This is a genomic window from Fulvivirga marina, from assembly GCF_016775155.1.
In the GTDB taxonomy this organism is placed as follows: domain Bacteria; phylum Bacteroidota; class Bacteroidia; order Cytophagales; family Cyclobacteriaceae; genus Fulvivirga; species Fulvivirga marina.
On sequence record NZ_JAEUGD010000003.1, the window covers coordinates 57,672 to 113,780 of the forward strand.

At 39.2% G+C, this 56,109-nt stretch carries 45 protein-coding genes, 1 tRNA gene, 1 pseudogene and 1 riboswitch (1 of these 48 cut by a window edge); of the genes and pseudogenes, 16 read left to right on the forward strand and 31 right to left on the reverse strand.

Features of this window, described 5'->3' with window-relative positions; genetic code table 11:
* The 3 genes from gcvP to JMN32_RS01565 form a co-directional block, all read left to right on the forward strand.
* A protein-coding gene (gene gcvP, locus JMN32_RS01555; RefSeq protein ID WP_202854521.1) for an aminomethyl-transferring glycine dehydrogenase crosses the window boundary here: on the forward strand, positions 1-1,110 show its 3' end. It extends 1,791 nt beyond the left edge of the window; 1,110 of the gene's 2,901 nt are visible here — the last part of the coding sequence; its start codon lies beyond the left edge, outside the window; it ends in the stop codon at positions 1,108-1,110.
* A gap of 301 nt (positions 1,111-1,411) precedes the next feature.
* Positions 1,412-4,369, forward strand: coding sequence for a M4 family metallopeptidase (locus JMN32_RS01560; protein WP_202854522.1), 2,958 nt, complete (start codon positions 1,412-1,414; stop codon positions 4,367-4,369).
* Positions 4,370-4,660: 291 nt separating this feature from the next.
* Positions 4,661-7,639, forward strand: a complete 2,979-nt coding sequence (locus JMN32_RS01565; protein WP_202854523.1) for a M4 family metallopeptidase — start codon at positions 4,661-4,663, stop codon at positions 7,637-7,639.
* Positions 7,640-8,161: 522 nt separating this feature from the next.
* On the opposite strand, the gene JMN32_RS01570 is transcribed toward JMN32_RS01565, so the two are convergent.
* Both JMN32_RS01570 and JMN32_RS01575 read right to left on the reverse strand, forming a co-directional pair.
* The gene (locus tag JMN32_RS01570) at positions 8,162-8,383 is read right to left on the reverse strand and encodes a hypothetical protein (protein ID WP_202854524.1); all 222 of its coding nucleotides are present in this window, start codon (positions 8,381-8,383) and stop codon (positions 8,162-8,164) included.
* Positions 8,384-8,484: 101 nt separating this feature from the next.
* Positions 8,485-9,498, reverse strand: coding sequence for a M28 family peptidase (locus tag JMN32_RS01575; RefSeq protein WP_202854525.1), 1,014 nt, complete (start codon positions 9,496-9,498; stop codon positions 8,485-8,487).
* Between the two features lie 187 nt (positions 9,499-9,685).
* Between JMN32_RS01575 and rimP the strand changes: the two genes are divergently transcribed.
* From rimP to JMN32_RS01595, 4 genes are all read left to right on the forward strand, one after another.
* Entirely contained in the window at positions 9,686-10,153 is a 468-nt protein-coding gene (gene rimP / locus JMN32_RS01580) for a ribosome assembly cofactor RimP (RefSeq protein ID WP_202854526.1), read from the forward strand.
* 7 nt (positions 10,154-10,160) lie between these two features.
* Positions 10,161-11,402, forward strand: a complete 1,242-nt coding sequence (gene nusA, locus JMN32_RS01585) for a transcription termination factor NusA (RefSeq protein WP_202854527.1) — start codon at positions 10,161-10,163, stop codon at positions 11,400-11,402.
* 39 nt (positions 11,403-11,441) lie between these two features.
* A complete protein-coding gene (gene infB / locus JMN32_RS01590) occupies positions 11,442-14,306 on the forward strand; it encodes a translation initiation factor IF-2 (RefSeq protein ID WP_202854528.1) in 2,865 nt (954 codons plus the stop codon).
* Between the two features lie 271 nt (positions 14,307-14,577).
* The gene (locus JMN32_RS01595; protein WP_202854529.1) at positions 14,578-15,330 is read left to right on the forward strand and encodes a hypothetical protein; all 753 of its coding nucleotides are present in this window, start codon (positions 14,578-14,580) and stop codon (positions 15,328-15,330) included.
* A 596-nt stretch (positions 15,331-15,926) separates the two neighbouring features.
* On the opposite strand, the gene JMN32_RS01600 is transcribed toward JMN32_RS01595, so the two are convergent.
* Together JMN32_RS01600 and JMN32_RS01605 are read right to left on the reverse strand one after the other, a co-directional pair.
* Positions 15,927-16,002: transfer RNA gene (locus tag JMN32_RS01600), tRNA-His, on the reverse strand.
* A 71-nt stretch (positions 16,003-16,073) separates the two neighbouring features.
* Complete coding sequence (locus JMN32_RS01605; RefSeq protein ID WP_202854530.1) at positions 16,074-17,411, reverse strand: dihydroorotase; 1,338 nt, start codon at positions 17,409-17,411, stop codon at positions 16,074-16,076.
* A gap of 176 nt (positions 17,412-17,587) precedes the next feature.
* Here JMN32_RS01605 and JMN32_RS01610 point away from each other — a divergent pair, with 176 nt between their 5' ends.
* The 3 genes from JMN32_RS01610 to JMN32_RS01620 are packed head-to-tail and all read left to right on the forward strand — an operon-like array spanning position 17,588 to position 21,294.
* Positions 17,588-18,898 (forward strand): DEAD/DEAH box helicase, encoded by a 1,311-nt coding sequence (locus tag JMN32_RS01610; protein WP_202854531.1) that lies wholly within the window; start codon positions 17,588-17,590, stop codon positions 18,896-18,898.
* A 37-nt stretch (positions 18,899-18,935) separates the two neighbouring features.
* Positions 18,936-20,327 carry a M28 family peptidase gene (locus JMN32_RS01615; protein WP_202854532.1) on the forward strand — a complete coding sequence of 464 codons (1,392 nt, stop codon included), beginning with the start codon at positions 18,936-18,938 and terminating at the stop codon, positions 20,325-20,327.
* Positions 20,314-21,294: an NAD(P)H-dependent flavin oxidoreductase gene (locus tag JMN32_RS01620; protein ID WP_202854533.1), complete on the forward strand. Its 981-nt coding sequence runs from the start codon at positions 20,314-20,316 to the stop codon at positions 21,292-21,294. The genes JMN32_RS01615 and JMN32_RS01620 overlap by 14 nt, the downstream gene beginning before the upstream one ends.
* Positions 21,295-21,960: 666 nt before the next feature.
* On the opposite strand, the gene JMN32_RS01625 is transcribed toward JMN32_RS01620, so the two are convergent.
* Positions 21,961-22,188: a hypothetical protein gene (locus JMN32_RS01625; RefSeq protein WP_202854534.1), complete on the reverse strand. Its 228-nt coding sequence runs from the start codon at positions 22,186-22,188 to the stop codon at positions 21,961-21,963.
* Positions 22,127-22,432, reverse strand: coding sequence for a WD40 repeat domain-containing protein (locus tag JMN32_RS27670; protein WP_202854568.1), 306 nt, complete (start codon positions 22,430-22,432; stop codon positions 22,127-22,129). Before JMN32_RS27670 ends, JMN32_RS01625 begins: the two co-directional genes overlap by 62 nt.
* Before the next feature lie 192 nt (positions 22,433-22,624).
* Between JMN32_RS27670 and JMN32_RS01635 the strand changes: the two genes are divergently transcribed.
* Positions 22,625-23,899: an Nramp family divalent metal transporter gene (locus JMN32_RS01635; RefSeq protein WP_202854535.1), complete on the forward strand. Its 1,275-nt coding sequence runs from the start codon at positions 22,625-22,627 to the stop codon at positions 23,897-23,899.
* Here the strand turns inward: JMN32_RS01635 and JMN32_RS01640 are convergent.
* From JMN32_RS01640 to JMN32_RS01680, 9 genes are all read right to left on the reverse strand, one after another.
* Entirely contained in the window at positions 23,896-24,633 is a 738-nt protein-coding gene (locus tag JMN32_RS01640; protein WP_202854536.1) for a DUF6503 family protein, read from the reverse strand. The genes JMN32_RS01635 and JMN32_RS01640 overlap by 4 nt on opposite strands.
* Before the next feature lie 12 nt (positions 24,634-24,645).
* Positions 24,646-25,806: a formimidoylglutamase gene (locus tag JMN32_RS01645; protein ID WP_202854537.1), complete on the reverse strand. Its 1,161-nt coding sequence runs from the start codon at positions 25,804-25,806 to the stop codon at positions 24,646-24,648.
* 166 nt (positions 25,807-25,972) lie between these two features.
* A complete protein-coding gene (gene nqrF, locus JMN32_RS01650; protein WP_202854538.1) occupies positions 25,973-27,277 on the reverse strand; it encodes an NADH:ubiquinone reductase (Na(+)-transporting) subunit F in 1,305 nt (434 codons plus the stop codon).
* A gap of 670 nt (positions 27,278-27,947) precedes the next feature.
* On the reverse strand, positions 27,948-29,156 hold the full coding sequence (locus JMN32_RS01655) for a homoserine dehydrogenase (RefSeq protein WP_202854539.1): 1,209 nt from the start codon (positions 29,154-29,156) through the stop codon (positions 27,948-27,950).
* Positions 29,153-30,220, reverse strand: coding sequence for a homoserine O-acetyltransferase family protein (locus JMN32_RS01660; protein ID WP_317191748.1), 1,068 nt, complete (start codon positions 30,218-30,220; stop codon positions 29,153-29,155). Before JMN32_RS01660 ends, JMN32_RS01655 begins: the two co-directional genes overlap by 4 nt.
* Positions 30,183-31,514, reverse strand: coding sequence for an O-acetylhomoserine aminocarboxypropyltransferase/cysteine synthase family protein (locus JMN32_RS01665; RefSeq protein ID WP_202854541.1), 1,332 nt, complete (start codon positions 31,512-31,514; stop codon positions 30,183-30,185). Before JMN32_RS01665 ends, JMN32_RS01660 begins: the two co-directional genes overlap by 38 nt.
* Positions 31,515-31,842: 328 nt before the next feature.
* Positions 31,843-31,950: riboswitch (SAM riboswitch) on the reverse strand.
* A gap of 105 nt (positions 31,951-32,055) precedes the next feature.
* Entirely contained in the window at positions 32,056-33,015 is a 960-nt protein-coding gene (locus JMN32_RS01670; protein WP_202854542.1) for a helix-turn-helix transcriptional regulator, read from the reverse strand.
* Entirely contained in the window at positions 33,012-33,443 is a 432-nt protein-coding gene (locus JMN32_RS01675) for an SRPBCC domain-containing protein (protein ID WP_202854543.1), read from the reverse strand. Before JMN32_RS01675 ends, JMN32_RS01670 begins: the two co-directional genes overlap by 4 nt.
* The gene (locus JMN32_RS01680) at positions 33,430-34,611 is read right to left on the reverse strand and encodes a lipoprotein N-acyltransferase Lnb domain-containing protein (protein WP_202854544.1); all 1,182 of its coding nucleotides are present in this window, start codon (positions 34,609-34,611) and stop codon (positions 33,430-33,432) included. Before JMN32_RS01680 ends, JMN32_RS01675 begins: the two co-directional genes overlap by 14 nt.
* 209 nt (positions 34,612-34,820) lie before the next feature.
* On the opposite strand from JMN32_RS01680, the gene JMN32_RS01685 reads away from it, so the two are divergent.
* Positions 34,821-35,843, forward strand: a complete 1,023-nt coding sequence (locus tag JMN32_RS01685; protein WP_202854545.1) for an SPASM domain-containing protein — start codon at positions 34,821-34,823, stop codon at positions 35,841-35,843.
* Here the strand turns inward: JMN32_RS01685 and JMN32_RS01690 are convergent.
* The 13 genes from JMN32_RS01690 to JMN32_RS01750 form a co-directional block, all read right to left on the reverse strand.
* Positions 35,840-35,992, reverse strand: coding sequence for a FeoB-associated Cys-rich membrane protein (locus JMN32_RS01690; protein ID WP_202854546.1), 153 nt, complete (start codon positions 35,990-35,992; stop codon positions 35,840-35,842). The two genes, JMN32_RS01685 and JMN32_RS01690, sit on opposite strands and share 4 nt — an antisense overlap.
* 60 nt (positions 35,993-36,052) lie before the next feature.
* The gene (locus tag JMN32_RS01695; RefSeq protein ID WP_202854547.1) at positions 36,053-36,850 is read right to left on the reverse strand and encodes an inositol monophosphatase family protein; all 798 of its coding nucleotides are present in this window, start codon (positions 36,848-36,850) and stop codon (positions 36,053-36,055) included.
* Positions 36,847-37,623, reverse strand: coding sequence for a hypothetical protein (locus JMN32_RS01700; RefSeq protein ID WP_202854548.1), 777 nt, complete (start codon positions 37,621-37,623; stop codon positions 36,847-36,849). The genes JMN32_RS01695 and JMN32_RS01700 overlap by 4 nt, the downstream gene beginning before the upstream one ends.
* Positions 37,610-38,290: a 16S rRNA (cytidine(1402)-2'-O)-methyltransferase gene (gene rsmI / locus JMN32_RS01705; RefSeq protein WP_202854549.1), complete on the reverse strand. Its 681-nt coding sequence runs from the start codon at positions 38,288-38,290 to the stop codon at positions 37,610-37,612. Before rsmI ends, JMN32_RS01700 begins: the two co-directional genes overlap by 14 nt.
* 29 nt (positions 38,291-38,319) lie before the next feature.
* Positions 38,320-38,550 (reverse strand): 4a-hydroxytetrahydrobiopterin dehydratase, encoded by a 231-nt coding sequence (locus tag JMN32_RS01710; RefSeq protein WP_202854550.1) that lies wholly within the window; start codon positions 38,548-38,550, stop codon positions 38,320-38,322.
* A 98-nt stretch (positions 38,551-38,648) separates the two neighbouring features.
* Positions 38,649-39,371 (reverse strand): class I SAM-dependent methyltransferase, encoded by a 723-nt coding sequence (locus tag JMN32_RS01715; RefSeq protein ID WP_202854551.1) that lies wholly within the window; start codon positions 39,369-39,371, stop codon positions 38,649-38,651.
* Positions 39,372-39,407: 36 nt separating this feature from the next.
* Positions 39,408-39,671: a DUF493 family protein gene (locus JMN32_RS01720; protein ID WP_202854552.1), complete on the reverse strand. Its 264-nt coding sequence runs from the start codon at positions 39,669-39,671 to the stop codon at positions 39,408-39,410.
* A 112-nt stretch (positions 39,672-39,783) separates the two neighbouring features.
* Positions 39,784-41,871 carry a peptidylprolyl isomerase gene (locus JMN32_RS01725; protein ID WP_202854553.1) on the reverse strand — a complete coding sequence of 696 codons (2,088 nt, stop codon included), beginning with the start codon at positions 41,869-41,871 and terminating at the stop codon, positions 39,784-39,786.
* Between the two features lie 90 nt (positions 41,872-41,961).
* Positions 41,962-43,245, reverse strand: coding sequence for a hemolysin family protein (locus JMN32_RS01730; protein ID WP_202854554.1), 1,284 nt, complete (start codon positions 43,243-43,245; stop codon positions 41,962-41,964).
* Between the two features lie 165 nt (positions 43,246-43,410).
* On the reverse strand, positions 43,411-43,941 hold the full coding sequence (gene lptC / locus JMN32_RS01735) for an LPS export ABC transporter periplasmic protein LptC (protein WP_202854555.1): 531 nt from the start codon (positions 43,939-43,941) through the stop codon (positions 43,411-43,413).
* Between the two features lie 57 nt (positions 43,942-43,998).
* Complete coding sequence (locus tag JMN32_RS01740; RefSeq protein WP_202854556.1) at positions 43,999-45,300, reverse strand: hypothetical protein; 1,302 nt, start codon at positions 45,298-45,300, stop codon at positions 43,999-44,001.
* A 15-nt stretch (positions 45,301-45,315) separates the two neighbouring features.
* Entirely contained in the window at positions 45,316-46,584 is a 1,269-nt protein-coding gene (locus tag JMN32_RS01745) for a hypothetical protein (protein WP_202854557.1), read from the reverse strand.
* Positions 46,577-47,287 carry a type III pantothenate kinase gene (locus JMN32_RS01750; protein WP_202854558.1) on the reverse strand — a complete coding sequence of 237 codons (711 nt, stop codon included), beginning with the start codon at positions 47,285-47,287 and terminating at the stop codon, positions 46,577-46,579. Before JMN32_RS01750 ends, JMN32_RS01745 begins: the two co-directional genes overlap by 8 nt.
* An 80-nt stretch (positions 47,288-47,367) precedes the next feature.
* Here JMN32_RS01750 and JMN32_RS01755 point away from each other — a divergent pair, with 80 nt between their 5' ends.
* Together JMN32_RS01755 and JMN32_RS01760 are read left to right on the forward strand one after the other, a co-directional pair.
* On the forward strand, positions 47,368-48,453 hold the full coding sequence (locus JMN32_RS01755) for an anhydro-N-acetylmuramic acid kinase (RefSeq protein ID WP_202854559.1): 1,086 nt from the start codon (positions 47,368-47,370) through the stop codon (positions 48,451-48,453).
* 536 nt (positions 48,454-48,989) lie between these two features.
* On the forward strand, positions 48,990-50,501 hold the full coding sequence (locus tag JMN32_RS01760) for a sodium:proton antiporter (RefSeq protein WP_202854560.1): 1,512 nt from the start codon (positions 48,990-48,992) through the stop codon (positions 50,499-50,501).
* A 348-nt stretch (positions 50,502-50,849) separates the two neighbouring features.
* Here JMN32_RS01760 and JMN32_RS01765 read toward each other — a convergent pair whose 3' ends face one another.
* A complete protein-coding gene (locus tag JMN32_RS01765; protein ID WP_202854561.1) occupies positions 50,850-51,233 on the reverse strand; it encodes a hypothetical protein in 384 nt (127 codons plus the stop codon).
* Positions 51,234-51,384: 151 nt separating this feature from the next.
* On the opposite strand from JMN32_RS01765, the gene JMN32_RS01770 reads away from it, so the two are divergent.
* Together JMN32_RS01770 and JMN32_RS01775 are read left to right on the forward strand one after the other, a co-directional pair.
* Positions 51,385-52,017, forward strand: coding sequence for an ABC transporter ATP-binding protein (locus JMN32_RS01770; RefSeq protein WP_202854562.1), 633 nt, complete (start codon positions 51,385-51,387; stop codon positions 52,015-52,017).
* 1 nt (position 52,018) lies between these two features.
* Positions 52,019-52,818: pseudogene (locus JMN32_RS01775) on the forward strand (ABC transporter permease).
* 282 nt (positions 52,819-53,100) lie between these two features.
* On the opposite strand, the gene JMN32_RS01785 reads toward JMN32_RS01775, so the two are convergent.
* Together JMN32_RS01785 and JMN32_RS01790 are read right to left on the reverse strand one after the other, a co-directional pair.
* The gene (locus tag JMN32_RS01785; RefSeq protein ID WP_202854565.1) at positions 53,101-54,417 is read right to left on the reverse strand and encodes an aspartate kinase; all 1,317 of its coding nucleotides are present in this window, start codon (positions 54,415-54,417) and stop codon (positions 53,101-53,103) included.
* A 106-nt stretch (positions 54,418-54,523) separates the two neighbouring features.
* Complete coding sequence (locus JMN32_RS01790) at positions 54,524-55,432, reverse strand: DUF4382 domain-containing protein (protein WP_202854566.1); 909 nt, start codon at positions 55,430-55,432, stop codon at positions 54,524-54,526.
* Positions 55,433-56,109: the final 677 nt, after the last annotated feature.

Here is a 56,109-nt window from a genome sequence, read left to right on the forward strand (position 1 = left end):
ACCCTAATACCTTCTTCAGCACATGGTACTAACCCAGCCAGTGCTGTTATGGCCGGAATGAAAGTCGTAATTGTAAAATGCGATGAGAAGGGTAATATTGATGTTGATGACCTAAGAGCTAAGGCCGAAACACACAAAGATAACCTTTCAGCACTCATGGTCACTTACCCATCTACTCACGGTGTGTTCGAAGAAAGTATCATAGAAATATGCGATATCATTCATGAAAATGGAGGGCAGGTGTATATGGATGGGGCAAATATGAATGCTCAGGTTGGTTTGACTAGCCCTGCTAACATAGGTGCAGATGTTTGTCACTTGAATTTGCATAAAACCTTCTGTATACCCCATGGCGGAGGTGGTCCTGGTGTGGGGCCAATAGGCGTTGCTGAACAGTTGGTGCCGTTCCTCCCTGGTAATCCAGTCGTTAAAACGGGAGGAAATAACGCTATAACAGCTGTATCTGCAGCTCCTTGGGGAAGCGCAAGCATTCTGACCATATCATACGCTTATATTGCTATGATGGGAAGAAAGGGGCTTAAGTCTGCTACCCAGTTAGCTATACTCAATGCTAACTATATTAAAGAGCGATTGGCAGAGTATTATCCGGTACTGTACGTTGGTAAAAACGGGAGATGTGCTCACGAAATGATTGTGGATTGTCGTGAATTCAAAAAGGTTGGTGTTGAAGTTGAAGATATTGCCAAGCGCTTGATGGACTATGGCTTTCATGCTCCTACGGTATCATTTCCAGTGGCAGGTACTTTAATGATAGAGCCCACCGAAAGTGAAGCGAAAGAAGAGCTGGATCGTTTTTGTGAAGCTATGATAGAGATCCGAAAGGAAATTAAAGAGATTGTAGATGGTGTTGCAGATAGAGAGAATAATGTTCTGAAAAACGCACCTCATACTGCCACTGTTATTACAAATGATCATTGGGATAGACCCTATAGCCGTGAAAAAGCAGCCTACCCATTGAGTTATATTAGAGAGAGTAAGTTTTGGCCTTCTGTAGGTAGAGTTGACAATGCTTACGGTGACAGAAACCTCGTTTGTAGTTGCCTTCCGTTGGAAGAATACGAAAGTGACACCGAAGCTGTTGAGGCTTAGAAGTAAAAAGGAATATCCATATCAGACAAAGAGGCTCTCAAAACGGGAGCCTCTTTTTTTGTCTTGCAACAACAATGTACTTTATATATTGTATAAGCCTATAAAAAAAATTCTAGTTTGATGTACTAAATATCTCGTATGCCAAACTAATCTGTACTCAGTGTTAAATGAAGTACTTTATAACGCATTTAGGCAGGCCGTTCATTATGTAAGTTTTGCGACATAAATGAATTGAAAAGCCAAATAATATTTGGGATATTTGGCTTGAAATAAAATTTTTCAACCTAAACCAATTTTAATTATGTTTAATAATTACCGCTGGCGGTACATGGTATCGCTATTCCTTATGGTTTCTGCATCCAGTGCATATGCACAGGATGGAAAGCCAGACAAACCGATCAAAAAGGGGATTGACAAACAAGTCAGGTTTGAAGCAAATCAAGCCAGAATGACTGACGTTGATCAGCTTTTCAAAACACACCTTAATACCAGAGAGCAGGATGAGTTAAGGGTAAAGCGGGCCTTTGTTGACAAACTTGGCTTTGAGCATACCCGATATCAGCAGTTCTATAAAGGAATCAAAGTAGAGTTTGGTGCATATATCGTTCATTCAAAGGACGGTGTAGTGAGCTCGATGAATGGAGACTTCAAAGAGGTTAAGGAGGTAAATACTACTCCTTCACTTTCCAGCGAAGCTGCTTTTGGTAGTGCATTAAGTCATGTTGGGGCCAAGGAGTACTTGTGGCAGGATAGTCAGAATGCTCGGGTAATAAACTATGAAAAGCCTCAGGGAGAACTAGTGATTCTTGATAGCAGACTAGCTTACAAATTTGATGTATACGCTACTAAGCCATTATACAGAGCTGATGTTTATATTGATGCTCAGTCTGGGGAGTTCATTATGGAAAACAAGAGAATCCATCATGCTAATACTCCTGCAACAGGTACCAGTCTTTACAATGGAACAGTTTCGTTTACAGCTGATAGTTATACTGGAGGGTACCGTTTGCGTCAGACAGCTGATGGAAATGGTATTGAGACCTATGATTTGAATAATGGAACAAATTATAACAATGCTTCCGATATAACCAGTAGTTCAACTTCATTTACAGGAAATGCTACAGGGGTACAGGCTCACTACGGTGCGGAACAAACTTATAAGTATTTTTTCCAAGAACATGGAAGAAACTCTTATAATGGAAGTGGCGCTGTTATTCGGTCTTATGTTAGCTATTCAACAAACTATGTTAACGCATTTTGGGATGGTAGCAGAATGACATACGGTGATGGTGATGGAACGAACTATGGTCCTTTAGTATCATTAGATATTTGCGGGCATGAAGTGACTCACGGAGTTACCGAGTATACCTCTAATCTTGTATACAGCTACGAATCAGGAGCAATGAACGAATCACTTTCCGATATTTTCGGCGAATCAATTGAGCAGTTTGCGACTGGAAGTAATGACTGGATAATGGGTGATGATATTGGTGCAGGTGGTAGTGGAGGAGCTATCCGCTCACTAAGCAACCCTAATGCATTCAGTGACCCTGATACTTACAAGGGTTCATTCTGGTACAGCGGTTCTGGTGACAATGGTGGAGTACACACGAATAGTGGTGTGATGAACCACTGGTTCTACATTTTGTCAGTAGGTAAGTCTGGTACAAATGATAATGGCGACGCTTATAGCGTAACAGGAATTGGCATTGCGAAGGCTCAGCAAATCGCGTATAGAATGAATGCTACCTATTTTACATCTAACTCGAACTATAACGATGCCAGGCAGTATGGAATACAAGCTGCTATTGATTTATATGGAGCAGACTCTCCTGAGCATATAGCTACACAAAATGCATGGTATGCTGTAGGTCTAGGAAATGAGTATGGTAATAGCACTCCTCCTACCTGCGCTACAGGTACTGTTACTTTGACTTTAGTTTTTGATAATTATCCTGAAGAAACCAGTTGGACTCTGACAAATAGCTCTGGTACTACTGTAGCTTCCGGAGGAACTTATGGTTCTGAACCAGATGGCTCAACTCTAACTGAGACCTTCAATTTAGCTGCAGGTGATTACACCTTTACTATCAATGATAGCTATGGAGACGGAATTTGCTGCTCTTATGGTAATGGGTCTTATACTTTGACTGATAATGGAAGTGGAGAGACTTTGGCCAGTGGAGGTAGTTTTGGATCTTCGGATCAGGCAAATATTTGCGTTGATGGTGGAGGAAGTGCTGATACAGAAGCTCCTACAGCTCCGGGCTCTTTGGTAGCGTCAGGTATTACCAGTTCAAGCGCAACATTGACCTGGAATGCATCCACTGACAATGTTGGTGTTACGGGCTATGATGTTTACTTAGGAGGATCATTAGTGAATTCTACTACAAGCACCTCTTATAACTTAACCGGTTTGGCGGCTACGACTTCTTATACTGCTTCAGTGCGAGCAAAGGATGCAGCCGGAAATACTTCGACTGCAAGTACTGTAACGTTTACAACTGATAGTGGTGGTACACCTGTTACGTATTGTGCATCTCAAGGCAACAATGTGACTGATGAATGGATAGACCTCGTTAGCTTAGGCTCTATCAACAATGCTACAGGGGCAAATGGAGGTTATGGTGATTTTACTAGCCTTAGTACTGACCTTGCCAGGGGTAACAGCTATACTATAAACTTTAGTGCAGGTTTTGCAAGCACAAGCTACACTGAGTACTGGAGTGTATGGGTTGATTTTAATCAGGATGGTGACTTTAATGATTCAGGAGAACAAGTGGCTACTGGTTCATCAAGCAGCAGCGCTACATTATCAGGAACAGTAGCAGTTCCTGCTTCTGCAGCTCTCGGATCAACAAGAATGAGGGTTTCAATGAAGTATAACTCTGCACCATCATCTTGTGGAAGCTTTACTTATGGAGAAGTTGAGGATTATACAGTTAACATTACTAACACTTTTGCCGGAGTGGCTACTCTTGGAGGTGATAGCAATGCAGAGCCTTTGGGTAATGAAGTCCCTAAGCCTTACTTTGTTGCTCACCCTAACCCTGCCAAAGAAGTAGTTGAAATAGCTATTTCTGAAGAGGCAAGAGGATATGATCTGAAAATGATGACCCTGAATGGTGTTGTTGTTAAGGATATTAAATCTACTGATGCCAATGTGAGAATCAACATGGCTAACCTGCCTCAAGGTGTTTATATTCTTTCTATGAAAACAGCCAGAGAAGTAGTAAATACCAAGATCATTAAAGAGTAATTGGTTTTTATAATTAACGGAAAAAGGGGAGCGTTATTAACGCTCCCCTTTTTTGTTAAGCCTCAATCTGTTAGCCAACGCAGCTAACTGTTGGAGGGATTCGAAAAAAAAATATATTTCTGATTTATTGTGAAATTCGTTGTTTCAGAGTCCTGTGAAGGGATGAACGACAATAAATCATTCATTTTCTGGTAGTTGTGAGAAGGTCGATTCTTTACTTTGATTGAAAAGCCAAATAATATTTGGTATACTTGCGACAAAGTAAATTTTCAACCTAACCCAATTTGTAATATGTTACACAACTACCGCTGGCGGTATGTGGTATCGCTATTTTTAATTTTTTCCACCTGCGGAGTATATGCGCAGAAGCCAGGAAAGGATTCACCTTCTAAAGTCAAGAGCGCCTACCGACAAGTCAAATTTCAGGAAAATCAAATGAGACGTATGTCTGAGGTTGGTCAGGTTTTTAAAGAGCACCTTAATACACGTACGCAGGACGAGCTAAGAGTGAAGAAGGCAATGACCGACAAACTTGGCTATGAACATACCAGGTTTCAACAGTTTTATAAGGGAGTAAAAGTCGAGTTTGGTACGTATATCGTTCACTCCAAAGAAGGTGTTATTCACTCCATGAATGGAGACTATAAGAAAGTCGAGGATATTAATGTTTCTCCATCATTATCTCAGGAGACTGCTTTAACAAAAGCCATGAGACACATTGGGGCCTCTAAATATTTGTGGGAAAATCGTCAGGAGGCTAAGATGATCAACTACGAAAAGCCGCAGGGCGAGTTGGTAATTCTTAATAATAAGCTTGCATATAAATTTGACATTTATGCTTTAAAGCCCATAAGTAGAGACTATGTTTATGTAGATGCTAATACCGGTAAAGTTTTGTTTAAGAACGCACTTATTCACCATGCTGATGCTGTAGGAACAGCCTCAACAAGGTATAGCGGTAGTAGATCGATACATACTGATAGCTATTCAGGAGGCTATAGGTTAAGAGATTACAGCAGGGGTCAAGGCATTGAGACTTATGACATGAATATGGGGATTAATTATAACAGTGCTGCTGACTTTGCTGATAGTGACAACAACTGGACGTCTGGTGAGTGGAATAATAGTGCAAAAGATAATGCTGCTTTGGATGCTCACTGGGGGGCTGAAATGACCTATGACTATTTTAATACAACGTTTAACAGAAACAGCTTTGATAATGCTGGCGCTAAAATTAAAAGCTATGTTCACTTTGACCTTGTAGAATACGGTTACCCTAGTAATGACAATGCTTTCTGGGATGGCAGTCGTATGACCTATGGAGATGGAACCAGTCTTGATCCTTTGACGACCATTGACATTGCTGCGCATGAGATTGGTCACGCTGTATGTACATATTCTGCAGACTTAGTCTACTCTAATGAGTCAGGGGCAATGAATGAAGGTTTTAGTGATATTTGGGCTGCTTGTGTGGAGTATTTTGCTGCTCCAGAGAAAAATACATGGGTGCTGGGAGAGGATCTTGGTACAACAGTGCGTTCTCTTGAAAACCCTAAAGCTGCGAATCAACCTGATACCTACAATGGAACGAACTGGTACACAGGGTCAGCTGATAATGGAGGAGTTCATACGAACAGCGGTGTTTTGAACCATTGGTTCTATATTTTGTCAGTAGGAAAATCTGCAACTAACGATAAGGGTGATAGCTATAATGTTTCGGGAGTGGGGATAGAGAAAGCAGCTGAAATTGCTTACCGTTTAGAGACAGTATATCTCTCTTCTAATTCTGACTATGCTGATGCACGTCAGTATGGTATCCAGGCTGCGGAGGATCTTTACGGAGCAGATTCTCCTGAGGCAATAGCAACTCAAAATGCATGGTATGCTGTAGGTATAGGTTCGGAGTATGCAGGCCCTCCCAGTTGTGCAACTGGCAACATCACCTTGTCTTTGACGTTCGATAATTACCCTAAGGAAACAAGCTGGACGCTGATTAACAGTAGTGGTTCAACTGTGGCTTCCGGAGGAACATATGATTCACAGCCTAAGGGCTCTACAATAATAGAAACCTTTAATCTGGTAGCCGGTGATTATACTTTTACAATCAATGATGCTTATGGTGATGGTATTTGCTGTTCTTATGGTAATGGTTCTTATACCCTTACAGATAATGGTGCAGGTGCTACTATAGCCAGTGGAGGAAGTTTCGGCTCTTCGGAATCTGTTAATATATGTGTAGAAGGTGGAGCTGTTGATACACAGGCACCTACCGCTCCAGGTTCACTTGCAGCTTCAAATATTTCTGTTAGCGGTGCTACACTAAGTTGGAGTGCATCATCTGATAATGTAGGAGTTACTGAGTATGATGTTTACCTTGGAGGTACTTTGCAAGGCACTACTGTAGGTACTTCCTATAACCTGACAGGTTTGTTAGCAGCAACCTCATACACTGCTTCAGTTCGCGCCAAAGATGCTGCTGGAAATATATCCTCAGCCAGCTCTGTATCATTTACGACAAGTGAAGACACTACGCCGGTAGAATATTGTACCACTCAGGGTAATAATGTGAATTATGAGTGGATTGACCTTGTAAGCCTGGGTTCAATATCTAATTCTACAGCTGCAAATGGTGGATATGGGGATTTTACCAGCATGAGTACAAACGTTGCGAGAGGTGGTAGTTATACAATCAATTTCAGCGCAGGCTTTGCCGGCTCAAGCTATACTGAATACTGGAAGGTTTGGATAGACTTTAATCAAGATGGTGATTTTGTGGATTCAGGAGAAGAAGTGGTTTCGGGTTCATCGAGCAGTAGTGGTAGTTTGTCAGGTACAATCAACGTTCCTTCCTCTGCATCTCTGGGTTCAACAAGAATGAGGGTTTCTATGAAGTATAATGCAGCACCTTCATCATGCGGTAGTTTCTCTTATGGGGAAGTTGAAGACTATACAGTAAACATTACTAATTCATTTGCTGGTGTGGCCACCCTTGGTGGGAATGGTAAAGCAGAGAAGCTTGGTGATGAGTCTCCTATGCAATACTTTGTTGCACGTCCTAATCCGGTTAAGGATATAGTCGAGGTAGCTATTGCTGAGCATGCAGAAGGGTATAGTTTGAAGATGATGACACTGAATGGTATGCTTGTTAAAGAGATTGAATTTGCTGGCGCTAATGTGAGGATCGATATGACAGGTCTCCCGTCGGGGGTTTATATTATGTCTATGAAAACGCCGAGAGAGGTCGTGAATAAAAAGGTTATTAAAGAATAATCGATTTTGACTTGTCCTTAATAAACATTACAGTTTTTATAAGGATAAATAATTATTTAGCATCGGGGCCTACCTCGATGCTATTTTTTGGTTTATAGGGTTTAATTTGAATAGATTTGATATTGCCTTTTCAGGACAATCTGTAGATGATTGGCCTTCATGATAGCCAATAACCCGTCTCTACCTACTCCAATTTCTTTAAGCTCATCGTATAGCAGATGATATAGTTTTCGGGTGCTGATCCGCGGCATTCTCATTCTTACTTTTTCAATGATTTCTAAAGCCTGGCTGGCTATCTGTTGCTTGTGCTTTGTTCTTTTAACGGCTCGATAATAGACCTATCTATTTACCCCCAACAGCCTACAGGCATAGGTTATTCCTTTTGTTTAATCTTGAATCGATCAACTGTTGAGGTAAGGACTTTTTTCTGATAGGCACTTTAAGCTGTTCTTCAGCGATATCAATCATCATATCAAAGATGATAGCTTTCCGGTTCCTTCTCCAGAGAGTTTTTTTGTTTCTCTAGTAACCGGATTTTGCTTCCAACTCTAATAACTTTTGTTCAGGTGTTTTTTCCAAACTAAGGTGAGATTTGTTGTCCCAATCTAAGCTGCCATATTTTCTTTGAGCAGCATTCAGGCCTAATTCACCACTCTCGGCCTCTCGGACAACCTGAATTTTAAAAGCATAGCTGTAATCTCGCTGAGTTCGCTTAACATACTGAGGGTCATTCTTCTTTTTCATAACGTCACTTTTTGTGTAACGCTATTTCAGGACGGGACAAAGGTCAAATTAAAAAGGGAGCCTGGTTCATCGGGCTCCCTTTTCTTTTTTAGATAACGTGTTTACTCATAGTAAATCACGGCCATGGTTGTTTGTCCCACTGCTTTCAACGTTTCTTTGCTAATGATCTCCATATCATCTTTGTGAGAATGATGGAAATCCCCAAAGTATCCATTTACTGGGTCGAAGTGAACAATGTCAACCATAGGAATTTTGGCATACTCATTCACAAAAACGTGATCATCAGTTATGCCGCCAGGCTGCTTTCTAATGAAGTAATTTGAGAACCCGAGCTTTTCAGCTCTACTCCATACTTTTTCAACGATAGACCTAGCATAATACAGTGAGCTTTCTTCCATTGGGAACTGGGCGTATTTAGCTCCTACCATGTCAAAAAGTATTCCGTAATATGCTGAATAGTTTTTGTCATGCTTGTTTTTTGACCAATATTGCGAACCAAGGCACCACCAACTGTCAAGGTTTGCTGGCGGCTCAATCTTTTGCCCATTGTTTAGCTCTCCCCAGTCTTCTCCATCAAATAAAATTATGTCTATGCCTACATCGGGGGCACTGTTTTTACTTAGTACACGACCAATTTCCAATAAAATGCCTACTCCGCTAGCGCCATCGTTAGCCCCGGCAATAGGCTCATTAGGGCGCTCAAGATCTTTGTCCGCGAATGGTCGCGAATCCCAGTGTGAAGCCAGTAGGATTCTTTTTCTTTTTTCAGGGTAAAATGAGGCAATAATATTTCTAAGGTTCAGGGACTGATTGTCAAATGTGGTAGCTTCAAAGTCCTGTGTTTGAACCTTGGCGCCGTATGCCTTAAATTTATTAATAAAATATTCACCTGCCTGCCTATGTGCTGGTGTATTGGGGACTCTTGGGCCAAACTCTACTTGTCTTTTAACGAACTGATAAGCTGAGTCAGCGTTGAAATTAGGAACTTGAACAGTTTTTTCTTCTATGGTGGTGTGAGTTTCTTTTTTCTTGTTGCTGTCGCAGGCTATAAGTATTAATAACGAGGAGGCAAATAATAAGCTTAGATAATGCTTGGGCTTGTTTTTTATAACCATTAATAAATCTATTTAGATACAAAGGGCTAAAATAATGATATAATTTCTTAACAACGGAAAAGTTTTGTTATTAGTTTGTTTGAGAGATAGTTTGTAAAGCAAATAAATTGCTGTAAATTTGCAATTGAAAATAGAAAATTAGTTCTGAGGGGACAAAAGTCCCCTCTTTTTATATTCTTTTTTCACTATGAATTTACAGGAACAGGTAGCGAAAATTGCAGAAAATAATTTGTCTGACAAGAATCATTTTCTTGTGGATGTGGTTATTTCTTCTTCAAAGGGACCTAAAAAAGTGCTGGTTTTGTTAGATGGTGACCAGGGTGTTACAATTGATGATTGTGCAGATCTGAGCCGTGCCATCGGAAACGAGCTGGAAGAAAAAGGTTTGATCGAAGAAGCCTTTAGGTTAGAAGTTTCTTCTCCAGGAGTTGATTATCCCCTACAATCAATCAGGCAATACAAGAAAAACATTGATAGAAGTGTGAAGGTAATTCCAAAGGAGGGGAAAGAGGTTAAAGGTATTTTGAAATCTGCAGACGAAACCAAAATTGTAGTTGATCAAGAAGTGAAAAAGGGAAAAAAAACAGAGTATAAAGAGGTAGAAATACCTTTGTCAGAAATTAACAAAACTATAGTTCAGATTTCATTTAAATAAAAGAAAAATGGATACCGCTGTATTAATTGAGTCGTTTGCAGACTTTGCAAAACAGAAAAACATAGATAGACCTACGATGATTCGTATCCTGGAAGATGTATTCAGGACTATGATAAGGAAGAAGTTTGAGACGGATGAGAACTTTGATATAATTATTAATGCTGATAAGGGTGACCTGGAAATATGGCGATTTAGAGAAATTGTGGATGACGACTCTGAAGATATATGGGATCATGACAAGATAAGTTTGAGTGAAGCGCGAAAAATTGAGCCCGATTTTGAAATAGGAGAAGAAGTAGCGGAAGAAATTACATTAATTGATTTTGGACGAAGAGCAGTAATGACGGCTCGGCAAACCTTAATCCAAAAGGTAAAGGATCTTGAGAAGGATATACTCTTTCAAAAGTATAAAGACCTTGTTGGGGAAATTATTTCTGGAGAGGTATACCAAATATTGAGTAGAGAGGTATTGTTGATAGATGCGGAGGGAAATGAAATTTCTATTCCTAAGAATGAACAAATACCAAAAGATAGATTTAGAAAAGGGGATCAGGTTCGTGCAATTGTAGATCGGGTGGAGATGATCAATGGAAATCCTAAAATTATCCTTTCAAGAACCAGTCCGGTATTTTTGGAAAGACTTTTCGAAAGTGAAGTTCCTGAGGTATACGATGGTCTGATTACCATTAAGAAGGTAGTAAGAGAACCAGGTGAGAGAGCAAAGGTTGCTGTAGAGTCTTATGATGACAGAATTGATCCTGTTGGGGCATGTGTGGGTATGAAAGGGTCAAGAATTCATAGTATAGTGCGTGAACTGCAAAATGAGAACATTGACGTAATTAACTATACGGAGAATCTTGATCTTTATATTACAAGAGCCTTAAGTCCGGCCAAGATTACAAGTATAAAAATAAATGAAGAGGAGAAACGTGTAGCTGTATATTTGAAGCCTGACCAAGTTTCTTTGGCAATAGGTAAAGGTGGTCAGAATATTAAGCTTGCAAGTAAACTTGTAGGCTTGGAAATAGATGTGTTCAGAGAGCTTGGAGACTTTGAAGAGGAGGATGTGGATCTGGATGAATTCGTAGATGAAATTGAAGATTGGGTTCTTGATGAACTTAAGCGTGTAGGGTTGGATACTGCAAAAAGTGTATTGGCATTAACCAACGAAGAACTTGGTAGAAGAACTGATTTAGAGGAAGAGACTATAGCGAATGTGAAGAAGGTTCTAAAGCAAGAGTTCGAATAACAAATTTTTTATAATCACAAAAAAAAGGGATATTTGAGTATGTCAGAAGAAAAAACCATGAGGCTTAGTCAAGTCGCTAGAAAGCTTAATGTAGGTAGGACTACAATTATAGATTTTCTTGCAGACAAGGGCTTTGAAGTAGACACCAGCCCCAATTCTAAGGTAACAGGTGAACAGTTTGCTATGTTATCTAAGGAGTTTGCTGCGTCTGCTTCTGAGAAAGAGGAGGCTTCCGGGCTGACTATCGGGACTAAGCATAATGAGCATGTGGTTATTGACAGTGAAAGCGATACTCCGAAGAAGTCGGATGACGAAGAAAATATACTTATAAAGAACCTTTCTGCTGGCAAAAATCCTGAAGCAAAAGCAGAGAAGAAAGAGGAACCCGCTGAAGAGAAAAAACCGGAAAAGGTTGAACATGAAAAGCCTAAGTTACAAGGCATTAAAGTGTTAGGGAAGATAGACTTGGGTAAGAAGAAAGAAGAGCCTAAAAAACCGGAAGTGAAGGAGGAGCCTAAAAAAGAGGAACCAAAAGCGGAAGAACCCAAGAAAGTAGAGCCTAAGGCGGAAGAGCCTAAGAAAGAAGAACCCAAGAAAGTAGAGCCTAAGGCGGAAGAGCCTAAGAAAGAAGAACCCAAAAAGGATGTGCATTCTAAGGCTCCACAGCCCGAAGCTGTAAAAGAAAAACAAGAACATAAAGAGAAGCCTAAGGAGGTTGAGAAAGAGCAACCAAAGGCTAAAGAAGTGAAAAAAGTAGAGCCTAAAGCTGAGCCTGAAAAATCACAAGTTATTGAGGCTAAGGCTGACAAATTAAAAGGACTTAAAGTAGTGGGCAAGATCGAATTGCCTGTCGAAAAAGATAAAAAGAAAGATAAACCTGTAGCCTCTTCTGACGATAGAAAAGAGCAGAAAAAGAAAAAGAGGCCGAGAAAGAGGATCCCTAGGCAGGATACTCAAGATCGAGGTAAACCAAGAAGAGCGAGAGCTGAAAAGGAGGAACCATCCGATAAGGAAATTCAAGATAAAATTAAAGCTACTCTTGCTAAGTTAAGCGGTACCAAAAAGAAAAGTTCAGGCTCCAAGTATAGAAGAGAAAAAAGATCTGCCATAGCTGAGGCTAAGGAAGAGCAGATGCTACAAGAAGAGCAGGAGTCAAAAACACTAAAGGTTACCGAGTTTATCTCTGCTAACGATCTTGCTTCTTTGATGAATGTATCCGTAAACGACGTTATCTCAACGTGTATGGGCTTAGGTATGTTCGTTTCTATTAATCAGCGACTTGATGCTGAATCTATAACAGTTATTGCTGATGAATTTGGCTTTAATGTAGAGTTTACTTCAACAGATGACGAAGTTGAGGTTGCTGTAGATGAGGATTCAGAGGAAGATTTGGAGCATAGAGCACCGATTGTAACTATCATGGGACACGTTGACCATGGTAAGACATCATTGCTTGATTTTATCAGAAGCTCTAAGGTAACAGCAGGAGAGGCAGGGGGAATTACGCAGCACATCGGTGCCTATGATGTAATGACTTCCAGCGGACAAAAAATTGCATTCTTAGATACACCAGGTCACGAAGCATTTACAGCAATGCGTGCCCGTGGTGCTAAAGTAACAGATATAGTGATTATTGTTGTGGCTGCTGATGATGACGTGATGCCACAAACTAAAGAGGCTATTAATCATGCTCAAGTAGCTGGTGTGCCAATTGTAATTGCTATAAACAAAGTGGATAAGCCAAATGCTAATCCGGATAAAATCAAGGAAGCGCTTTCTAACATCAATATACTTGTTGAAGATTGGGGAGGTAAATACCAGTGTCAGGAAATTTCAGCAAAAACAGGACAAGGTGTCGATGAGTTATTAGAGAAAGTATTGCTTGAAGCTGAATTACTTGAGTTAAAAGCGAATCCCAACAAAAATGCAGTGGGTACTGTGATTGAAGCTTCACTGGATAAGGGACGTGGTTATGTTGCTACTTTGTTGGTACAAAGTGGTGTGATGAAGGTTGGTGATGTTATACTTGCCGGAGCTTATCATGGTAGAGTAAAGGCTATGTTTGATCACACTGGTAAGAAGATGGATCAGGCTGGGCCGTCCACACCGGTACAGATGTTAGGTCTTGATGGTGCTCCTCAGGCTGGTGATAAATTTAACGTCATGGAAACTGACAGGGAGGCCAGAGAGATTGCCACGAAGCGAGAGCAGATACTTAGGGAGCAAAGTATAAGAACCAAGAAGCATATTACACTTGATGAAATCGGGCGAAGACTTGCGATTGGTTCATTTAAAGAACTAAATGTTATTGTAAAAGGTGACGTAGATGGTTCTGTAGAAGCTCTTTCTGATTCACTGCTAAAATTAAGTACAGAGGAGATTCAGGTAAATATCATACATAAAGCAGTGGGGCAAATCTCAGAATCTGATGTATTGCTTGCCTCTGCCTCTGATGCGGTAATAGTTGGATTCCAGGTTAGACCATCTGCTTCAGCTCGAAGACTTGCTGAAAATGAAGAGATAGAGATCAGACTTTATTCTGTAATTTACGATGCTATCAATGATGTGAAAGATGCCATGGAGGGGATGCTTGATCCTGAAGTGGAGGAAGTTATTGTTGGTAACGTAGAAGTTAGAGATGTATTTAAAATATCCAAGGTTGGTACAGTAGCTGGCTGTATGGTTACTGAGGGTTACATCAAGCGCAATAACCCTATCCGATTGATCCGTGACGGTATTGTTGTTTACTCTGGAGAAATGGGGCAATTAAAGCGCTTCAAAGACGATGTAAATGAAGTCAAAAATGGATATGAATGTGGTATCAGTATAAAGAACTTCAATGATATCAAAGAGGGAGATGTCATTGAAAGTTACGAAGAACGTGAAACGAAAAGAACGCTATAATATTTTATAAATGGCAATAAAAAAGGGCCTGGCGCCCTTTTTTTATTGTTGAAAGTTTTATTATTTAATAATAGCAGTAATTTTTTTTATTATAAAAGTATTTTTGTTCTTATAATTGAGGAGATATTTCAACACTCTCCCGTTACTGTGTATTATTTGTTCTTTTTTTTCTCAAAGAATATTAAAATTGGAGAGATATTTTTAAATTGTCCTTTAAATAAATTTTATTTGTTTAACATAACCTTACAATACCTTTAAAAAATAATAGGCCATGGAAGAAACCCCGATACAATCTTTTGATACCTGGAATACGTGGGCGCAGTATCTTGCTTACGGTTTGACGGGCTTAGCAGTTCTTGTTTTATTAGGCCATCTTCTCAAACTAACGGCTACAAGTGATTCTAAAAGCAAGTACGATTATATTAACCGGAGTGAAATAAGCATTTTGTTGATAGGTAGCATATTGATTATTATCGCAGGAGGTCTTTATGCTAATTCATTTATAGCTGAGTTAGGGGTATTGTGGCTGTTCGTGAGAGTATTTGTTACTATATCTATGGGTTTGATTATAGGTGTTATCATCCAAAATCTACTTAAGTTTTACTACCCTTTCTATATTGAGAAGCGTCTGAAGAAGTTGAGGTACAAGCCAAGAATTTCCCCTAAAACAGGGAAGCCTATGAAGCTTTTGAGTGAGGAGGAAGAGGATGTTTATTTGGATGAGGGTATGCAGGCTGAAGAAGAAATCTACTCTGTTGATTATGATGTTTGGGTGGATGAAGAAACAGGGTATACTAAAATTGAAAAGTATGCTGGGCACCTGCATGCATTACAGTGTCCTGAGTGTAACTATCAGACATTCAGGGTTTCAAGAGAGGAGATTTTAAAGGCTCCATCTTCTACAGAAGAGGGAGAGCTTCTGAAACATTTTGAATGTGGATACTGTGGGTATAAGGCTAAGAAGAATTTCAAAATTGGTATGTTGCATGACACAGCTCAGTCTGAGGAAACAGCAACGGCTTAACTTTACCAAAACAGATTATAGAAGGGCTGCCCATAAGGGTGGCCTTTTTGTTTTATATCAAAACTTCAGAGTGCACTTAATGGTTGCGCAGTGCTTTTGTTATGGTGTGTAATATGGGAGTTGGGTTTTCAGTACATCAAATCCCCAGGAAGCTTAATTTGGTCAGAGTAGAATTTCATCCGGGTATGATTTTTCTCTAAAGGTTGTACTTTTTCAATGAGATCATGTTTGTGGTTGTAGAAAACTTCAACATAAAAATTGTTGAGCAGGTATAGGTTTATTTTATAGCCATAATACCGAATAGAGACAATAAAACTACCTTCTAAAAACAATGTTTTTAATTGGTCTTTTAGTTCAAGGGTAGTGAATTTATGGGAAGGCATCATCCTTCGAACATAGCCAATATATAAATAAGAAAAAAGACAATATTTCTAAATATATAACTTGAGGCTGAAATTGTAGGGGATTGGGCTATCAAGCAATATCTTAAAATCAATTGTGATAGTTAGGTTTAGGCTGCTCTATGATCTCTTGGTTCGTAGTGAGGGGTGTAAAAAACAAAAAGCCTTTCTTTTGAGAAAGACTTTTTGTTTTTAGGGTGGAAGATGGGACTCGAACCCACGACCTCCTGAACCACAATCAGGCGTTCTAACCAACTGAACTACAACCACCATTTTCCCTATTGGGAGTGCAAATGTAGATAGTTGTTGTGAATTTACAAATATTTATAGAAATAAAAATTTTTATCTTTCAAATAAAAGTCTTTTGCCTTTAATACTTTCATCAAATTGACCTTGTTCATATGCTAAGTGTCCGGATACAAACGTGTGTGTTATTGAGGATTTGAAAGTCTGTCCTTCAAAAGGTGACCAACCACATTTTGCGAGAATATTTGATTTGTCGACAGTCCAGGGCTGGTTTGAGTCAACTATAGCAATGTCGGCATAATAACCTTCACGAAGAAACCCCCTTTTCTTTATGTCGAATAGAATTGCTGGGTTGTGGCACATCTTCTCTACTATTTGTTCTAAAGTAATTTTACCTTCGTGATATAACTCTAGCATAGCCGGCAAGCTGTGTTGGATAAGTGGGCCGCCAGATGGCGCTTTGAAATAGGAATTGTTCTTTTCTTCAAAAGTGTGAGGAGCGTGGTCAGTAGCCACTACATCAATTCTGCCATCAATTACAGCTTGAAGTATAGCTTCCTGATCAGCTTTTGTTTTTACTGCTGGGTTCCACTTGATCAGCGTACCTTTTTGCGCATAGTCTGCGTCATTAAACCATAAGTGGTGTACACATGCTTCCGCAGTTATTTTCTTATCTTTAAGGGGGGTTGAATTATCAAAAAGACCTAGCTCCTTAGCTGTTGAAATGTGTAGAATGTGCAGTTGTGTGCCATATTTTTTAGCCAAGGCTACGGCCATTGAAGAAGATTTGTAGCAAGCTTCTTCGCTGCGGATTAATGGATGACATTGGATGGGGACATCTTCTCCATATTTTTCTTTATATATTTCTGTGTTCCTTCTTATTGTAGCTTCATCTTCACAGTGCGTTGCTATAAGCATATCCACTTTTGAGAATATATTTTCAAGCGTTTTTTCATTATCAACTAACATATTGCCTGTTGATGATCCCATAAAGACTTTTATGCCGCAAACCCTATCAATAGGTGTTTTTAAGACTTCATCGATGTTATCATTACTGGCTCCCATAAAAAAAGAATAGTTGGAGAGAGAGGTGTTTTTTCCTATTTCATATTTCTCTTCAAGTAACTCCTGGGACAATGTATTAGGTACGGTATTAGGCATTTCCATAAATGAAGTTACTCCGCCAGCAACTGCTGCGCGCGACTCAGTATATATATTTGCCTTATGCGTCAGGCCCGGCTCTCTGAAATGGACCTGATCATCAATAACACCAGGTAATACAAATGCACCCTTTGCATCAATTACTTTATTTGCTTCGGAGGCATTGATCTCTCTGGCAATCTTGTGTATAAATTCACCTTTGATAAGAATATCAGAAGAAAAGGTCTTACCTTCATTAATTATTTGGGCATTTGTAATTAATATCGATTTCATGCGCGTCTAGTTGTTTTGAATGGAATACATGCCTGATGATGTAAGATGTTTAACAAGCAGGCTGTAAATACTTCCCAATTTATGCGAGATAATATTATATCCGATACATTGGCTCAGCGATATTAATTGCAAATTACAGGCATTCGCGATCAAGCAGCAAATAAACCTTGTGATTTATGAGTAAGGAAATAGAGTCATTTGAAGATTTTAAATTAAACAGGCAAATTATAAATGCAATTGAGGAACTCGGTTTTCAAGAGCCTACTCCAATTCAAAAAGAAGCAATACCTCTTGTACTCTCTGGACATGATGTTATGGGTATTGCGCAGACAGGTACTGGGAAAACAGCAGCATTTGTACTGCCTATACTAATGAAAATAAAGTATGCCCAGGGGAATGATCCGCGAGCTTTAATATTAGCTCCCACCCGTGAGCTTATTTTACAGATAGAGGAGAATATTAACATGTTTTCCACTTATCTGGATATTCGTTATACCTCTTTGTATGGAGGAGTTGGGCCTAAAACTCAAATTGAGAGTATACAGAAGGGGGTCGATATTGTGCTGGCTACTCCTGGAAGATTCATGGATATTTACTTGAAAGGAGAGTTAAATACAAAGCTTATAAAAACGCTTGTGCTTGATGAAGCAGATAAAATGATGGATATGGGGTTCATGCCTCAAATTAGGAAGATATTGGAGGTAATTCCAGTTAAGCGTCAAAATTTGCTCTTTTCAGCTACTATGGCCGAAAGGGTTTTAAAACTTTCTGAGGAGTTTCTCGAATTTCCGGAGATTGTAGAGGTAGCTCCTCAAGCCACTACCACTGACACCATTGAACAGCAGCTGTATCAGGTGCCTAATATGAGAACTAAAATAAACTTTCTTGAATATCTGCTGAAGCAAGAGGAGTTTAACCGGGTTTTGGTTTTTACCAGAACCAAGTCAACGGCAGATAATGTATTTAAATACCTGGATAGAAAGGGACTCGGTCCTGTACGTGTCATACACTCCAATAAGGGGCAAAATAGCAGGATCAATGCTATAAATGAGTTTAAAGAAGGGGAGTTGAAGGTCCTGGTTTCTACAGATGTTTCGGCGCGCGGCATTGATGTTAGCATGGTTTCCCATGTTATTAATTTTGATGTCCCAATCATTTATGAAGACTATGTGCATAGGATTGGAAGAACAGGAAGAGCTAAAAACGAAGGTGTAGCACTGACCTTTGCCAATAAGGCAGAAATGCTTCATATCGGTAAAATACAAGAGCTTATAAGAGCTGAAATACCACTGAAGGCTCTACCTGATGTTATTGAGATAACAGAAACACCCCGTCAGGAAAGGATTGATATTGAGATGGATATTGATGCTTTTAAGAGAAGGGAAAATCCTGATTTTAAAGGTGCCTTCCATGAGAAAAAAAAGCGTTTTGGTGATAAGTCAAAAAAGAAAACCAATGCAAGAAAAAGAAAAACGCGTAGGAAATAAGAACTATTGAGAGATTTAATAAAACCTAACCACATTGATGAGAAGATTGTATTTGCTGCTCTTTCTTGGAGTAATAATTCTGTTCCCTTTTAAAGTATTCAGCCAGTCAGATGGTGATATGCTGAAAAATATATTTGATGACGCACTGACCAATGGGCACTCGTATGAGATGTTAGATTATCTGAGTAATAAAATTGGAGGTCGTTTGAGTGGGTCTCCCGAAGCTGCCGCCGCTGTAGAGTGGAGCCGGCAAAAGATGACTCAATTGGGATTTGATACAGTGTTTTTACAGGAGGTAATGGTGCCTCACTGGGTAAGGGGAAAAAAAGAAGTTGTTAGAGTCATTAATTCCGAAAGATATGGTGCTTTTGAGCTTGCCGCTTGTGCACTTGGCAATTCAGTAGGTACCGGTGATCAGGGTATAGTTGCCAATATTCTAGAAGTTGATGGTATAGAGGCTCTTAAAAAACTTGGTAAGAAGAATGTAGAGGGAAAGGTCGTTTTTTTTAACCGCCCCATGGATCCAACACATATAAGTACGTTTGAAGCCTATAGTGGTGCGGTCGATCAGAGAGTTTATGGAGCATCAGAAGCTGCAAGTCTGGGAGCACTTGCGGTTGTAGTACGGTCCATGGCATCCAATGATGATGATATCCCACATACTGGAACCTTGATATATAAAGATGGAGTAAAACAAATTCCAGCATTTGCCATAAGTACTAATTCTGCTAATTTGCTAAGCAAGAGTATAAAATCTCAGGCTGGTTTAAAACTGTATATTGAGGCTCATTGCGAAATGTTGCCTGATGTGTTGTCATACAATGTTATTGGGGAAATACGAGGTTTGGAGAACCCTGATGAATATATTGTAGTGGGTGGACATTTGGACTCATGGGATCTTGGTGATGGAGCCCATGACGATGGTGCAGGGTGTGTTCAGGCCATTGAGACGCTGCGCATATTAAAAAATATTGGGTATAGGCCAAAACATTCTATACGGGCAGTGATGTTTATGAACGAAGAGAATGGTTTGAGAGGTGGTCTTAAATATGCGCAATGGGTCAAGGAAAACAATGAAAGGCATCATGCTGCCATTGAATCGGATAGGGGAGGCTTTACACCTAAAGGCTTTACTATGACGGGAAGTGAAGAAGCTTATAATCAACTTGTTGGTTGGAAGCCCTTGTTTGAACCCTATGGAATCTATGACTTTGGCCAGTCAGGAGGTGGTGCAGATATTGGACCTCTAGAGGAGCAAGGTACGGCGTTGTTTGGGTTTTTGCCCGATTCACAACGTTATTTTAATCTTCATCATACTACTGCAGATACATTTGATAAAATAGATAAAAGAGAGCTTGAGCTAGGAGCTGCCAGTATGGCGGCTTTGGTTTATTTAATAGATAAATACGGAATAAATGGAAAAAATTGATACGGAGTTGACCAGGATGCTAAATATTAAGTATCCTATTATTATGGCTCCCATGTTTTTGGTTTCTAATGCCGCGATGACCATTGAAGCAGTTAAAGCAGGGATTACGGGAACTATTCCTGCACTTAATTATCGTACAGATAAAGAATTCAGGAAGGCACTTACAGAAATAAAGGAATCAGTAGGTGGGCCGTTTGGTATAAACCTAATTGTTAACAAGTCCAATTACCGTCTTGAAGAACAACTTAAGACATGCGTTGAATATGAAGTCGATTTTATTATCACCTCATTGGGAAGTCCCCGCAAAGTGATAGAGGCTTGTCGTAAAAAGGGGATAAAGGTTTTTTGTGATGTAACAGAAGAAACATACGCTAAAAAGGTTGAGGACCTTGGGGCTGATGCTTTAATAGCTGTTAATTCCGGAGCAGGAGGTCATGCAGGTCCTATGCCTGCTGATGAGTTAATCCCTCTTTTGAAAGCAACCTGTAATATTCCGGTGATTTCTGCTGGTGGTGTGGCCACTGGTCAGGAGTTGCTCAATGTACTTGCGCTTGACGCATGCGGAGTTTCTATGGGTAGCCCTTTTATAGCGTCAGAGGAAGCGGGTGTGTCGCAGGAGTATAAACAGGCTATAGTTGATTATGGAGCCAAAGATATAATAATGACAGATAGATTATCAGGAACACCATGTACGGTAATCAATACTCCGTATGTTCAGGAAATTGGCACTAAGCAGAACTGGTTGGAATCGATATTAAACAAGAATAAAGGCCTAAAGAAGTATGCCAAGATGTTAACCTTCTATAAAGGAATGAAATCCCTGGAAAAGGCAGCCTTTAGTGCTACATATAAGACGCTTTGGTGTGCGGGACCTTCTATTGAGCATGTTCATGCTATTCGTCCCGTGAGCGAGATTGTAAAGACTCTCATAGAGGAGTATAGAGCACTGTCTGAAGAGGTTTCCTGAAATATTAATTTTGGTAGGACAAACGAAAAGGGAGCATAGCTCCCTTTTCTGGTTTACAGGTCAAGCATGATCATTTGATCAGTTGATCCTTGGGGTTTAGGTTGAAGAAGAATATACTACTTGTACTATTCTTTCAACTGCGCAATATCTAAAATTTAATTCTAAAAATAAAATGTTTTCCCTTACTAAACTTACTTTACAGTCTATAATACAATACATTATTTTAAGATGAATATAAGATTAATAAATGTGTTCAGACTTTTATGTTTTTCAGCTCTATATTTAAGGGAAGGTTAATAACCTGACAAAATATTACCTTCTCCATTGAGGTAAGAATCATCAAGGATGATGGTTTATATATCAAAGTACTGATAGTGTGCTTTATTAGGTGCGCACTTGTCAGATGATTACAGAAAATATTCAATCAAAGGGGTGTTAGACTACACAGTTTTAATACTCAAATGTCTGTTTTTGCTGAAAATCTTACATGAAAATTTGATACTCTTTTTCGATTGCGCATATTATTTTTTTCTAATCTATGTTTCTCCATGGTTTTCTTACTGCAATAGTAGCGCGGCTCTTCTTAAAATAGGGCAATTTATTTGTGTTTGCATCTGTGGCATGAGAGCCCAGATATACGGCTTTAACATGAATAGTACTTCTCTCTTAATCCTCTGAAAATAGGCTAATTGGAAAATCGTTGCCATGTACAAAACCTGTTGGGTATTGAGCCTGTCCCCCGTATTGATCGTTTAATTCTGGAACTCGTTCTTCCATAAATATCTTTAGCTCATTTACAGTGATTTTGTTACCCCCCGAATCTGCCTTTCCATTAAGTGGCTGTGGATATCTGCTTGCCTGTTTCAAGGTCGATGATGAGTATGTAATTTTCATTTTCGCTATTGACAGGATACCCACTAACAGCCAGCATCTTTCCATCGGGAGAAATGGGCGAAGCATGGAACATGCCTTCCGGGCCATTGCCAATTTCACTTTCGAATTTATTGATTAACTGAGCAGTTTTGGAACTCCAAATCCTAATAGTTTTGTCTTCTGATACCGAAATTATTTTTTCACCATCAGGAGAAAATGAGAAATTACTTATTTCCCCGGAATGACCCTTAGTATTGAGTGCTATTCATGGAGCTGTTTGCGCTATGGATTCTGATACGGATGAGATAATTAAAGCAGCCAGTAAGAATGTTTGTCTGATGAGTACACTCATAAATGTGAAATTAAGATGTGGAGTTCGCTGAGCCTAACAAGTTAAAGTAGCTAAATTTTAGTACTTTAAAATGATGAATAATAACCTCTAAAATGCTTTCGAAGAATGAAATCAGTGAAATCCAGATTACTTAGTATTTTATTTTGGTCCGTAATCTCAGCTGCTTTTATAGGTCCGGGTACACTAACTTCCGCTTCTTCTGCTGGGGCATCGTTTGGGTTCCAATTGGTCTGGGCACTTGTTTTTGCAACTGTTGCATGTATTGTGCTTCAGGAAATGGCAGCCAGGATTACTATTGCTACTGGTAGTGAAATTGGCCAGACATTAAAGCAACTCAATGGTGGGGTGGCTAAGCTTGTGTACTTTATAACCTTCGGAGTTATTCTTGGCTGTGCTGCTTATGAGGCAGGGAATATTCTTGGAGCTATAGAAGGGATAAGGCTGTTGATAGATGTTGATAAGCAAGTTTTAACTTTAGTAATAGGCTTGATCTGTGGTATGTTACTTTGGTGGGGTACTGTGAAAATATTGGCTAATATCTTAGGAATGGTTGTAGCAATCATGGGAATAGCGTTTATATATGTTGCCCTTGAAGTTGAAGTCGATAAGGCAGAAATAGTCCGGGGGCTGATACCAACTATCCCCGATGGCTCAGAATGGTTGGTTTTGGGATTAATTGGGACAACCATAGTGCCGTATAACCTCTTTTTGGGGTCAGGCCTTAGCAAAGGACAGGCTATTGGTACTATGCGGTTTGGGCTTAGTGTTTCGATTGTACTTGGAGGGTTGGTTTCAATAGCCATACTTGTTGCAGGTGCCCAGATCAATGGTGAGATGTCATTTTACAACCTTGCTTTGGTAATGGGGGAGAAGCTAGGCTCCTGGGCTAAGATGATGCTGGCATTTGGTCTTTTTGCAGCAGGTTTCACATCCTCTATTACCGCACCTTTAGCAGCCGGTATTTTGGCGAAAAGCGTTGTGCCGCATAAAGGTCGTGCTATTTATAAATGGGTATGGCTCGTTGTGCTGATTACGGGGTTAGGGTTTGGTATTGCTGAGGTAAAGCCTATTCCCATCATTATTGCAGCTCAAGCTATGAACGGTATGATTTTGCCAGTGGTGGCATTGCTTTTAATTGTTCAAGCTAATAATGCAAAACTCATGGGTAACTACATAAATAGCATGCCCTTAAATATTCTTGCTATATTTATTCTGGACTTCGTGCTGATCATTGGGGTGAACAACATCTTTAAGGCTGTTTATTCTGCACTGGGGCAGGAGTTAACCAATGACCTGTCAAGGCTGACTGTTATGCAGTTGATTGCTATGCCTGTGATACTTTTTACAGTAATGAAGATTGTAAGATCACGACAGCGTTAAAGTTTATTAACCTTTATGTTTTCCAGTTCAATTCTTGACAATTCTTCAAGCTGACCCGCAGAGAACGCGTCATCAAGCTTTTCTAGGTCCAATTGTACATCTGGTTTTGGTCGGTAATTAATGTAATCTGCAAAACTGATGCCTTCGACAGTCCTTTTATTGAAAGCTTCCCTGAAGCGGAACCCTCCCCCATCCGTGTAATATTGGTAAGCAAGGTAGTCTACTTTATAATTTTCCTTATCAACCCAATAGATAAATTGATCTTCAAAATCCTTTCCACCACCGTTTTTATTAAAAGTAACCTTGATTTTATGGTACTCTTTTTCTTTGATTTTATGAGAGCCTAAGTATGTTTTGTTTACTGCTGGATCATTTAGTCCTTTTGGAAGTAGGGCAAAGTATATGACTGAATTGACGGAGTTTGAATATTTGACAGCCATGGAATCTGGGATGTCAGCTTTTTTGCCATTTGTTTCCCTGTAGAAGCCATTGTTGTTAAGTACATCCCTGTATAGATTTGCCGAGTCTTTAAATAGGCGGACATACTCATAGTTACCATCATTTATTTTTGCTCCGTATTCTCTTCCTCTGAATGTAAATTCTATTTCGACATTATTATAATTGTTTCCTCCTGCCAATTCAATGGTTTTATTGACAATAAGGTTAGGATCTTCAGTTTTTGGGGAACAATTGAATAGTAGTAGGCCAGAGGCCAAAAGGATTAGGTTTTTCATAATACAAGCGTCTTATATCAGTTTAGCATGGGTATTGATATATCTTTCAGGTAGTTCACCTTTGGTGGCTTCCTGATAATCTGAATACGAGCATGGGATGATACAGTTGCGTGCATACTTTTCTTTTCCATGAGGGTAGGGCACTTCCATCCACCACTTTTCACTTAACTTACTTTTGTAAAAACATAGTGTTTCAGGATCAGAAGGCATAGAAACCACAAATTTGAGATAATCATTGTTTTTAAAGTTCTGATCATTTTTACGGTGATAGTATCCTTCTATAAAATACCAGATCATGGTAGCTACTACAGAGGCTGTTTTTTTAAGATCATCATCATGCTCTGGGTTGTACTCATAAAAGCCTGCGGAGCTTAGCTTTTCATTTAATCCTGCATACCAGCAAATTTGACAGGCCTCTTCACCTGTAAGGCCAAAGGGCTGAGCATTAGCTGTGCCGGGAGCATCACTTGACTTGATAGAAGTCACATCAAAAGATAGCATATCAGCATTACGTATAATTGGCTCCATCTCCTTAATGTTGGATCTTAAATGGCCAATGCGGTATGCTTCGAAGTATAGCTTTTCAAGAATATTGATAGCATTTTGGTCAATGAGATAGCTTTGATAGGCCAAGTGGCTATAGTTAAATAGATAGTTAGGTTCATGTAGCAGGATTTTGTGAATGTGCTGCAAGTGGGGTGGCTGGCTTACGCCTTCTTCCATATCCAAAAAAGCATCCACATTAAGCAGACTTATTAACTTATCCATTCCTTCGTAAGCCTGAAACTGGCCATAATCGAGGTCATGTGATCCTCCGATTAGTAATGGAAGTACATTATTTTCTATTAAAATCTGACAGACCTCTTTGATGCGGCCATAAGTTTCTTCCAGGTCAACACCATTACGAAGTGTACCCATATCAACTATCTTATAGGGGCCATATCCTTTTTTAAGGTTGTAAAGTTTTTTCCTTATTTCCAGAGCTGCTGATGCTGTACCTTTGTTGATCACCGTTCCACGCTCTTCATTGATGCCTACAATGGCTATGTCGGCATCTCGATAATCGGGCATACGTTCGGTATTGACCTTGATGTTTTTGTAAAAGCTATTGGAGTGTCTGATATGTAAAAAGTGCTCTTCATCCAAAGGAGAGAAAAATATTTTAAGGTCCATAGAGTCAGTATATTTTAAATAAAAATACGCTTTTGCTGCTATAATAAAAAAGCAGGATAGAGATTTTGAAATTATGCTTTGTTACATGGCTGAAAGAGCGATGCTATACAAACTTGTGTATAAAAAAAGCCCTAAAGGGTTTCTTTAGGGCTTTATATGTTTCGGTTTAGCCTCCGAAGTCGTCAAATCTGATGTTTTCAGGAGGGATACCCATTTCGTCTAACATCTTCAGTACTGCAGCGTTCATCAATGGAGGTCCGCATAGGTAGTACTCTACTTCTTCCGGCTCCGGGTGATCTTTCAGATAGTTATCGTAGAGTGCCTGGTGAATAAACCCAAGATATCCATCGCCTTCTTTATCATCCAGGCTTTTCTTTACTTTCCAGTTGTCAGTATCTAAAGGTTCAGAAAGTGCTATGTTAAACTGGAAGTTTGGGAACTCGTCTTCAATTTTTCTGAAGTGATTAGTGTAGAAAAGTTCTTTTTTAGAGCGTCCACCATACCAGTATGATACTTTTCTATCTGTTTTTAAGGTATGGAAAAGGTGGAAGACTTGGGCTCTCAAAGGAGCCATACCTGCACCACCACCGATGTATATCATTTCTCTATCAGTATAGTTTATGGCAAACTCACCATATGGACCTGAAATAGTAACTTTATCTCCGGGCTTTCTTGAGAATACATAAGAAGAGCAGATGCCAGGATTTACATCCATGAACTTACCTGCATCTCTATCCCAAGGAGGAGTCGCAATTCTGATGTTAAGCATCACAATGTTTCCTTCCGCCGGGTGGTTGGCCATAGAATAAGCTCTGAAGATCTCTTCATCATTTTTCATCACCAGATCCCACATTTTGAAGTTATCCCAGTCCTTTTGAAATACATCATCAGGGTGTCCAAGCTCCGGTTTAGGAGTTATGTCCATGTCAGCAAATTTCACTTCGATAACAGGTACGTCGATCTGTACATAACCACCTGCTTCAAACTCCAAAGTTTCTCCTTCTGGCAGTTTCATAACGAATTCCTTAATGAAGGTAGAAACGTTGTAGTTGGATACCACTTCACAATCCCACTTCTTAATACCGAAGATTTCTTCCGGTATTCTAATCTGCATATCTTGCTTTACTTTTACCTGACAAGACAGCCTTACGTTTTCTTTCTGCTCAGTTCTGCTCAGGTGACCAACTTCTGTCGGTAATACGTCTCCTCCACCATCTTCAACTACGCATTTGCACATGGCGCAAGTACCACCACCACCACAGGCAGAAGGTAAGAATATCTTCTGAGCAGATAAGGTAGAAAGTAACGTTGAACCGGCAGTAGTTACAATAGGGTTGCCCGAATCACCATTTATAGTAATTTTAACAGGTCCCGATTGCACCAACTTTGACTGTGCAAAGAGCAATATGAAAACCAGTATGAGGATGATTATTGTAAATGCTACAATAGATGTTATGATAACTGTACTCATTGAAATTGAATAGTTTCTTCAATAAAATTTTGACCCTTGAAAAAGGACTACAAATATATTTAGGAAATGTTTAAAACTATAATCTATGGTACTAAATTTTGGTTCAATTTAACGTTGACCCAAATAACTTATCATTAAGTAAATACTTCAATTTAGACTTGTTAATGAAGCTTTTGAAGCCAGCAGTAAGCATAGTGTGGGTTTATACTACAATTCTTAGTGATACTTTTTTCCAAAGAAGTCAAAATGACCAAGTTCTTTTGTTACCGTAAGAGGTCTTTATGTGATAGAAGCAAACTTTTCTTTTAATTCTGCATTGTCTCTAAATACTCTTAAGGAGAGAGTCCCACATTGTCATCATTCTTTGGCTACTTTGGTAAGTATATTTTGCTTCTCACCCTAAAAGGGGTATTATAATGCAGAGGGACCCGTGCTGTTAGTGCTATAATGAGCACTGATGGGCCTGTTGATCTATTGAAATTTGTCAGGAACAACAGGTGGCCATCCGCAGCATCAATATGAAAAGTCAGTTTGTTTAAATTGGTCTCAGTGACCATATATATTCTTCAGTCTTGTTAAGAGCTGATTTGGGGAAATCGTAACATAGTTGCTCAATGCTAGAATCTCTTTTATTAAGTACACCTATTTTGCCAAAACAAAAAGAGATAAATCAATTGGCATATGAATAAGTCATGTTTGGTATTTCAATCTCTGTCTGATTGCCGGATGTAAATATTGCATTTACTCTATCAGAGCCGTTTAAAAGTTGCTGAAGCGTACCCAGGTTAATTTTTCCTATAATATACCCATGATCAGACCCTGTATAGCTCTCTGAGATACTTCTAAAGGCATTTTTGTCTATATCATCAATACCATTAAAACTTAAATATACCTCTGCTGTCTGGGAATCTCCTGAAGTAAAATCAGTTGACTTGTAGCGATAGGTATAATCTTGTGTTAGTGCAATTACGTCCGATAGTACCGCAAGGCCGGTGGGTAAACTCCCTGCACCTTTTCCTATCATGGTTTGGTTATTGGCGTATTTTCCATTGATCAACACACAGTTAAATTCATTTTCAACATGATACAAAGGGTTATGCTCATCGATAAAGTGTGGTGCTACTAGAGTTGAGAGTACTTTGCCATCGAAATTGGCCTTAGCCAGCAGTTTAATTTTCAGGTTTCGCTCTTTAGCAAAAGCTATGTCTCTTTCTGTAATGTTTTGGATGCCCCAGTTAAATATCTTTTCTGGATGCTGGCGAAGCCCAAAGGCATGCTGAAGTATAATGCTCAGTTTAAATTTGGGATCAAAGCCGCCTACATCAAGAGTTGGGTCAGTTTCAGCAAAACCATTGACCTGAGCTTCATGAAGTGCTTCTTCATATGATTTTCCTTCCTGAAAGAGCTTGGTTAGTATGTAGTTTGAGGATCCATTAAAAATGCCTTTGATCTCTTCAATATGCTCAGAAGAGTAGTAATCCTCCAGGTTTCGAATAATGGGAATGCTACCACACACTGCCCCTTCATAAAGCAGTGGAGTATTGTGTTGTTTTTGTAATTCAATAAGCTCGTCGAGGTTTTCGGCCACCATCTTTTTGTTTGCAGAAACTACTGCTTTACCTTTTTTTAAAGCGGCTCTTACAATTTCGAGGGCTGCCGTGGCATCGTCAATTAGCTCTACAATGATGTTTATATTTTCATTATTGAGAATCTCAGTGGCATCATAAGTGATTTTATCGGTGTCAATGCTTCTTTCCTTTTCTTTTCTTTTAACACATACTTTGACTATTTCAGCATCTGTATCATTTTCTGAAAGAGTTTTATATAGCCCTTGGCCAACACACCCGAAACCAAAAAGCCCTATTTTATATTTACTCATTTTGTTTTTTTGTTTAAAAGTGTTTGAATCTGTTTAGTAATGGCCTTTGCTTCGATTAAAAAGCCATCATGTCCATACAAAGAGTCTATTAGGCCAAACTCGGCTCCTTTTATGTTTTTTGCTATAAATTTTTGCTCTGCGTACGGGAAAAGGATGTCTGTTCTTATTCCTAACACCAATGTTTTGGCTATGACAGACTTCAATGCATGTCGTACTGATTTTTTACCTCTTCCGATGTTGTGGCTGTCCATCGCTTTGCTCAGATACCAATAAGAGAGCGCTGTGAACCTGTTACTAAGTTTTTGGCCTTGGTAGTACTGATAACTACTGGCCTTAAAGTCATCAACCTTATCCTCAAAGTCTGTCTGCGTTTTTCTGTAAGTATTTTGATTTCTGTAGGATAACATGGCCATCGCTCTGGCTGCTTGTAGCCCTTTTTCTCCTGCACCTTCATAACTGTATTGGTAAGTTGGGTCAGCTTCAATGGCCATACGTTGAGCGGTATTGAAAGCAATGCCCCAGGCAGAGTGACGGGCATTGGTAGCAATAACACATATTGATTCGAACAAATCCACATCCGTTGACGCCCATTCGAGCAATTGCTGGCCACCCATAGAACCGCCAATACCTAACAGAATTTTATTGATGCCAAGGTGGTCTTTTAGTATGCGATGAGCATTAACCATATCTTTTACCGTGATCAATGGAAAATTTGCTCCATATTTTTCACCTGTTCGAGGGTCAATACTATCAGGGCCTGTAGTGCCATAGCATGAGCCCAACATATTGGCACAAACTATAAAATACTTGTTGGGATCAATAAAATAACCCTTTCCAACTACTCCTGGCCACCATTCAACAGGATCAGCATTAGCAGTAAGTGCATGAAATACCCAAACTACATTATCTTTTTGTGGAGACAATGTTCCATAGGAGGTATAGCTTATCTCAAGTTCAGGGAGTGTGTCACCACACTCCAGACTGAATCCTTGATTAAACTTTAGGGATTTCAAATTATCTTGCTGATCAGACGCCTGCTGATACTGCGGTTTCAACTTTGTCAAAGGCATTTTTTAAGTCTTCTTTAATGTCATCTATATGTTCTATCCCCAGCGATATTCTGAGAAGGTTTGGCAATACTCCAGAGGCAAGCTGTTCTTCGTCAGTGAGTTGCTGATGTGTAGTTGCTGAAGGCTGTATGATCAGCGTTTTTGCATCACCAACATTGGCCAAGTGACTTACCAGTTTCAGGTTGTCTACAAATGTTGTTGCTTCTTCTTTACCCCCTTTGATTACAAAAGTGAGTACACCACCAAAACCATTTTTCAGGTACTTTTTGGCTAGGGTGTGGTAGGCGCTGCTTTCCAGCCCCGGGTAGTTTACTGACTCTACCTGAGGGTGGTTTTCTAGCCACTTGGCTAATTCCAGAGCGTTGTCAACGGTACGTTGTACTCTTAGTGATAATGTTTCAAGACCTTGTAATAAAAGGAACGAGTTGAATGGGCTCAGTGCTGGCCCGAAGTCGCGCAATCCTTCTACTCTAGCTCTTATAGCAAAAGCAACATTGGGGAGGCCCAGCGGGTTATTGAAGCCAAAAGTTTCCCAGAAATTAAGCCCATGGTACCCTTCGGAAGGCTCAGTAAACTGAGGGAACTTGCCATTACCCCAATTATAGTTTCCGCTATCAATGATGACACCTCCAATGGAAGTTCCATGCCCTCCTATCCACTTGGTAGCAGAGGCGGTAACTATGGCTGCACCATGCTCTATGGGCCTAAATAAATAACCGGCCGCGCCAAAAGTATTATCTACGATCAAGGGGATGTCATGTTTTTTTGCTAGTGCTGCAATAGCATGGAAATCAGGGATGTTGAAGCCAGGGTTGCCAATTGTTTCCAGGTAAATAGCTTTGGTTTTATTGTCAATCAGCTTTTCAAAGTGCTCTGCCTTATCACTTTCAGCAAAACGGGTTTCAATGCCAATCCTCTTAAAAGCTACTTTGAATTGATTATAAGTGCCACCATAAAGAAATGATGATGAAACAAAATTGTCCCCAACTGAAAGAATATTGTTTAAGGCTATGAATTGAGCAGCCTGCCCTGAACCAACTGCCAAGGCTGCTACACCACCCTCTAGTGCTGCGATGCGTTTCTCAAACACATCCGTGGTAGGATTCATTATTCTGGTATAAATATTTCCAAATTCTTTTAGTGCAAATAGGTTTGCACCATGTTCGGAATTTTTAAAGGTATAAGAGGTGGTTTGATATAAAGGAACAGCTCTTGAGCGTGTAGATGCCTCAACATCTTCATATCCTGCGTGTAGCTGTAGTGTTTCAAATTTCAATGACTTGGACATAGTTATGTTGTTTTAATCTTTTAGAACTTGAGAAAATTTTTGGGGTAAGTTGCTCTGAGTATAAATTACGCCTTTGTCAAAGTTGATCTGGCCTGGTAAATGAATCGAATGTATATGAGATTCCTATCCCAGCTTATTTCAGGGCAGGTGTTGTTTCGTTAAAGGCGGGAAAAGCCTAATAACAACAACAGCAACAACAACACATGTCGTTGCTGAATAAAGAAATGATATAATCAGTCAGCGATTCAATTGATCGTTGAAAAATCGCTAGAAGACCTGTTTGATGTTGGATTGATCTTTTCATTTTTCATCAATTTATATTCTCCCGTATTCGTCACCTGACGAGCATTCCTGGGATCAGGATGTAGCACCTTGGCTTGGTTACCAGGTTGCTAGCGTTTCTCAGAGCCTGTCTCTCCACGCTTCTCTATAAATCGATTTCTCAAAAGAGAGCATCGAATTGATCTTACAAACGTAGTGAGCGTTTGCAATGTTTCCAAATCATTTTGTGAAATTTTTATCTAAAACGGTTACTTTCAGGCTATTTTGACCCATAATGATGTTCAAAAGTTTCTTTGGCAAGCATTTGAACCTCTTCTTTCAGCGTGTCAGGACTAATTATTGATACCTCTGAGCCAAACATGAGTAGCCAGCGAGCCAGCCCTTTGAAACTTGATGTCATAAAGGTGAGCTCTACACCTTCGTTTACATCCTTTTCCTCAGTAAGTCCGAAATAATACTTCTGTTCTCCAAGATATCGGGATATCCTCTTCGATACAATTATCCGGGACTCCTGCATGTCCGTTCCCTGCATAAATGTCTTGAGGTGCTCTTGGTAAGATTGATGTTTTTCAGGGTCATAAAGCTCATCCAGTACACGAAGTTTTATGATCCTGTCGGTACGGAAATCCCTGAGGTCCTGTCTCATTCTGCAAAAGCCAATCATATGCCAATGGGATCCATAGTAACATAAACCTAATGGCTCTACCTGTCGGGTGGTGTATTGACCATTATAATTTGAAAAATACTCGAAGGAGAGTACTTTTTTAAGAGCTAATGATGATTGTATATCGGCTAAAAAGTGATCTGGGAATTGCTCTGCAGCAATGTTCGGTCGTTGTAAGACTTCAATATTCTGCTCAAGGTTTTCAAGGTAATCCTTTTCCTGCATTTTCAGAACAGCTTTGATTTTGAACATTGCTTCTTCAAAGTGTAGCTGTATGGATTTGTCAGTATGCTTTTCAGCTAACTTGGAAGCCATCAGGATTGCTCCAGCTTCTTCTTTGGTAAAACTAACAGGAGGCAAGTTGTACCCTTCCATAAGGAAATAGCCTTTTCCCGCTTCGGCGCCTATAGGAACCCCAGCTTCTTCTAGAGCTCGAATGTCACGGTATACTGTTCTGAGGCTGATTTCAAACCGGTCAGCAATATGCTGGGCTGTAACCACTTTTTTGCTTTGCAATTGAATGAGAATAGCCGATAACCTGTCAATACGATTCATTTTTCAGCAAGGTCTTTTATCTTGGCATTCATTGCCTTAAATCCTGCCCGCGTTTTTGTATCCAAACTCTTCCATAGTAGAGGTACAAGTAAACCACTAAATTCTTCCCGTTGTATGAGAATACATTTATTATTGCCCAGTTCCTCTATTTCAAAAACATGATGTCCATCAAAAATACCTCGCATAAATAGACTCCCCAGCCATCCAAATTGTTTGTTTCTTTTAAATAGTGTAACCTGAGGTTTGAATACCATCGGTTTAGAGCCAGGAGGCTGTATGGAAACTCTTAAACGCTCTCTGACTTTGGGTTTGCCTATTATACTAATAATAAAAGGGTTCCACTCTGGGTAGGCTTTGAAGTCCATTAAAACATTCCAAATCTTTTCAGGAGAAGAGGCTATTTCTATGGATGTTTTAAGCTGTTTCATTTTCGGAGAGGTGTCTTTGTATATAAAATGCTCTTAGCCCAAGCAAGACAGCCAAAGGGACAAGTGCATAATTTATTTGCTGAGGTAAGAATGCCCAACTTAATAACGATAAAAGGCATATTATGCTTATGGCACCGAAATACTTTTTTAAGAATGTAGGTTTTTTTCGCATAAAGAGTAAAAGTGCTATTGGGAAGTGAAAAGGCACAGCCCATAATAGGTTAAGATTGCGTGCTGCTGCGTTATGGTCGGTGGCCAACCATAATAAAAGTAGTAGCCACCCTATCAAGCCAGTTGAAGAAAACAACAACACATCGAAACCGACATACAGTTTATTCTTCTTATATCCGAAATAGGTGATGATTACCCCTATTATCAGCAGTATAGCCATTATTATGAATGGAGTAATAGTTGAGGCCTGGTCCTGCTCAGGGGTAGAGTCATAGGTTACTATTGTCTTTTTTACAAGAGGAAGTTTTTTTCCATTGCGTGTGATTGTAGCATGGTTAAACCCACTTTCTATGTAGTCAGGTAGAAACATATATTCATAAGGGGTAGCTACTTTATCCATAGGTAAGCCAAGACAAACATCTATACCAATATCGCCCCAGGGTTGCTGTTTCAAATAAAGGTCGGTAAGTTCTCTGATTGAATAATTGGTGCCAATATATGAGCCATCAAACTGTATACTATCTTCAAAAGTTTTGACTAATGCGTCCCTAACCCTGGTAGCACAGTTGTCATAGAAGTAGTCATAAAGGTAATATTGGTTTTCAGGCAAAGCATTCCATTGAAGAAAGTCAAAAAGCTTCTGTTTTTGTTTGTGAGAAAGGTTTAATACCTGCTCGTGAATGTAACGGTTATAGTAAATGTAGTAATCTCTGAATCTGCGGTATTCGGTTACACCGAGTTTGTAATTCAAATGGCCACGGGCAAAGTTGAGGTAGAAATTTGGCTGATCGAAATCAAAAACTCCGTAATTGTATAAGATGTCGTATCCATTTGTGTGATCTTTTACTCTGATGGCGCTATGCCCAAAAGCAGAGTAAAGTTCGCCCTGATATGGACCGCAGGTAAGGATATGAATATCTGCATCCTTCGAAAGCTTAAGATTTTGGGAATTGCTGATTAATGGTAAGAGTATAAATAATAACCAGATATTTTTCATGTGCTGTTTATGTCAATCAATTAACATATTAGTTCGATGCTAAATTAATCTCGAGACTCATTTTAGTTTTGTGAATATACTACGAAAGAAATAAGAGAGGGTTAAGGATATGTATATTTATTGATTTAATGAAATACCGGAAATAATTCTAATGAAATTGATACATATGCAAAATTCTATTGGTTTACTTTTTGTCTATCTTTAAACACATGAACAGGAATGTTGCTGACGGGTTGAATTTTGTATCAAAGCTTACGGTGAATAGGGCGTGGAATGCTAGCCGTGTAGTATTTAGCTATATATATTCCAGGCTTACCGGAAATCCGAAAATAGTCGGATTGCCCATAAGTATTTCATTTGAACCTACTACTTCTTGTAATCTACGTTGCCCCGAATGTCCTAGCGGACTTAGGTCTTTCAGTCGACCTACTGGTATGCTTCAGGAAAGGCTTTTTAAAGAAATAATAGATGAACTGGAAGATACTCTCATGTATTTACTTTTTTATTTTCAGGGTGAGCCTTTCTTACATACAAAATTTCTTGACATGGTTCAGTATGCCTCTGAGAAGAATATTTATACAGCAACTTCAACCAATGCTCATTATCTAACTGATGATGTAGCCAGGAAAACAGTTGAGTCTGGTCTCGATAGGTTGATTGTGTCTATTGATGGTACTACTCAGGAAACCTACCAGTCTTACAGGGTGGGAGGCAAGCTGGATAAGGTTATTGAAGGCACTAAAAATATTATTAAATGGAAGAAAGCTCTGAAATCACGAACACCTCATGTGGTTTTTCAGTTTTTGGTGGTTAAACCCAATGAACATCAGATCGAGGAGGTAAAGGCATTGGCAAAACGCTTGGAAGTTGATGAGGTGGGGTTGAAAACGGCTCAGATATATGAGTATGAGCATGGTTCCAAGCTTATTCCAACAATAGATAAGTATTCGAGATATAGAAAGAAAGCTGATGGCACTTATGCAATTAAGAGCAAGCTTTTAAATCATTGCTGGAAGATGTGGCATTCATGTGTCATTACCTGGGATGGTAAAGTGGTACCTTGCTGTTTTGATAAAGATGCACATCATGAAATGGGACAGCTACAAGAGACAAGCTTTACAGAGTTATGGAATAGCCCTACTTATAATAGCTTCAGGAAGGCTTTGGTTAAATCCAGAAGTAAAATTGAAATGTGTCGAAATTGTACTGAAGGAACAAAAGTGTGGGCTTAGTGCTCTTTGGCTTTCTTTAGGTGGCTAACGGGTGAGTCACATCCACAATTTTTGGAGCACCCGGAATCAGACTTGGTTTGCTTGTACAGCATATTACCTAAATAGCCCAGGGCTCCCAAAAACAATATGATTATAATGGTTTCTTGCATACTATTATGGTTAACGAAAAGTTACGAATTTCGTTTTGCCAATTTAGAATAAAGGAATTGTTAATGTTCATGCCAGTGATTAGCTATTACCTTGAGCATTTCCTGATGAGTATATCCTGAAGCAACAATTTCTCCTCCAAAAAGAAAGTTCTCTCCACCTTTAAAATCAGTAACTTTTCCTCCGGCTTCCTGTACTATAAGGGTGCCGGCAGCAACATCCCAGGGTTTGAGATTGTATTCAAAGAAACCTTCAAAGCGACCACATGCAGTATAGGCAAGGTCTACTGCGGCACTCCCAAGCCGTCTGAGGCCGTGTGTTTTCTGCATGAAATTATTCAGGATATCCAAATATTGTGACATCAGGCCAAAATCATAGTAGGGAAAGCCTGTGGCTATAAGACTTTGCCCCAGTTCTTTTACTTCAGAAATACTGATTTGCTCTTCGTTGCAGTATGCTTTGCCTCCTTTTATGGCGTAAAAGCATTCGTCTTTATTGATTTCATAAATAATGCCTAATACAATTTTGTCATGTTGCATCAGGGCCAGACTAATAGCGAATACGGGAAGCCCATGGGTGAAATTAGTTGTTCCGTCCAAAGGGTCAATGATCCAGTTGTACTCGTCTTTTCTGGTTGAAGCAGTGCCTTCCTCTGTTATAAAACCTGCTTCAGGAAGTATCTGACTACAACCAGCGACAAGCTTTTCTTCCGCCTGTTTATCGACATAAGATACAAGGTCATTGAAGCCTTTATGCTCAATGTCTGTCTTCTTAAAGTTTTTGCTTTCTTCCCTTATAAACTGCCCTACTTCAAGGGTTAACTTTTTGGTAGACTCAAGTACTTGCTTCAGGTCACTCATTTGTTTACTTCCTTTTTAACAAAACTATATAATATCAGTAGTATTGAAACCCAAACCGCCGTTTTTCCTATGTATTCACCATCTCCGGATATTTGTTTTGCGGAAAGGAACTTATCATTTAAAAGGTCGGCTTGAGTTATGGCGGCAGTGTCTGGGCTTAAGAGTGTTGGAATAACGATAATGGCTATCACAAAGGCTAATGTTGGCCAACTGATATTCCCTCGAAGAGGAGATCTGTCCTTCAGCGTGCCGTTGAACAAGGTAATGTTACTTAACAATACCCAAAGGCTGACCCCCATGAAGCCCGTGTGTATATCCCAGGAGATGAATGCCTGGTGATTATTAAACACTGACCCCAACATGAATCTTGAGAATTGAGGGTGTGCCCGATATAATAAGAACTCTATTGCTAACCAATATATAGATATAGTGAAAAAACCCAGTCTGTTCTTAGCGTGTTTGTTAGTAAAGCTGAAAATAATAAATGCGCCAGTAATGGCCATAGCATATGCAATGGGAAGAAGCCACTGGATAAGGTGTGTATTGGAAGAGGAGCCATTCCAAATTAAAAATGTAGTTAGCAGGATAACAAATACCTTAAGTAGTAGTAGCTCCTTAGGGGAGGCCTCTTTTTGTTGATTAAAGAGCAATGCATAAAGTGGTACTAGCCCAATGAAGATCAGGAATGAGAATGCAGGGGTTATTTTGGCCAGCCCAAGCAAGGTCACTGCAGAAATGATAATGAGAGAGTCTCTTAGTTTATTTTTTTCCATCTATGACAATAACAATTTCACCTTTCACAGTACCTTTTCCGAAATGTTCCTTTAGCTCCACTAGTGAACCATTAACTGTTTCTTCATGAAGTTTTGTTAGTTCCCTGGATACCGAGGCTTGCCTGTCTTTGCCAAGGTGTTCTGCAAGCTGTTCCAGAGCTTTTACCAAACGGTGGGGTGATTCATATAAGATTATTGTCCGCTCTTCAGTGGATAGTATTTCAAGGCGGGTTTTCCTACCCTTTTTGTGAGGGAGAAACCCTTCAAATACAAACTTGTCTGAAGGGAGGCCTGATTTTACCAAGGCAGGTACAAATGCAGTTGCTCCTGGGAGACATTCAAGTTTTATGCCTGCTTTAAGGCACTCTCTTACCAGTAAAAAACCCGGGTCAGAAATTGAGGGAGTTCCTGCATCAGTTATGAGAGCCATTCGCTCTCCCTTGTTTAATCTGTCAACCAGCTGAGACACGGTTTTATGCTCGTTAAAAATATGGTAACTCTGAAGCGGACGGGATATCTCATACTTTTTAAGCAGCTTACTAGAGGTGCGGGTATCCTCCGCAAGTATAACATCAGCTGCTTTGAGTACATTGATAGCCCTGATGGTGATATCTTCAAGGTTGCCTATTGGGGTGGGTACCAGATATAGTTGTGTTTCTTGTTCCAACGTAAGATAAAATTTACCTTATTTAAATTTTAGGCTAATTTATCAATTTCCTTTGCCAATTGATGATCTTTTTCTGTCACTTTATCGCCAGCATCGTGGGTGTTGAGTTCAAAGCTGACTTTGTTATATACATTTGACCAGTTGGGGTGGTGGTTCATTTTTTCTGCAACGATGGCTACTTTGGTCATGAAGCCGAATGCTTCTTTAAAATCTTTGAACTCGAAGGTTTTCTTTAATGCATTATTCTCTTCTTTCCACATAGCAATTAGTTTCTTTCGTTTTAAATTGGAGTTGGCGGACAGTTATGTCCGCATCAAGTTAACTCTTATTTTACAGATGTGCTTTAGAAAGTTAGAGATCAGATTCTTTTAGCTGAAATTATATATTGAAACTCCAGACTGGTATTGTCTATTTCAATTGATTTAAAGCCTGCCTTTTGTAGCTCTTCAGAGACCTTCTGACTTGTGATTTTTATATTTTCAGGTGGACCTACCGGCATTTGTCCAAGTTTATAGTCTACAATAATTAACCTGGAGTTGTTTTTCAGTCCTCGCTTGATTTTTTGTAGATATTTAACTCTATCGGATAGAAAGTGATAAGTATTAACGAGTATGGCAATGTGTACTTCATCTTTATTTAGTAAGGGGTCGTCTTCCAGAGATAGTCGTGTTTCTATTCGTTCCTCAGGAATGATGTGTTGCAATTCAGGTTTTCTGTCTTCAATATAGTTTAGAAACCTCTCATCAATATCAATAGCAATGACATGGGCACCTTTTCCGGCCAGCCTGAAGGTGAAATAACCTGTACCTGCACCAATGTCGGCAATTACTTTGTCATTAACATCTCCAAGCTTGTCTATAATGAGTGAAGGGTTTTGCCATTCACTTCTTTCTGGGTCTTCGTAATCCTTAACTAAGTTTTGAAAACTGTTCATATCAAAAGTGTCCCTCTCACTGCCACTTTGCGTGTTAGCTGATAAAGTGTCTTTCAAAACTTCTGCTTTGATATTATTTTCAATGCGTTTCTCGGGCTTGCATGAAAAAAGAGCAAAAAGCAGGGCAAAAAGGGTTAAGCTTCTCAATGTGAAAAAGACGGTTTGGGATACTTTTTACTAAATTTACAGGGCTATTATGCCCTCAACTTTATTAGCCTCAATATAATATTCAATAACCTTATCGCTGGACTGTACCATAACCTCAGCAGTAACGCTAATGTAGTTTCCATTACTTGAGGCCCTTTCCTTGGTAGTATGGTTACTAAATAGATTCTTGACCTCATCTACCTTGCCTTTAGGTACAATGAACTTGAAAGTGTAAAGGGCTGGCCAGTTATACTCCTTATCCAGCTTTTCCTTAAATGAGTTGATAGAGCTATCTTCCATAATTCCGTTAGGCTTAGTCAAACTAAGCTTTTGGTAGTGTTTCCTACATGCTTTAAAATAACAAAAGCGGAGATGAAAGTTCCCCGCTTTTGAAGTAATCTCTTAAAAGAGATTAATAAAATTTATATCGCTGATCTTCTATTTCAGCATATTCTTTAATAGCCTCGGTAATTCCAAAGCTGGTTCTATTTTTAGCGTTTTGCTGTAGTTGATTCTTGTATGCAGAGTAATCAGCAACTTCAGGAGCATTTGTTATGTTCTGCATTTCAATGATCAATACACCATTTTCAGATGCGAAAGGTTCTGTCTTCTGTCCTTTTTCCAATGAGAATGCTCTTCCTACGGCCTGAGGGTCATAGCCTACATTTGGTAAAGAATTTACATTCAGTTTCAGGTCACTTGAAGAGTATACGTTAGCATCTGAACCATATTCAGAAGCCATTTGCTCTAATGACCCTGAAAGTCCTTTTAGCTTAGTAATGATTTGCTCTCCTTTTAACTCATTTTTAACGCGTGCAGTAACTTCTGTTTTAACCTCTTCAAGTGGTTGGTGCCCTTTTTCTGTCTCATCAGTCATTACAGCAACAGCATACTGATCATCTAGTTCGAATACTTCAGAAATATCTCCTTTAGAAGCATCTCTGAATAACCACTGAATAATCTGACGAGCCTCACCTAAGACGCCGATTCTTCTATCATTTTTCTTAAGCTTATCAGCAGTCATTACGTTTAGTGTATCTTCTTTTGCTAATTGAATGAAAGACTCCAGATTGCTGCTGTTTGAAGAGAAGAGGTCAGCCTTTCTGAAGGCCTCATTTCTTGTTTCGTCTCCAGCAATAATGTTTCTTTCTATAGAAGCCACTTTGTAAGCTGTATTTGTTTTGGGCTCATCAACCCTGATAATGTGGTATCCGAATTCAGTTTTTACCAAATTGTTAACCAAACCGGCTTCGGTAGCGTTGAATACAGCATTTTCAAACTCTTCAACCATTCTTCCTGTTTGGAACCACCCAAGATCACCACCTCTGGAAGCTGTAGCGTCAGTTCCATGCTCTCTGGCCATAGCCTCAAAGCTAGCACCACCTTTAATTTCATTTAGTATTCCCTGAGCTTCTTCTCGGGCTTCATCATTATCACCTTTGATCAAAATGTGACTTGCTTTAGCGTAAGAGATTGTGTCCTGGAAAATTTCAGATATTTTGTATATCACATAACCGTTTGAAGTCAGGTATGGGCCACGAATATCTCCCTTGCTTAAGTTTCCTGCATTAGCTTTTAGTTGAGCAGGAAGTGTTCCTATATGATACTTGTTGAAGAATGAAGTAGCATCAGTATTGGCACCAGCATAAACAGAGTCTCTCTCTGTAGTTGAAAATTCCTTTTTGAGTTCTGCCATCTCTTCTTTCACATAAGATGTATCAGCCTTTGACGGTGTGATTGGGAAAGCTACATATTTCAGGCTTCTTGTGTGCTCTACCTTATACTCTTCTTTGTGCTCATTGTAGTAGTCTTTTAGTTGACTTTCTGTTACTGAAACAGCTGAATCCCCTATAGCATAATATGGCACATATAGGTATTTAACCTCAGCTACATTAGTTTGAGCTCCGTACTCTCTTTGAGCTTCGGCTGAAGTAACATAGCCTGTGCTAAGCAATAAGTTTTCATACTTCAATCGCTCTCTGGCTGGTTTTAGATTACTTTTGATCATGAACCAGTAATTTTGATATACAGGAGCCTGATTTTCGTAGTTATTCAGGAAGTTAAGGAATAGCTGCCTGTCAAACTCACCAGTTTCAGGGTTGGTGAAGAACCCCTTCACACTTGCGTCCTGGTTTTTACCCTGCATCATATCCCATACTTCATCACCAGTTACCTCAACACCTACTTCATCATACTGTTTGTTGAAAGCATACTTAGTTATTAATAGCTCCCATGCTTGCTGCCTGATAGTTGGTCTTTCACTTTCGGAAGGTTGCCTGTTATACTGAAGCTGGTAAAAGCCTTCGCGCTCCTTCACAAAATTCTGGAATTCCTGCAAAGAAATATCCTCTCCTGCGATTTCCCCTACCTGATTATCATTGTTAAAAAGTCCTGATCCGCTTCCGAGAAGATCAGCCAGAATGAAGGCGAATATGGCTACGGCTACGAAAGCCACCACAACCTTGCCCATCTTATTTCTTAGAGTGTTGATTAATGCCATGTCTTATATATACTCAAATTGCTTAGGTTCAAAGAGGCGCAAATTTAAACAGTATCCGACTAAAAACAAATTACCTGTCAAATTGCCGCTTTATTTATTTTCTTTAGTGTTGTTTTTTAGCGTAAGTTTTACAATGTCAATGCGAATATCGTGCGTTGATTGGATGGTAAACGAGAAAGGAGGTAACGAAACAGTGTCTCCCGGCTCAGGTAAATCTTCTGTTATCGACAGAATGAGCCCTCCCAATGTTTCATAATCTCCGGTGGGTAGGTCCCATTCATATTTATCGTTTAGATAATCTATTTCATGTCGGGCACTGAGAAGGTAATTGTTATCGTCCAGCTTTTGTTCCACCCAGTCTTCCACATCATGCTCATCCTGAATTTCACCAAATATTTCTTCTATAATGTCTTCAATACTTACAATACCTGATGTTCCTCCATATTCATCCACAACTAGTGCCAGGCTTTTTCTTTCACTGATGAACTGTATCATGAGTTCATTGGCAAGCATAGTTTCTGGTACAATTATTATTGGTGTAAGAATATCGGAGATTTTTTTTGGTTTTTTAAAGAGTTCCAGTGAATGGCAATAGCCAATTACATCATCTATTGACTCTTTGTATACAATAATTTTTGAATGACCACTTTCAATAAAAGCTTGTTTCAGGTCTTCTATTTTATCCTCAATATCAACGGCTACTATCTCAGTCCGAGGAATCATGCATTCCCGGATTCGAATGGTTTTAAATTCAAGTGCATTGTTAAATATTTTGGTATCAACTTCCACATTGGTCTCTTCATCAGACATCAAAGTGTTTTTGATATAATTGTTTAGGTCTGTTAGACCAAAGGCCGGTCGGTCTTCAGAGTATTGGTAGCCTATAACTTTAGTGATGATTAGTTTAGACGCAGATACTACTGCCCACACCAATGGTCCCATTATTTTATAGATCAAAAACATGGGGATTGCTAAAATAGAAAGCATCCAGTTAGGGTTGATAAGGAAGATGCTTTTTGGTAAAAACTCAGCGGTCAACAGCACTACTAGTGTGGAAAGAATAGTTTGAATGATCAATACCGAAACTTCATTATAAAGAGCTATCGGTAAAGACTCTCTAATCATTGGGTCTAAAAGCTTGGCCATAAATACACCATAGATCACCAATGCAATGGTGTTGCCAATCAGGGTAGTAGCTATAAACCTCGAGGGGTTATTGATGAAGGAGGCCAAAATATTGCCTGTACGATACCCTTTTTTCTTTTGTAGCTCTATGTGTAGCCGATCAGCGGAAACAAAGGCGATCTCAATTCCGGAAAAGAATGCCGAAAAAAGCAAAGTAAGCAAAATCGTAGGAAGTAGAGTCGGATCCATCAATTGGAAGGTTTTTCTTTATCCTTCATTATTTTATATAAAAATAGGAGACTTATGCATAACATAAAAATCCAATATGAATAAGCCAGGCCTACAGTCATTAGCTGATGAATGCCAATGACAAATAATCCTATGCAAGCCGAAAAAATTAGTGTTGGAATTAATTTACTCATCTTCAAGATAAAAGACACCTTCAGGTTTGGTTATTTCGTAGGAAGAGAAGTCCTGTTTAGCTACAAGACCATGGCCATACAAAACCTGATCGGGCAAAGTGATTGTGACAAATTCATCCGTGTACATTTGCTCTTTGTCTGGCTTCCAGAATAGCTCTTCTGTTTTTAGTTCCTGATTGTTTTCAATACTTTTGATTATTACATTTCCACGTCCGCGGTATTTATCCTCTTCTTTAAAATAGTATGCTTCATTGGCCTTAAGTGTTGAGGTTTTTTTACCGGTCTCATCATAAAATTCCATATAAAGACCCTCGGGGAACTCCATATCTCCACTGGCATACTCCCATAGTTTTTTGGTTTCCAGCTTTACCTTAACCGTTGCAGATTCGCTATAATAAAGGTCTAAGTTTTCGGCTTCCTGAAGGGGACCAGTATATGGCTCAGACACAGCAGACTTGTCCTCCGAATTATCGCAGGAGATAAAAAGAAGTAACGGTAGAAATAGTAGATACAGTTTTGTCATTAACCAAAAAAGGCCACAGGGATTACCCTATGGCCCTTGTTTATTTAATAGTACTTCTTAGTCTCGGCTTCTGATTGTAGTCGTTTCATTGATCCAACAATCTACAGTTATTTGATTACCTTTTGTATAATTATAGGTAAATATTTCTTCAGTTGAAGGGAACTGTTCTTTTGCAGACTGCATTGCTCTAGTATTTCCAGCTTTTTGGAACATATCATAAGCTATTAAGAAAACAGCTCTGTCTTTTACAATATCCTTTTCACCTTTGCAAGTATTGAAGCTGTTGAAGTACAGGTTACCGATCGCGGTGTATGCATCCTTACTAGTAGGGTCTACTGAAAGGGCTTTTCTATACATTGCACGGGCACCAGCTCCACCTTTTACAGCTCCCATTTGAATATACATCTCAGCTTTTTGACTTGGGTCTTCAGTTAATCCTAAGGCCATTTCAAAGTAGCTAACAGCTTTTTGGTTATCACCACTGGCTTTGAATTTAAGACCAAGGTTTTTAGCAAGTCCATAGCTAGGTTCTTTTTCCTGAATCACTCTTCCTGCTTCTAACCAAAGAGGGTCGTCAGTACATTTGCCATTAAGCATGAAAGCAAAGATCTTTTTGGCTAATTTAAGGTCATCAGGACTTTCTTTGAATTTTGGAGCAAGGTTTTCTCTTACAAAATCGCAATCTACGTCGATTACACTTACCAATAACCCATCAATTTTACCTCTGTAGTCTGTAAGTTTATCTACGTATTTTCCTCCCTTTTGGATTTGGTTGTCAACAGTCTCCATGATTTTGTCATACCTGTTTAGAATCTCAATATCGGACAAGTTATCAAGATACTTTTTGTTGTAAACCACAACGCTCATATAGGGTACGTGCATGTAGTAATCCACGTTTTCACCACCCAATTCATAAGCTTGATCGAAAAGCTCAAGCACATTTGCCAATTCGCCTTTCTTTTTTACATTATAGCGATAAGCAGAATAAGCCTTTCTGGCCATAACATCTGCCTTTTCATTACAATGCTGCATTCTCATGTCATAGATCAACATAAGAGAGTCAATATAGATATCTTTTTGAGCCTGATCTTTAGTTTCATCAATCAAGCCCTTATATATCTTTTCTCCGTTGATGTAGATAGAGGTGTTTAAGTTAGGAGCGTTTTTTAGTAACCATTGGTGAGGTGCCTTTGCCGCTTTAAAGTTATCGTTTCTTAATGCATCTGTATATAGTACATTTTTTTCCTCGGCCTTAGCCCTGTCTTCGGGCCAGTTCCAACCTTCGCATTGCGCCTGAGCGAAGTAAGGTAGTATAATTGCCGCTAACAATAAGATGCGCTTCATCATTTTACTTTTCATAACTTATTTAATTACTTAATCATATTTTCTTTTAATAAACCACTGGTCGTTGAAGTTGAAACCCAGGTAAACCTTAAAGTAATCTTCACTGATTAGGTTATCCTGTACATCTCCTCGTTGCCCGTATTTAAAAGCCATATCAAGACTAGAGAATCGACCAACTGGTAAAGACCAGCCAAAATTGATGCCAAAGTCTTTAACTTGGTTGCCGTTAATAGTATATGGAGTCTCTTCATAATCAAGTCCGAGTCGATAAGTCACTCTTTTTAGATATGAAGTTACTGAGCCATAGTCGGGAGTGAATTCCCCTCCTAAGGTTATTTTTAGTGAGTTTTGAAGGTTGTCGCTATTATCGCCCGAGAAGTCTTTATAGTCAGACCACTGCTGTATTTTAACGTCAACCCCTGCCAGCCATTTAAATCCGTTACTGAAAGATATTCCAGCCCCAATGGCCTGTGGTATAGTTATATTTCCACGGATGGTATCATTTTTAGCATTTAAGATAGGTCTGTCTACTTGCTCGAGTCCAAAGCTCTGTGAGCTTTTTGCTTTTACATCCGCATTAAAGTCGTATGTTAAACCTGCTTTAAATTTTATTTTATTGCTGAAGATGGAGTCCTGATTGAATGCCAACCCTGCTGAGAACAAAAAATCAGAAACAGAGAATAATTCTTTGTCTACCGCTGAGTATGCTGCAAGGTTTTCATCTAACAATATATCGGAATATTTTGTCTCTATAGAGCTGAAGAGGTAAGTGGCTCTGAGACCAACAAAAAAGTTTTTGTTTATAGCTACACCGTTAGACCAGTAGAATTGATTGAGTCCACCAGATCCTTCTTCTGTAAATTGGACTTCTGTGTTAGTACCTGGAACCACATCAGTATAGCTGAATTCGTAATCGACATTGCTGTATGGCATAAGGCCCAGTGATGTAGTCCATATTCCTGGCTTCACAGGGAATGCCATAGCCAGAAAGTTTAAATTTCCTCCTGAGTTGGTTTCAGAGGTTGTGCTGTTTTCAATGGTTCTTCTTTCTCCAATAAAGCCCGCTGTAAAAATAGTTAGTGAATTATAGGGAAGAAGAGCAGGGTTGATATTGTTCAGGTGCCAGTAACTTCCATTGCTTATGCCTAGCCCCCCCATTCCCTGATTATGCACAAGGCTCATATCATATATATCTCCCAGCCCTCTTGAGGTAAATGGTGATTTGGCTGCCTGCCCCCACACATTGACAGTTATAACGGTCAATGCTACTCCTAACAAAACACTTTTAATTTTATGCATTATAAAGTAAAATCCTGTTTAAGCCCCTGAGAACCAATTCCGGGGCTACAAATATGCTAGCTTTCAGTTTGTTTTCAAAAAATTCGGCGTCTCCACCGCAGATAATAATCTGCAAATGTCCGAATTTGTCACTATACATCCGAATAATTTCTCGTATTTCAGCAATAGCGCCATTAATTACACCACTTTGTATAGACTCTTTAGTCGATTGTCCAACAAGGGGCACGTCTTTTTCAAACTCTATCAACGGCAGATTGGCGGTAAAATTATGCAAGGCTTTAAATCGCAATGAGATTCCTGGAGAAATACACCCTCCATGGTAGGTAGCTTGACGGTCAATGAAGTCATAAGTGAAGCAAGTTCCTGCATCTATAACCAGGCAGTTAGATTCGGGGAAAGCTCCTTGCGCACCAGCTACGGCGGCAATTCTGTCCAGTCCTAAAGTTTGTGGCGTTTTGTAACCAATTTTAAAAGGTAAAGGAAGGTCTGGCCTTAGTATGGTAGTAGGTATACCATTCAGTTTTTGCTGTATATCTTCAATGCTTTTACTGACGGAGCTAACAATAACATGTTCGGGGTGAAAATCAGCAATTACTTTATCAATCTCGGAGAGTTCCATGACTTTAATGACTTCGATCAGTTCATCTCCTTTAAATAATCCTGCTTTGGTAAACGTATTACCAAAATCGAGTGCTAAGTTCATTTTTAATTTCGAAAGTGATAAAATTCTTAAGAGATTAGCTGCTTTCTAAAAAGTGGTGAATAAGGTTGAGTACCAAAAATATGAAAAATAAGGAGAAGTATAAAGTGATCGGCCTAATGTCGGGAACGTCATTAGACGGTTTGGATATGGCTTATTGTGAGTTTGAACTTCAGGCTGGTGTATGGCATTATAAAATTAAAGCAGCGGAAACCCGCGGTTACCCTGAAGAGCTGTACAATGGTTTGCAGGCGGGTGTTAAGCTTTCAGGCTATGAATTGACGAGACTGGATGTACATTTGGGGCGATGGTTTGGAGAAGCCGTAGCATCATTTATTGATAATCATAGGCTTGCCGTTGACTTTGTTGCTTCTCATGGACATACGATTTTTCATCAGCCAGAACTTGGGATAACCAAACAGATTGGTAATGGTAATATTATAGCCGCAATAAGTCAGTTGCCAGTAGTGTCTGATTTTCGTACACTTGACGTTGCGCTTGGAGGACAAGGTGCGCCGCTGGTACCTATAGGGGATGCCTTGCTTTTTCATGAGTATGACTTCTGTTTGAATCTTGGGGGAATAGCCAACATCTCGTTTGATAACCAAGGAAAGCGTCTGGCCTATGATATATGCCCTTGTAACATGGTTTTGAATTACGTTGCCAGCAAAGAAGGATGTAGCTATGACGAAGGGGGAGCAATAGCCAGGGAAGGTACTGTTATTCCTGAGTTGCTTACCGTGTTAAATAATTTGGACTTTTATAATCAACCTTATCCAAAGTCATTAGGTTATGAATGGGTGAAAGATAATGTGATAAGCAAGATCAGTAATTATGACATATCTTCTTTTGACTTGATGAGGACATTGGTTGAACACATAACAAATCAAATAAGTCGAGCCATAACGGGGGCAGGGAAAAGTCAAAGGTTATTGGTTACCGGAGGTGGTGCCTTTAATAAGTTTCTAATACAGCGGATTGAACAGAGTTTAAAGAGTGAGGCTGAAGTTTGTGTGCCTGATGATACTACCGTAAATTATAAAGAGGCTTTGATCTTTGGTTTTTTGGGAGTGTTGAGATCATGTGGAGAAGTGAATACTTTAAGTAGTGTTACAGGGGCTTCAAGGGACAGTTGCACCGGAGGTATTGTAAATCCCTTTCTTCATTAGTACATTATGTAGTAATATAGTGTAAATTAATACTTTGCCAAATGGATTTAAAGAACAACTCGCCGGAAGCTCCTTTATGGCGCAATAAAATCAAAAGAAGATCTTCAGGCTGACCCGGTCTACTGATGAGCGGCTGTTGGGTGGTGACTTTATTACCAACCTGATTCGAACAGGCTATTGCCTGAAAATTCATTATAAGGGGGAGCTTTATGGCATATCTCTGAAGTGTTGAAAAAGCCAAACCTACCAAATTAAGGAGATTTCCCTACTGGTTTTGAGCATAGTTATTTGGTTTGGCTTCCATCAGAAGCAGCTATGTTTTCTGAAAAGTAAAACCTGGAAATACAGTTTAATTTCAGACTTATTATGAGACAATTAGAATAACCGTTCGTAAATTTTAACTTCTTATTAACCGTCGGAGATATTAGAAATTGATTGATATTCTATACCTTTGAGCGCGGAGAAGAGGTTGAGAGTGATAAAATTACCGCAATAAACCTTATTGGAATTAGTTTTTATATAAAATAAAAGTCTTGGTGAGAAAAGCGCTTTACAACATTTTACTAATCTTCATATTTTCGTTTACTATTTCCCCATTACTTGGCGCTTCAAGCATAACTCTGTCAACCGAAAGTGTTGAAGTAAAGGAAGTTGTGGATCAGGAAAATCAACAGCATGGAGATTCAGATCAGACTCATGACCAGGAAGAAGCTCATCATGCACCTCCGGGATGGACTGTTATTCCTTTTGTGATGTTACTACTGATGATCGCGACTGGACCTCTTTTTTATGAGCACTTCTGGCATAAGAATTACCCTAAGGTAGCCATTGCCCTGGCTGCAATTGTTGTATTTTATTATTTGTTTGTTCTTCATAATACGCATGGTCCAGTTCATGCGTTAGCTGAATATGTTCAGTTTATTGCCCTTCTGGCTTCGCTATATATAGCCTCAGGGGGTATTATGATTGATATTGATAAAAAGTCAACTCCATTGGCCAATGTCATATTACTCTTAGTTGGGGCCATAATTTCTAATTTGGTAGGAACTACAGGAGCATCAATGCTTTTAGTTAGGCCATTTATTAGGTTGAATAAAACCAGGATAAAGGCCTACCATATTATTTTCTTCATTTTTATAGTTAGTAATGTTGGCGGTTCACTAACCCCAATTGGTGACCCTCCACTATTTCTTGGTTTCTTGAAAGGAGTTCCGTTTTTCTGGACACTGGAACATAACCTTCTGCCGTGGGCGTTTGCGCTAGCGCTCCTGTTAACTACCTTTTATGTGTTTGATAAGAGAAACAAGTCTAATTATGGTTTGTCAGATGAAGAGATCACATATACTAATAAAATTAAACTGATAGGACTTAGAAATTTTTTCTGGCTTGCTGTAGTTATTGGTTCTGTTTTTCTTGACCCTAATGTACTTGACTGGGTGCCTGCTATTGAATATGACGGTCAGAAATTTTCTTTTGTAAGAGAGATTATCATGTTTTCAGTGGCATTTTTCTCTTTCAGGTTTGCTAATAAAAATGCGATTACTGGAAATGAGTTTAGCTTCGAACCTATTCGTGAAGTCGCCTTTATCTTCATAGGTATTTTCGGAACCATGATGCCGGCATTGGAGCTAGTTGGTGGCTTTGCTGCTTCACCTGAAGGTTCAAAGCTGATAAGCCATAACACACTTTACTGGGGTACTGGTATGCTTTCAGGCTTTTTGGATAATGCTCCTACATATATAAACTTCCTCACCGCTGCGTTAGCGTCACAGGGGGCTAGTATCAATAATATTTCAGAAGTAGTGGCCTTTGCTGAAGGTGGTACTTTCTTCGATAGTGTTCTTGATCTAAAGGCAATATCAGTGGCAGCAGTTTTCTTCGGTGCTTTGACCTATATCGGTAATGGACCTAATTTTATGGTAAAATCAATTGCTGAACAAATTGGTATAAAGATGCCTTCTTTCTTCGGTTACATTATCCGATTCTCTATTCCATTCTTACTTCCACTTCTGCTTTTAGTATGGTTGGTGTTTTTCGCGTTTGTCTAAAACGGGAGCTATGATCAATTACAATAAGCCTGAAATTCAGATCTGTGACTAATGGTGAGGGAGGTAGTGAAATGATTTTTCACTATAAAAAGTGAGAAAATATTGTGACGTGCAGGTATTCAGGGGCTGATATAAATGGCGGGCATTTTATAGGACTCGTCGATGGACAAGGTGCACTCGACATGAGATGCCATCAGGTAAACACTAAGATCGTAACTGGAATATGCAAGCCTACACCTGAAATATTGTCAAATGGAAAGATAAGGTTCCATGAAAATTGGCAGTGGACTTTAGGGATTTGAGTAAAGGCTCATCACTTCTGGAAGAAACGTGAGCGCATACTCTGGTTTACTGATATTTCTTTTTGTGCCTATCGTAGTATTTCTGGGGCCTGTCTCCACTATAATTCAGGTCAATTTTGGCCGCCGCTTTTAAGTCAATCCCCTTTAATATAGAAGGTAACTTAGCAGACACCTCCCAACCTTTCCCGGAAACAGAGATATAAACACCTTTTTCGTTGTCATAATAAACGTCATGGTCTTTGAAAAATACGTACCTTGTTTTGGCTCTGTAACCATGTGCCGGAGCCCAAGGAGGAGGACCAACACTTTCCTTAGCTTTGTATTTCTTGTTTTTATTCTTTCCGCTCTTTCCTTGACTGAAAGAGTCAGTACCAGATGCCCAAACTATAAACAGTGTAAGTAGTAATATCTTTACGATTGTTCTGTTCATGATATAATATATTGTAAAGGTAAATACCATTCCTCGCCTTTGCGTAACCAAATATCTGGACTTAAATCTCAGTTTTATTTATTTGGTAGGGAATAAAGACACGTTTTAATTAATTATGCGACTCTTCATAAAGTAGACTTTGTCGGGATCTATGAATATTATTAGTTTAAAAGACATTGATTTGAAGTTTGGTTCAAAGCATGTTTTCAAAAGCTTTGGACTGGACATCCAAAAAGGTGAAAAAGTTAGAATTAAAGGTAAGTCCGGAGTAGGAAAAACGACTTTGTTTCGATTGATTTTGGGTTTTCTGAAACCGGAAAAAGGGAATATACTGTATGATGGACTTAAGCTTGATAGTAATTCCGTATGGGATGTGAGAAGGTCTATAGCATATGTGAGTCAGGATATGAGTATTGGAGAGGGACTTGTTAAAGATTTTCTGGAAGAAATATTTTCTTATGAGGCAAATAAACACCTGAATGTTGACCTGGAAAATATACTGACATTATTCCGTCAGTTTGATCTGAGTGGGGAGCTATATAGAGGTAGAATCTCAGACCTTTCAGGGGGAGAAAAGCAACGGGTAGGCATTGTTGCATCAATACTCTTGGATAGGTCTACCTATTTGCTTGACGAGATCACATCAGCTCTTGATGAAGCGTTGAAAGAAAAGGTTGCAAGGTGTTTTTTAGGGCTTAATGAGAAAACGATACTTATAATTTCACATGATCAGGTTTGGGAAGCAGAAAATGTTAAATTGATAGATTTGGATAGTTTGAATTGATATGAATGGCTCTCAAGACATCTCAACCGTAGCATTGGCTCTGGCCTACTTGCTTCTTTTAATCCCCCTAATACTGGCATATTATTTTAACATACGTATTGTAAAAAGGCTTATTATCTCAGTCATAAGGATGACTGGTCAACTGTTTGTGGTAGGCATTGCCCTAATTTATTTTTTTAAGCTGGATAATAATTGGCTCAATGCGGCCTGGGTTATTGGAATGATTATTTTTGCAGCAGTTTCAACGGCCAATAACAGTGAATTAAATTATAGGATATTTCTGTTCCCAATTTTTTTGGCATTTCTGGTGTCGACAGGCCTGATTTTATGGTTTTTTAATGCAGTGTTGGTGGACCTAAATAATGTATTTGATGCCAGGTACTTGATTGTGATTGGGGGTATGCTTTTAGGAAATTCCCTGAAAGGGGATATTATTGGCATTTCTAAATTTTATGAAGATCTTAAGAAAGATGAAAAGCGATATCTGTACCATTTGGCGGCGGGAGCGAATCAAAAGGAAGCTATTGTTCCATTTTTTAGAGATAGCATGACAGCAGCTCTGAAGCCATTTATCGCTAGTATGGCTACTATGGGGGTGGTATTTTTCCAGGTATGATGACAGGACAAATTATTGGTGGAGAAGAGCCTGAGACTGCTATTAAATATCAGATTGCCATTATGCTGGCAGTTTTTGTTGCCACTACTCTGAGTGTATCATTGACTATTTTTATTACTTATCGGCAGGGTTTTGACAGCTACGGCGTTTTGAAAAAAGATATTTTCCGAAAAAGCAGAGGCTAACCTTTAATAGTGCTTCTGAAAGAGGATCTTAACCCTTAGAAAGTTTGCAAGTGTTCAAACTTCATATTGAAGTGAACCGTGCGTAGACTCGAGGGTATTTGTAGTCTTTCTTAATGTGTGGTATCTACTCTTGCTGATACAGTTTTAGTCATGACCTTAGTAAGGCATACTATTAATTAAGCAACAGAAATTCTTAAGACTAGGGTAAAGTTGATTATGTAATATGACCTTGGTCTCAGAGGGTTGCCGAAAACCCTCTGAGACTGCTCCTAATATTAGGTCTTATTCGAAAAGACCTTTATTGAGTGCTTTTAACATTTCAGAGGTGTAACCTGAATCTATAAGCAACGAAATATTATTTTTACTTCCGCCGTAAGAAACCATTCTTACTGGGATATCTGAGATTGAAGTAAATATCTTTTTCAGTACCCCCTTTTTAGCGGAAACCATGCTACCTACTATGCAGATGATAGTCTGGTTTTTGTCTATCTCTACTACCCCAAAGTGGTTCAACTCTTCTACAATTTGATCCAGGTGCCTGGACTGGTCAATAGTTACGGATACAGCCACCTCGGAAGTAGTGATCATATCAATAGAAGTCTTATACTTCTCGAAAATTTCAAATATCCTCCTCAAAAAACCATGGGCCAATAGCATTCTGGTCGATTTTATTTTTATGGCAGTAATCCCCCCTTTGGCGGCAATGGCTTTTACATCAACGTCACCACTTGTATTACTAATGACCGTGCCTGGGGCATCATGGTCGATGGTACTTTTTAGTCTTACAGGGATACCATATTTCTGAGCAGGTAATATAGAGGATGGATGAAGTATTTTAGCTCCAAAATAAGCTAACTCTGCAGCCTCATCAAATGTTAATTCTCGGATAGGAAAGGTGTTTTCAACTACCCTTGGATCGTTATTGTGCATGCCATCAATATCAGTCCAGATCTGAACCTCTTCAGCTTGAATCGCAGCACCTATAATGGAAGCCGTATAATCACTACCTCCTCGTTGTAGATTATCTGTTTTACCTTCATGGTTTCTGCAAATAAAACCCTGAGTTACGTAAAGTTCGCAGGGATTATCTGCTATTAATTTTTTTAGTTTTTTAGAAATCTCTTCAATTTCAGGCTCTCCATCCTGATCAATTGTCATGAAATCAAGAGCAGGAAGCAATATATTGGAAATACCTGACTCCAACAGGTACTGATGGAATAAATTAGTTGACAGGATTTCACCATAAGCCAATATAGTTTTGTTATTACCTTGATTGAAATCAGGAATAAGGGTCAATGCGTTTATTTCGGTGAAGTATCTTTCAATAATCTCTTTCCCCTTTCCTTTGCCATCGACAGTGCTTAACAGGCCTTCAATAAAATCTTTATAATGCTTCTTAAGGCTTGCTACCTTTGATTTGGCCTCGTCCTGTTTTCGCGATAATAATAATTCTCCGATCTCTACCAGCGAGTTGGTAGTTCCGGAAACCGCAGATAATACAACGATTTTCGACTCCTTATCAGACATGATAAGGTCGGACACTTTGTGCATGCGTTCGGGCATGCCTACCGAGGTCCCTCCAAATTTGTAAACAAACATTATAATATAGATTTTAAGATTTGTGGTAAATTTAAAACTGATAGTCAATAAAAAAGCCCCGTCTGGGGCTTTTTTATTGACTTTTCAAAAATTGGACTTCTTAATGCTAATTTAGCAAATTAAGCTCCAGATCGAGCTCCAATTTAGTACCTGCTTCAAGCGTGACATCCTGATATGAACCTATAAGCTCTACATACCCACCGTTTTCATCATAAGAGGCAAAATAGAGATCATATGTTCCTGATTTCATAAATGCCAGCGTAAAATCTCCACCTATAATTACACTGCTGGTTACTGCATTGGGAAACCTTATTTCACCTTCAGCAGGTTCATTTGTTTCAGACTCTGTAAAAGTGTCATTTTCATAAGCAAAAGCTACTACTTTATTGTAGCCGGCGCTATCCAGATTGTCCGGTTCAAAGTGTCCGTTGATCATGGCGGCATCTTGGTTGGCAATGAGTCTTATAGTAGGTTTAAGGATAAAGTTACCGCTGTTTCCGGCTTTAACCACTGCCTTGCGTACATCAAAATCTAATGTAACACCCACTACACCACCAACAGGGATAGTAAATTCTCCCTTGGCTTTATATCCTGATTGACCACCACTTGGTACAAAAAGAGGTTCTTTACTGCCATCAAGGTATTCAATGTAAGACCCTTCATTTTGTATTTGGTCATTTACCTTCTCCTGAATATTTAAAATAAGACGCACTTCACTATAAGTACCTGCATCCATTTCATTTTCTGTTAGCAAGAAAGCCTCTCCATTTTGGTAGCTAAGTAGATCAATATCAACTGGTTCTTCAAACTCATCAATCGTTTCCCAACCTTCGGGGCCATTAGCTTCTACGCTGTTTACAGATATTATAACTGCCGCTACATTGTCGTCATCAATAGGGGCATCTGTAATGTAGATGCTTGCCTTTCCCTTTCCATTTGTGGTATTATCATCGTTACATGCAGTAAATATCATTGCTGATAAAAACACCACACTTAACATTTTAAGCATTTTCATAGTTTTATGTTTTGTTAAACTTAGGTTAGTTTCAAAATAAACGTTTAAACAGGTAAATTGATTTCTGAAAACTACAAACGAGTTAAGTGTTCGGATGAATGGGTATATATATCGGTGGAATGTAATTGTTAGATCTATAGATGATTAAAGGTGATATTTCTCCAAAAAAACTTCAAAAATGCTTAAACCTATGCTTAATCATAAAGTGAGTTAACAAAAAGGCTATTCAAAACCTTTATGTTTGGTTAAGATATGTTTGAGTGAATTCCTGATTTTGATCTACCACACTGCTTGAACGTAGCATTGGCAAACCGGACATCACCTTGGGGCGGAGTATCTATTTCATTTTATTCAAAACGCTTATTTTGATAAACAAAGGCTAATGGTTATTTACCTGTCTCTCATCGTTTTCATTACATGTAGCGAATATTGCGAAAGACAATAGCAATGCAATGCATTTGGTACTTTATAGCTTCTGATTAGCCTTAGATGTTTCTTAAAAAAGAATTCTACCAGAAAACGAGTGAATGAGGGGAATATTTATGGGGAGAATAGTGAAGCTGGATATTGTCAGGTGAAATGCTTTACAGGGTGTTGAGTGTCTTAAATAAAAAAAAGAGGCTGTCTCAAAAGTCTCTCAAAAGAAAGGCTGGCGAAAATTCTATCGCCAGCCTTTT

Coding starts and splice junctions, on each gene's coding strand:
- JMN32_RS01655 (WP_202854539.1), bottom strand. CDS start 29,156: ATGAGTAAATATAAAATAGGGCTTTTTGGTTTCGGGTGTGTTGGCCAA.
- JMN32_RS01745 (WP_202854557.1), bottom strand. CDS start 46,584: ATGCATAAAATTAAAAGTGTTTTGTTAGGAGTAGCATTGACCGTTATA.
- JMN32_RS01645 (WP_202854537.1), bottom strand. CDS start 25,806: ATGGACCTTAAAATATTTTTCTCTCCTTTGGATGAAGAGCACTTTTTA.
- JMN32_RS01785 (WP_202854565.1), bottom strand. CDS start 54,417: ATGTTTGTTTACAAATTTGGAGGGACCTCGGTAGGCATGCCCGAACGC.
- JMN32_RS01690 (WP_202854546.1), bottom strand. CDS start 35,992: ATGCAAGAAACCATTATAATCATATTGTTTTTGGGAGCCCTGGGCTAT.
- JMN32_RS01575 (WP_202854525.1), bottom strand. CDS start 9,498: ATGGTTATAAAAAACAAGCCCAAGCATTATCTAAGCTTATTATTTGCC.
- JMN32_RS01560 (WP_202854522.1), top strand. CDS start 1,412: ATGTTTAATAATTACCGCTGGCGGTACATGGTATCGCTATTCCTTATG.
- JMN32_RS01730 (WP_202854554.1), bottom strand. CDS start 43,245: ATGGATCCGACTCTACTTCCTACGATTTTGCTTACTTTGCTTTTTTCG.
- JMN32_RS01755 (WP_202854559.1), top strand. CDS start 47,368: ATGAAAAATAAGGAGAAGTATAAAGTGATCGGCCTAATGTCGGGAACG.
- JMN32_RS01680 (WP_202854544.1), bottom strand. CDS start 34,611: ATGAAAAATATCTGGTTATTATTTATACTCTTACCATTAATCAGCAAT.
- JMN32_RS01605 (WP_202854530.1), bottom strand. CDS start 17,411: ATGAAATCGATATTAATTACAAATGCCCAAATAATTAATGAAGGTAAG.
- JMN32_RS01610 (WP_202854531.1), top strand. CDS start 17,588: ATGAGTAAGGAAATAGAGTCATTTGAAGATTTTAAATTAAACAGGCAA.
- JMN32_RS01695 (WP_202854547.1), bottom strand. CDS start 36,850: ATGAGTGACCTGAAGCAAGTACTTGAGTCTACCAAAAAGTTAACCCTT.
- JMN32_RS01790 (WP_202854566.1), bottom strand. CDS start 55,432: ATGAAAATGCTTAAAATGTTAAGTGTGGTGTTTTTATCAGCAATGATA.
- JMN32_RS01570 (WP_202854524.1), bottom strand. CDS start 8,383: ATGAAAAAGAAGAATGACCCTCAGTATGTTAAGCGAACTCAGCGAGAT.
- JMN32_RS01620 (WP_202854533.1), top strand. CDS start 20,314: ATGGAAAAAATTGATACGGAGTTGACCAGGATGCTAAATATTAAGTAT.
- JMN32_RS01725 (WP_202854553.1), bottom strand. CDS start 41,871: ATGGCATTAATCAACACTCTAAGAAATAAGATGGGCAAGGTTGTGGTG.
- JMN32_RS01670 (WP_202854542.1), bottom strand. CDS start 33,015: ATGAATCGTATTGACAGGTTATCGGCTATTCTCATTCAATTGCAAAGC.
- JMN32_RS01750 (WP_202854558.1), bottom strand. CDS start 47,287: ATGAACTTAGCACTCGATTTTGGTAATACGTTTACCAAAGCAGGATTA.
- JMN32_RS01615 (WP_202854532.1), top strand. CDS start 18,936: ATGAGAAGATTGTATTTGCTGCTCTTTCTTGGAGTAATAATTCTGTTC.
- JMN32_RS01635 (WP_202854535.1), top strand. CDS start 22,625: ATGAAATCAGTGAAATCCAGATTACTTAGTATTTTATTTTGGTCCGTA.
- rimP (WP_202854526.1), top strand. CDS start 9,686: ATGAATTTACAGGAACAGGTAGCGAAAATTGCAGAAAATAATTTGTCT.
- JMN32_RS01685 (WP_202854545.1), top strand. CDS start 34,821: ATGAACAGGAATGTTGCTGACGGGTTGAATTTTGTATCAAAGCTTACG.
- JMN32_RS01765 (WP_202854561.1), bottom strand. CDS start 51,233: ATGAACAGAACAATCGTAAAGATATTACTACTTACACTGTTTATAGTT.
- JMN32_RS01640 (WP_202854536.1), bottom strand. CDS start 24,633: ATGAAAAACCTAATCCTTTTGGCCTCTGGCCTACTACTATTCAATTGT.
- nqrF (WP_202854538.1), bottom strand. CDS start 27,277: ATGAGTACAGTTATCATAACATCTATTGTAGCATTTACAATAATCATC.
- JMN32_RS01665 (WP_202854541.1), bottom strand. CDS start 31,514: ATGTCCAAGTCATTGAAATTTGAAACACTACAGCTACACGCAGGATAT.
- JMN32_RS01595 (WP_202854529.1), top strand. CDS start 14,578: ATGGAAGAAACCCCGATACAATCTTTTGATACCTGGAATACGTGGGCG.
- JMN32_RS01625 (WP_202854534.1), bottom strand. CDS start 22,188: ATGAAAATTACATACTCATCATCGACCTTGAAACAGGCAAGCAGATAT.
- JMN32_RS01740 (WP_202854556.1), bottom strand. CDS start 45,300: ATGAAAAGTAAAATGATGAAGCGCATCTTATTGTTAGCGGCAATTATA.
- JMN32_RS01565 (WP_202854523.1), top strand. CDS start 4,661: ATGTTACACAACTACCGCTGGCGGTATGTGGTATCGCTATTTTTAATT.
- JMN32_RS01710 (WP_202854550.1), bottom strand. CDS start 38,550: ATGTGGAAAGAAGAGAATAATGCATTAAAGAAAACCTTCGAGTTCAAA.
- infB (WP_202854528.1), top strand. CDS start 11,442: ATGTCAGAAGAAAAAACCATGAGGCTTAGTCAAGTCGCTAGAAAGCTT.
- nusA (WP_202854527.1), top strand. CDS start 10,161: ATGGATACCGCTGTATTAATTGAGTCGTTTGCAGACTTTGCAAAACAG.
- lptC (WP_202854555.1), bottom strand. CDS start 43,941: ATGACAAAACTGTATCTACTATTTCTACCGTTACTTCTTTTTATCTCC.
- JMN32_RS01720 (WP_202854552.1), bottom strand. CDS start 39,671: ATGGAAGATAGCTCTATCAACTCATTTAAGGAAAAGCTGGATAAGGAG.
- JMN32_RS01700 (WP_202854548.1), bottom strand. CDS start 37,623: ATGGAAAAAAATAAACTAAGAGACTCTCTCATTATCATTTCTGCAGTG.
- JMN32_RS01770 (WP_202854562.1), top strand. CDS start 51,385: ATGAATATTATTAGTTTAAAAGACATTGATTTGAAGTTTGGTTCAAAG.
- JMN32_RS01675 (WP_202854543.1), bottom strand. CDS start 33,443: ATGAAACAGCTTAAAACATCCATAGAAATAGCCTCTTCTCCTGAAAAG.